This is a genomic window from Parageobacillus caldoxylosilyticus NBRC 107762, assembly GCF_000632715.1.
Lineage (GTDB): Bacteria > Bacillota > Bacilli > Bacillales > Anoxybacillaceae > Saccharococcus > Saccharococcus caldoxylosilyticus.
Genome location: NZ_BAWO01000002.1, coordinates 1 through 57,671, shown reverse-complemented (window position 1 = coordinate 57,671; position 57,671 = coordinate 1). Strand labels below are relative to the sequence as shown.

The following is a 57,671-nucleotide window of genomic DNA, read 5'->3' as shown; positions in this document are numbered from 1 at the left end:
TCAAACAGGCAAATTCGCCAAAGGCTGGATTTTGGAAAATCAAGCGAACCGTCCAGAGTTCAATGCGATCAACCGTCGCGAAAACGAACACCTCATTGAAATCGTCGGCCGTGAATTGCGCGGCATGATGCCGTTTGTCAAAGCAAAACAGAAAGATGAGGTGGTCACGAGTGCGAAAAATTAATATTTTCGATACGACATTGCGTGACGGTGAGCAGTCGGCTGGAGTGAATTTGAATTTGCAAGAAAAGCTGGAGATCGCCCGCCAGCTTGAGCGGCTTCGCGTCGACATCATTGAAGCGGGCTTTCCTGCCGCTTCAAAGGGGGATTTCCAAGCGGTCAAACAAATTGCGGAAACGGTCAAGACATGCTCTGTCACCGGGCTTTCCCGCTTGGTGCAGAGCGATATTGATACGGCGTGGGAGGCGTTAAAAGGCGGAGCGGAGCCGCGGCTCCATCTCTTCATCGCCACCTCTCCGATTCATATGATTCATAAATTGCGGATGACGCCGGAACAAGTCATTGAAACGGCGGTAGAGTCGGTCAAATATGCGAAACGCTATTTTCCGATTGTGCAATGGTCGGCGGAAGACGCCTGCCGCAGTGAACTTCCGTTTTTGGCTAAGATTATTACAGAAGTGATCAAAGCAGGAGCGACGGTTATTAATATCCCAGATACAGTAGGGTATATTACTCCGAAAGAATACGGAAATATTTTCACTTTTTTACGCAACAATGTTCCGAATATTGAAAAAGTATCTCTTTCCGCTCATTGTCATGATGATTTGGGAATGGCGGTCGTCAACTCTTTAGCCGCTATTGAGCACGGGGCAACGCAGGTGGAAGGAACGATCAACGGAATCGGTGAACGGGCAGGAAACGCGGCGCTCGAGGAAATTGCGGTCGCGCTTTACATCCGCAAAGATTACTACCAGGCGGAAACACGCCTGAACCTGCAAGAAATTAAACGGACGAGCAATTTAGTGAGCAAATTAACCGGCATGGTCATTCCGCCAAATAAAGCGGTCGTCGGCAAAAATGCGTTTGCCCACGAATCGGGAATCCATCAGGATGGCGTGCTAAAAGAAAAAACAACGTACGAAATTATTTCGCCGGAGCTGGTCGGGGTTCAATCGAACTCGATGGTGCTTGGCAAGCATTCCGGACGGCACGCATTGCGCAACCGTGTGGAAGAGCTCGGTTATACCTTGTCCGATGAAGAAATCAATCAATTGTTCGTTCGCTTTAAAGAGCTTGCCGATAAGAAAAAGGACATTACCGATGATGATTTAGTCGCGCTTATTTTCGAAGAAAAATTTGACCACTTTAAAGATTTTTATCAATTATCTTCGATTCAAGTCCAATATGGCACGAACCAAATTCCGACCGCGGTGGTTGTGCTAAAAGACGGAGAAGGAAACGAGATTCAAGAAGCGGCTACGGGAGCGGGCAGCGTCGAAGCATTGTATAACACGTTAGAGCGCTGCTTTAAAACGCCGGTTACGTTGCTGGACTATCGGATTGAATCGGTCAGCGGCGGACGCGATGCGCTGGCGCAAGTGTTTGTGAAGGTGCGGGTGAACGACATCGAAACGAGCGGGCGCGGCACGGCGCAGGATGTGCTCGAAGCATCCGCAAAAGCCTATATTAACGCTGTTAACCGTGTATTTATGATTGAAACGATGCGTATGGAAAACCAAAAAGTCGCAATGCAATAAAACGGGAGGGAAACAGCATGGGAAATTATCGGATTGCCGTATTGCCGGGAGATGGAATCGGTAAAGAAGTAACAAAGGGAGCTGTTGAAGTTTTAAAGGCGATTGAAACTCGTTTTGGACATCATTTTGAGTTTGCATATGGATGGATTGGCGGGGCTGCCGTTGATCAAAAAGGTACGCCGCTTCCAGAGGAAACGCTTGCTCTTTGCCGGGAAAGCGACGCGGTATTGCTCGGGGCAGTCGGCGGTCCGAAATGGGATCAACATCCTCCACATCTGCGTCCGGAAAGAGGATTATTGCAAATTCGCAAAGAGATGAATTTGTTTGCCAATTTGCGGCCCGTGAAATTTTACGATAGTTTAACGGATTCTTCGCCATTAAAGCAGGAAGTCATTCAAGGAGTCGACCTAGTCATCGTCCGCGAATTAACTGGAGGGCTGTATTTCGGCAAGCCGAGCGGGCGAATGGTCGAAAACGGAGAAGAAAAAGCGGTAGATACGCTTCTATATAAAAAGGAAGAAATTAAACGGATTGTAAAAGTAGCGTTTGAGCTGGCACGCAAGCGAAAGAAAAAAGTGACATCAGTCGATAAAGCGAATGTGCTGTCATCGAGCAGAATGTGGCGGGAGATTGCCGAAGAAGTGGCACAAGAGTTTCCAGATGTCACGCTTGAACATATGCTTGTTGACAACGCAGCCATGCAGCTGATCCGTTCTCCGCAGCAGTTTGATGTGGTCGTGACAGAAAACATGTTTGGCGATATTTTAAGCGATGAGGCATCGATGCTGACTGGTTCGCTTGGCATGCTGCCGTCGGCAAGTTTATCGGCTTCAGGACCGAGTTTGTATGAGCCGATTCATGGTTCTGCGCCGGATATTGCCGGACAAAATAAAGCGAATCCGATTGCGGCCATTTTATCAGCCGCGATGATGCTCCGTCTTTCTTTCGGACTTTCCAAAGAAGCAGAGGCGGTGGAAAAAGCGGTGCAACAAGTATTGGCAGCGGGATTGCGGACGGCGGATATCGCGCAGAAAGGACAACGGGTGGTTTCCACAGATGAAATGGTGAATGAAATTAAAACGGCAATTTTAGACCATCAAACGATTTCCCACATTATGGCTGTATATGCATAACACATGCGAGGTGAAAGTAGTGAAGCCGAGAACGATTATTGATAAGATTTGGGAAAACCATGTCGTTTATCGGGAAGACGGAAAGCCGGATTTGCTTTATATCGACTTGCATTTAGTGCACGAAGTCACCTCTCCGCAGGCGTTTGAAGGATTGCGGCAAAAAGGGCGGAAAGTGCGCCGCCCTGATTTGACCTTTGCCACCATGGATCATAACGTTCCAACGGTGAATCGCTTTGTCATTGCCGATGAAGTGGCGCGAAATCAAATTGCCGCACTAGAACGCAACTGCCGCGAATTTTCGATTCCGCTTGCTGATTTATACAGCGAAGAACAAGGAATTGTCCATGTCATCGGTCCGGAGCTTGGCTTGACACAGCCGGGGAAAACGATTGTTTGCGGAGACAGCCACACATCCACACACGGGGCGTTTGGGGCGCTCGCTTTCGGAATTGGAACGAGCGAAGTCGAACATGTACTTGCTACGCAGACGCTCTGGCAGCATAAGCCGAAAACGCTGCAAATACGCATCGATGGAAAATTAGGTGAAGGGGTTGCGGCAAAAGATGTTATTTTAGCGATCATCGGGCGTTATGGGGTCGGCGTCGGCACCGGATATATCATCGAATTTACCGGTGAAGTCATCCGCAATATGTCGATGGAAGAAAGAATGACGATTTGCAACATGTCGATTGAAGCGGGAGCGCGCGCCGGTCTAGTAAGTCCGGATGAAACGACATTCGCCTATTTGCGGGGCCGCAAATACACTCCAAAGGGGGAAGAGTTTGAAAAAGCGGTGGAACGCTGGCGCGCTTTGGCAACCGATGAAGGAGCCGAATACGATAAAACGATTGAAATAGATGCCTCAACAATTGCGCCAATGGTCACGTGGGGAACAAATCCGTCGATGAGCACCTCTGTCGATGGAACGGTGCCACATCCGGAAGAGTTTGCAAGCGAAACGGAACAAAAAGCCGTGCGCCGCGCGTTGGAATATATGGGGTTGAAGCCGGGAACCCCGATTACGGAAATTCCGGTGCAGCACGTTTTTATCGGTTCCTGTACGAACTCGCGCATCAGCGACTTGCGTGAAGCGGCAAAAATCGTCAAAGGGAAAAAAGTGGCGAAAGGAGTGCGCGCCCTCGTCGTTCCGGGATCGCAGCAAGTGAAAAAACAGGCAGAAGAAGAAGGATTAGCGCAAATTTTCATCGATGCGGGATTCGAATGGCGCGACTCCGGTTGCAGCGCCTGTTTAGGAATGAATCCGGATATTATTCCGGAAGGGGAGCATTGCGCTTCCACATCAAACCGAAACTTTGAGGGGCGGCAAGGAAAAGGAGCAAGAACGCATTTAGTCAGCCCGGCGATGGCGGCGGCTGCTGCGATTTACGGACATTTTGTCGATGTGCGCAAATTGAAGAAAGAACCGGTCCATTAAGGAGGGGAAACGTGTGAAGCCATTTACCATTCATAAAGGGAAAGTAGCCGGCATCGACCGCGCCAACATTGATACAGACCAAATTATTCCGAAGCAGTTTTTAAAACGAATTGAACGAACCGGGTTCGGCAAGTTTCTCTTTTACGATTGGCGCTATATCGACGGAGAAAAACCGAATCCTGCTTTTGAGCTGAACTGGCCGGAAAACGAAGGAGCCACGATTCTCGTTGCCAACGAAAACTTTGGATGCGGTTCCTCGCGCGAACACGCGCCATGGGCGCTGCAAGATTACGGATTTCAGGCGATTATTGCTCCTTCGTTTGCCGACATCTTTTACAACAACTGTTTAAAAAATGGGCTGCTGCCGATTCAACTGGCGAAAGAAGATGTGGAATATTTATTGCGGGAAAGCAAAAAGGCGGATTACGAATTAACGATTTCGCTGGAAAAGCAGCAGGTATACGACGATCACGGATTTGCGCGGGCGTTTGCTATTGATCCATACCGCAAACAGCTCCTATTAAAAGGCTGGGATGAAATCGATTTGACTTTCGTTTATGAGCCGTATATCGCTGAATACGAAAGAAAGCACTGCCCGATGCCGTAACGGTGGAAAGCTGTTCCGACAAAAAACGTTGGAACAGCTTTTTGCATGTTTTGCTTGTATCTTGCCGGAAAACTTGTTACACTTGTGTCAAAAATTTTATTGGAGCGGGCGAAGATGAACAAGGATAAAAACGGAAAAGTTATTTTGTTTCCGCGCGTAAAGGAACGGCTTGTGGAAGAAGGACTGGAGGCATTGCAGGCGAAACGGTACGAGGAAGCCCTTTATTTTTTCAGCGAGGCAGAGCAGCTTGGGGAGCGCCGTTTTTCCGTCCAGCTCAGCATAGCCGTCTGCCATTATGAACTAGGGAATTTCCATGAAGCGGAGCGCCGCTTGCGCGTATTGTTGCAGGAAAATGAAGGGAATATGGATTTATTGCAAATGTATTTGTCCATCTTAATGCAAACGCACCGGTATGAACAAGCAGAAACGGTCATCCGCGATGCGCTGCGTCATCATCCTCTTCCTGCTTCCTTACGGGAAAACTTGCTAAACCTGTTTCGTTTCGTCCAAAAAATGAATAAACGCCCGTTGCCTCCTGCCGAACAAGCGAAAGTGCAGAGGTTGCTCGAGTCAAGCGATATAACGGAACATATGCATGTAATCAGGCAGCTGGAGAAGGAAGATATTGTTCCTGTACTTCCTCAATTAAAGCAATATTTAGTCAATGAAACAAACAGCCCGATCGTCAAGACGATGCTGCTGCGTTTGCTTACGTTAAAAAAGATTGATGATGTCGTGATAGTTGAAAAATTTGGAAAAAGAATCGAAGTGACGCCGGCGCTGTTAAACGAACAAGCGGAAACCGCGTTTGCGGCAGAGCTGCTCGAGCGTCTGGAACATTGTCTCGCAAGCGAAAATCCAGGCTTGTATGATGTTGCGGCAGAGATTTGGCTTCGTTACACGTATGTTCTTTATCCGTTTTCTCCCGAGCCTGCCGCAAGCAAAGCATGGATGGCGGCGCTTCATTTTGTTGCTTGCCAATTTCAAGGAGTGCCTGCAGCGATGGAGAAAATTGCTGCCCGATATGGTGTTTCAGGGGAAGAGATCGCCCCGCTTTGCGACAAACTTTGCGAAATAGAGAATTTTTCCTACTTTTAATCGCTTACTTCATATTGAAACATTATTGTTGTATGTTATAATATAATGGCTGTATTGCGTATATGTTTTTGTATGTTTCACTACATATATGGGAAAGATAACAAGATAATGAAAACCGGAGCCGTTTCATTATCTTCCGCCTTTTTTATTTATAATGATTTTTGGTTGGAGGGAATATTATGTCAGTCAAATGGGAAAAACTCGAAGGAAACGAGGGCGTTCTTACGGTTGAAGTGGACGCGGAAAAAGTAAATGAAGGCTTGGATGCAGCATTTAAAAAGGTAGTGAAAAATATTACACTTCCAGGATTCCGCAAAGGCAAAGTGCCGCGCGTGATTTTTGAAAAACGCTTTGGTGTCGAAGCTTTATATCAAGACGCATTAGACATTTTATTGCCGGAAGCATATGCCAAAGCGGTCGAAGAAGCAGGAATTGAGCCTGTCGATATTCCGGAGATTGATATTGAGCAAATGGAAAAAGGAAAAAACCTTATTTTTAAAGCAAAAGTAACGGTGAAGCCGGAAGTGAAATTAGGCCAATATAAAGGATTAGAAGTAGAAAAAATGGATACGACAGTGACCGATGAAGATGTAGAAAAGGAATTAAAACGTCTGCAAGAAAACTATGCAGAGCTTGTCGTCAAAGAGGATGGCAAAATTGAAAACGGCGACACCGCAGTAATCGACTTCGAAGGATTTGTTGACGGCGAGCCGTTTGAAGGCGGCAAAGCGGAAAACTACTCGCTCGAAATCGGCTCTGGCACATTCATTCCGGGATTTGAAGATCAGTTGATCGGCATGCAAGCAGGAGAAGAAAAAGAAATTGAAGTGACATTCCCGGAAGAATATCATGCGAAAGAGTTGGCGGGCAAGCCGGCAACATTTAAGGTGAAAGTGCATGAAGTAAAAGAAAAACGTCTTCCGGCATTAGACGACGAATTTGCCAAAGATGTGGACGATGAAGTAGAAACGCTGGAACAATTAAAAGAAAAAATCCGCAAAAGACTAGAAGAAGCGAAAAAGAATGAAGCAGAAGCAGCGCTGCGCGACGCGTTGGTCGAAAAAGCGGCGGAAAATGCCGAAATTGATATTCCAGAAGTGATGATAAAAAATGAAACCGACCGTATGTTGCGCGAGTTTGATCAACGTTTGCAAATGCAAGGGCTAAACCTTGACCTTTACTATCAATTCTCTGGCCAAGACGAAGCAGCTTTGCGCGAGCAAATGAAAGAAGATGCCGAAAAACGCGTCCGCGTTGCCTTGACGCTTGAAGCAATCGCAAAGGCAGAAAATATTGAAGTAACAGAAGAAGAAGTCAACGAAGAATTGGAAAAAATGGCGAAAGCCTATAATTTGGAAGTCGGAAAATTAAAAGAGCTATTAGGAAGCCTAGAAGGCGTCAAAGAAGATTTAAAATGGCGCAAAACGGTTGATTTTCTTGTAGAGCATAGCAAAGTTGCGGCATAATATATTATAGAGAACAAGGCGCGAGACGTTCGTGCCTTGTTCTTTATAACAAAAAATGGGGTGTGATAAAAAATTTTCTAATTTTTCTAACGAATTATATTTTTTTCATTAGCCTTTTGAGGATAATTTATGATAAAATGACGAATACATAAGTTTTGTCGGCGAAGTTTTGCAAAGGAAATAAAATACATACAAGTGGTGCGATTTCGGAGCAAGGGGTGAAACAAATGTTTAAATTTAATGATGAGAAAGGACAGTTAAAGTGTTCGTTTTGCGGAAAGACGCAAGATCAAGTGCGCAAGCTCGTTGCCGGTCCAGGCGTATACATATGTGACGAGTGCATCGAGCTTTGTACGGAAATTGTGGAAGAAGAGCTGGGCAATGAAGAAGAATTCGAATTTAAAGATGTGCCGAAGCCGATGGAAATTCGCGAAATTTTAGATGAATATGTCATCGGCCAGGATGAGGCAAAAAAATCGCTGGCGGTGGCCGTTTACAACCACTATAAGCGCATTAATTCCGGCAGTAAAATCGATGATGTTGAATTATCGAAAAGCAACATTTTAATGATCGGGCCGACAGGAAGCGGAAAAACGCTGCTGGCGCAAACATTGGCGCGCATTTTGAACGTGCCGTTTGCGATTGCCGACGCGACATCGCTGACGGAAGCCGGATATGTTGGGGAAGACGTAGAAAACATTTTACTGAAACTGATTCAGGCAGCCGACTACGATGTAGAGCGGGCGGAAAAAGGCATCATTTATATCGATGAGATCGATAAAATCGCCCGTAAGTCGGAAAATCCATCCATTACTCGCGATGTATCTGGTGAAGGGGTGCAGCAGGCGCTGCTGAAAATTTTAGAGGGGACGATTGCAAGCGTTCCTCCGCAAGGCGGCCGCAAACATCCGCATCAAGAGTTTATTCAAATTGATACGACGAACATTTTATTTATTTGCGGCGGTGCGTTTGATGGGATTGAGCCGATAATTAAGCGCCGTCTAGGGAAAAAAGTAATCGGATTCGGCGCTGACATGCAGCAGTCAGACGTGGACGAGAAGAATTTACTGTCCAAGGTGCTGCCGGAGGATCTATTAAAGTTTGGGTTGATTCCAGAATTTATCGGCCGTCTCCCGGTGATTACTACATTAGAGCCGCTTGATGAGCAAGCGCTGATCGATATCTTGACAAAACCGAAAAACGCGATTGTCAAACAATACCAAAAAATGTTGGAGCTCGATGGAGTCGAACTCGAATTTGAAGAGGAAGCATTGCGGGAAATCGCGAAAAAAGCGATTGAGCGGAAAACAGGGGCGCGCGGCCTTCGCTCGATTATTGAAGGCATTATGCTTGATGTCATGTTCGAGCTTCCGTCCCGTGAAGACGTGCAAAAATGCATTATTACGCTCGAAACGGTTCGCGATAATAAGCCGCCAAAATTAATTCGCCACGATGGCACCGTTGTGGAACAAGAACGGAAAACATCGGCATAATCAGTCAGAGGGAAACTGCCTTTATTGATAAGGCGGTTTCTTTTTTTGTTTATTCCTGCCTGTTCGCGGAGATACTATCATACTACATACTATTTGAAGGCAGGAGGATTTCAGCAAATGAATTGGACAAACGTTGTGTTATTGATACAATTGTTTTTCGGGATTATTATCGGCCTTTATTTTTGGAATCTGCTGAAAAGCCAGCGGGTGCAAAAAGTTTCCATTGACAAGGAATCCCGAAAAGAAATGGAGCAGCTGCGGAAACTGCGGTCCATTTCCCTGACTGAGCCGTTGGCGGAAAAAGTGCGACCGAAAAGTTTTGAGGATATTGTTGGACAGGAAGATGGAATTAAAGCGCTTAAAGCGGCATTATGCGGCCCAAATCCGCAGCATGTCATTATCTACGGACCTCCTGGCGTTGGAAAAACGGCAGCAGCCCGCCTTGTGTTGGAAGAAGCGAAAAAAAATCCGCTTTCTCCATTTAAGAAAAACGCCGTGTTTGTCGAGTTGGATGCCACAACAGCGCGATTTGACGAACGCGGCATCGCCGACCCGTTAATCGGCTCGGTGCACGATCCAATTTATCAAGGTGCCGGGGCAATGGGCCAAGCAGGCATTCCGCAGCCGAAACAAGGCGCGGTCACCAATGCGCACGGCGGAGTTTTGTTTATTGACGAAATTGGCGAACTTCATCCGATTCAGATGAATAAATTATTAAAAGTATTGGAAGATCGCAAAGTATTTTTTGAAAGCGCCTATTACAGCAAGGAAAATCCACAAATTCCGAGCCACATCCACGACATTTTCCAAAACGGCCTCCCGGCGGACTTCCGTCTTGTAGGAGCGACGACAAGAACGCCGAATGAAATTCCGCCAGCGATTCGTTCACGTTGTTTAGAAGTATTTTTCCGCGAACTGGACCAAGATGAAATTGCGCTTATTGCGAAAAAGGCGGCGGAAAAAATCCGGTTGAAAGTGTCAGAAAATGGAATTCGTATTCTTGCGTCCTATGCGCGCAACGGCCGGGAAGCGGTCAATATCATGCAAATTGCCGCGGGGATTGCCATTTCCGAAAACCGCGAAAAGATTTTAGATAAAGATATTGAATGGGTCATTCACTCGAGTCAATTGTCACCTCGGTATGAAAAGAAAATTGCAGGAACGCCGTCAGTCGGGATTGTTAACGGTCTGGCGGTATACGGACCGAATACTGGCGCGCTTTTGGAAATTGAAGTCACTGCGCTGCCGGCAAAAGAAAAAGGAACCATCAATATCACTGGCATCGTCGAAGAAGAAAGCATCGGAAGCCGGGAAAAATCGATTCGCCGCAAAAGCATGGCAAGAGGGTCGGCGGAAAATGTCATCACCGTATTGCGGGCGATGGGAGTGCCGGCGGACCGCTATGATATCCATGTGAATTTTCCAGGCGGGGTGCCCATTGACGGACCATCGGCGGGAATTGCCATTGCGACCGGAATTTATTCCGCGATTTACCAGCTGCCTGTTGATTGTACCATAGCCATGACAGGGGAGATCAGCATTCGCGGTTATGTCAAGCCGGTCGGAGGAATCTTTCCAAAAATCAAGGCGGCGAAACAGGCTGGGGCAAAAAAAGTGATCATTCCGGCCGAAAATATGCAGTCGATTTTACAGGAAGTAGAAGGGATTGAAATCATTCCGGTTCGCCGTTTAGAGGAAGTATTTTCGCACGTATTTGGCGAAGAGGCCGCCTTGCCGAACGATGCCATTCCTGCGGCTGCCGATCGCTCCGAAACGAAGAGCGTGTGACCGTAATGTAACGACTTCGACGAAACAAAAAAGATGTCGAAGTCGGTTTTTCTTTGTATTATATTCTTAAACAAGAGGTTCACAAGAAAAAGCGGATTTTGGCATTAGGCGTTTTGTTCAGGAATAGCTTTTCCGCCTTCGCATGCGAACGAAGAACGTCCTTTAGGCTGACTGTTTTGTCCGCCAAAAATAGTGAGTGATTTGTGAGGAAATAGATCGAGCCCAATTGCGTCATGGAATTTTACAAATTGTACTGCCGTGCTATACAATAGACGAATAGAAGCGAGATATGGAGGTGTTCGTGGTGAAGAAAAAGGAGCTTGTCGTTCCCCTTTTGCCGCTAAGGGGGTTGCTTGTTTTTCCAACGATGGTATTGCATTTGGATGTTGGACGGGAGAAATCGGTAAAAGCGCTTGAGCAGGCGATGGTCGAGGATCATATCATTTTATTGACATCGCAAAAAGATGTTTCCGTCGATGAACCGGATATGGATGATTTGTATAAAATGGGGACGCTTGCTCGCGTAAAACAGCTGCTGAAGCTTCCGAACGGAACATTTCGCGTGTTAGTGGAGGGAATGGCGCGGGCATTCATTACCGAAGTAGTCAGCGAAGAACCATATTTTGTTGTAAAAGTGGAAAAATTTGTTGATCGTTCTGCAAAGGATTTAGAAGATGAAGCGTTAAAACGGACGATGCTCGAATATTTTGAACAGTACATAAACTTGTCGAAACGGTTATCTGCGGATATTTATGCTTCGATTGTCGATATTGATGAGCCGGGACGAATGGCTGACATTATCGCTTCCCATTTGCCGCTGAAACTTGAAGAAAAACAGCGTATTCTTGAAACGATTGATATAAAAGAGCGAATCAATAAAATCATTCAAATTCTACATAATGAAAAAGAAGTTCTTCAGCTTGAGAAAAAAATCAGCATGCGCGTCAAACAGTCGATGGAGCGCACGCAAAAAGAATATTATCTGCGTGAGCAAATGAAGGCGATTCAAAAAGAACTAGGCGAAAAAGAGGGCAAAGCAGGGGAAGTCGAAACATTAAAAGAAAAAATCGAAGCGGCCGGCATGCCTAGCCATGTAAAAGAAACCGCGCTCAAAGAGCTGGACCGCTACGAAAAAATCCCGGCGACCTCGGCGGAAAGCGCAGTCATCCGCAACTATTTAGACTGGCTGATTGCCCTTCCGTGGTCGAAACAGACGGAAGACATTCACGATATTAAACGAGCGGAGACAATATTAAATGAAGATCATTACGGTCTTGAAAAAGTCAAAGAGCGGGTGCTGGAATTTTTATCTGTGCAGCAGCTGACGAAATCGTTAAAAGGCCCGATTCTTTGTTTGGCAGGGCCGCCGGGGGTTGGAAAAACATCGCTGGCTCGTTCGATTGCAAAAGCGCTCAACCGCCGCTTTGTTCGCATTTCTTTAGGCGGCGTCCGCGATGAATCGGAAATTCGCGGCCATCGCCGCACCTACGTCGGCGCGATGCCAGGGCGGATTATTCAAGGAATGAAAAAAGCGGGGACGATTAATCCGGTATTTTTGCTTGATGAAATCGATAAAATGTCGAGCGATTTTCGCGGCGACCCGTCCGCAGCGCTCTTGGAAGTGCTCGATCCGGAGCAAAACCATACGTTCAGCGACCATTACATTGAAGAACCTTATGATTTATCGAAAGTCATGTTTATTGCGACGGCGAACAACTTAACGACGATTCCGCAGCCGCTTTTAGACCGGATGGAAGTCATCCACATTCCTGGTTATACGGAAGTGGAAAAGCTGCAAATCGCGAAACGTCATTTGCTGCCAAAACAGCTGAAAGAGCACGGACTCAAAAAATCGGCTTTGCAAATCCGCGATGAGGCGATGCTTGATATCATCCGCCATTATACCCGGGAAGCAGGGGTGCGCGAATTGGAGCGGCAGCTGGCCGCGATTTGCCGAAAAACGGCGCGCCTGATTGTCGCGGAAGAGAAAAAGCGTGTTATTATCACGAAAAAAAATATTGAAGAATTTCTAGGCAAAAGAAAATACCGTTACGGGCAGGCAGAATTGGAAGATCAAGTCGGCGTGGCGACGGGGCTTGCCTACACAGCGTTTGGCGGCGATACGTTATCGATTGAAGTGTCGCTGGCTCCGGGAAAAGGAAAGCTGGTGCTGACCGGAAAATTAGGCGATGTCATGAAAGAATCAGCCCAAGCGGCATTTAGCTATGTACGTTCGCGGGCCGAACAGCTTGGCATCGATCCAGAGTTTCATGAAAAATACGATATTCATATTCACGTTCCCGAAGGCGCGGTGCCGAAAGACGGGCCATCGGCCGGGATTACGATTGCAACTGCGCTGATTTCCGCCTTAACAGGCCGGCCGGTAAGCCGTTTTGTTGGCATGACGGGAGAAATCACGCTGCGCGGCCGCGTTCTCCCAATCGGCGGATTAAAAGAAAAAACGTTAAGCGCCCATCGCGCCGGCTTGAAAAAAGTCATTTTGCCAAAGGACAATGAAAAAGATTTAGACGATATTCCTGATGTGGTAAAAAAAGATTTGCAATTTGTTCTTGTTTCCCATCTCGATGAAGTATTGCCACATGCGTTGGTAGGGGATCGGCCATGAACGTGACCAAAGCGGAAATCGTCATCAGTGCGGTAAAGCCGGAGCAATATCCAGCCGGCAACTTGCCGGAGTTTGCGCTCGCCGGGCGTTCGAACGTCGGCAAATCTTCATTTATTAATAAAATGGTGAACCGGAAAAATTTGGCACGTACCTCATCGAAACCGGGAAAAACGCAAACATTAAACTTTTATTTAATTAATGAGTCGCTCTACTTTGTCGATGTCCCAGGATACGGTTTTGCGCGAGTGTCGAAATCAGAGCGGGAAGCATGGGGCAAAATGATGGAAACGTATTTTACGACACGAGAGCAGCTGCGCGCGGTGGTACTGATCGTTGATTTGCGCCATCCGCCGACGAAAGATGATGTCATGATGTATGAGTTTTTAAAGCATTATGATATTCCGACGATCATTATTGCCACAAAAGCGGATAAAGTTCCAAAAGGGAAGTGGCAGAAGCATAGAAAAGTCGTGCGCGAAACGTTGAAGATGGCAGACGGAGATGAATTGATCTTGTTTTCGGCGGAAACAGGGCAAGGAAAAGAGGAAGCATGGGCGGCATTGGAGCGATTTCTTTAACATATCCCGAAAGAAGTCTCCCACTTCTAAGCGAAGCGCAGGTGGCGGGTAGTTCACGAGAAAAACACCAGCGTTCATCAAGCTGGTGTTTTTTGCATGGATTATTTCCGCTTTACCAATAATATGTATATACCAACAAGGATTAGCCCAAGCGGCCAAAATTTCCAAATCGATGTGATGCCTGTTTCGACGATATAAAACAGCGGCTGAAATTGTTCGGAAAACAACGTAATAAAGGCTAATGCCAAAAAAAAGAAGCCTTGGCCAAGCCCGTTTTTTACTTTTAAGGAGCTAATGAAAAACGCTATCGCAATGATAAAGAAAAAGACGCCGATATGATTTGGCCATTGTTTGAACCAATGGACAAATAAAATGTGAAGTCCGAATCCAAACAAAAGGATGCCTGGAAAAAGATGTTGGTATTCACGGGCAGAATACGCCTGGCCGATCAGCGCCGCTCCGAAAATCATTAACAGCGCCGGCCAATCTTGAAAAAGATGTGAAAATGAGGAGTGAAGCTGATTCACCAAAAAGTAAACGCCCAGTCCAACAAGAATAATGCCAGAGAACGTCGCGTGTTTTTTCATCGGTTCCTCCCAGTTTCTTGTCAAACTTTTTTTTATGATACAATAATTACAGTATCAAGTTTATCATATGCGTTCTACCATGTTCACACTTTTTTCACAAAGAAGAAAGACACATGTGTTATAATTGTAAAAGATATTTTATGTATTTGACGAAATAAGGGGGTATAAAGAACGTGCATGTAGTTGTCGTTGGCATAAACTATAAAACGGCCCCTGTTGAAATCCGTGAAAAACTGACGTTTAGCGAGCCGGAATTGGCTGATGCGATGAAGCAGTTGCAGCAGCAAAAAAGCATTTTAGAAAATGTAATCGTGTCTACATGCAATCGTACGGAAATTTATGCCGTTGTCGACCAGTTGCATACTGGCCGTTATTATATAAAAGCTTTTTTAGCGGACTGGTTTCATATCGACCTCGACACGCTTGCACCGTATTTAAATGTGCTTGAAAATGAAGCAGCGGTGGAGCATTTATTCCGTGTTGCTTCCGGTCTCGATTCAATGATTTTAGGGGAAACGCAAATTTTAGGACAAGTGAAAACAAGCTACCTTCTTGCTCAGGAGGCAGGAACGACCGGCACGATTTTTAATCATTTATTCAAACAGGCGGTGACATTTGCCAAACGCGCCCATTCGGAAACAGAAATCGGCGCGCACGCGGTGTCGGTAAGCTATGCGGCGGTCGAGCTTGCCAAAAAGATTTTTGGCGATTTATCTTCCAAACATGTTTTAATTATCGGCGCCGGCAAAATGGGAGAGTTGGCGGCACAAAATTTATATGGCAACGGTGTGAAAAAGGTAACCGTTGTCAACCGCACGCTCGAAAAAGCGGAGCAGCTGGCGAAAAAGTTTTCCGGGACGGCCAAATCGCTTTCCGAACTGTCTTGTGCGTTGCTTGAAGCCGACATTGTCATCAGCTCGACAGGAGCAAAAGGCTATATCATTACGAAAGAAATGATGGCTCCGTTAGACAAGATGAGAAAAGGCCGCCCGCTGTTTATGGTCGATATCGCCGTCCCGCGCGATTTAGATCCAGCGCTTGCTGAATTGGAAAGCATCTTTTTATATGATATTGATGATTTAGAAGGAATTGTGCAAGCGAATTTGGCAGAGCGCGAAAAAGCGGCCAGACAAATCGGGAATATGATCGGTACGGAACTTGTCGCCTTCCAGCAATGGCTGCAGACGCTTGGCGTCGTGCCGGTGATTGCCGCACTTCGCGAAAAAGCATTGGCGATTCAAGCCGAGACGATGAAAAGCATCGAGCGGAAGTTGCCGCACTTATCGGAACGGGATCGTAAAGTATTAAATAAGCATACGAAAAGCATCATTAACCAATTGCTGCGCGATCCGATTTTACGGGCAAAAGAACTGGCGGCAGAGCCAAATGCGGAAGAAGCGTTGCAATTGTTTATGAAAATTTTCAATATTGAGGATGCCGTTGAGGAGCAAAAACAAAAACAAGGAAAAGCAGATGGTCAACGCGCCGCTATGCCGTCTCTGCAGTCATAAGAGAGGATTTTGGCATATGTTAGAGATGACCATGACCCGGTTTTACGAGCTGTCTATTATTCTGTATGTACTGTCCATACTTTTATACTTCATTGATTTTCTCCAACATAACCGGAAGGCGAATCAACTCGCCTTCTGGTTACTTTCTATTGTTTGGCTGTTTCAAACGTTCTTTTTTTTGTTTCGCATCATACAGACAGGGCGCTTTCCAGTTTTAACGATGTCGGAAGGCCTTTACTTTTACGCCTGGCTGCTTATTACGCTGTCTTTGGTCATTAACCGGTTCATGCGCGTGGATTTTATCGTTTTTTTCACGAATGTGCTTGCTTTTTTGATTTTGGCTATTCATACGTTTGCGCCAAACCATCAGTCGCCGGCTGTTGCCGAGCGGCTCATTTCTGAGCTGCTTATTATCCATATTGCTATAACGCTGTTCGCGTATGCGGCGTTTTCGCTTTCATTTATCTTTTCGATCTTATACATGCTGCAATATAGCTTATTAAAGCGGAAAAAATGGGGCAAGCGGTTGTGGCGGATGGCGGATTTAACGAAATTAGATTTTATGTCGTATGTTTTAAATTTGCTTGGATTGCCTATGTTGTTATTAGGATTAATTCTTGGAGTCATCTGGGCCTATATCAAAGTCGAAAATTTTCATTGGTATGATGCCAAAGTGTTAGGCTCCTTTCTGGTGCTGGCGGTGTACAGCGTTTACTTTTACAAGCGCGCTGTCCAGCAAGTGCAAGGAAAGGCGATTGCGCTTTGGAATATCGGTTCGTTTTTATTTTTATTGGTAAACTTTTTCTTATTCGGCAGTTTATCGAGATTTCATTTTTGGGATTCATAACGGAGGAGTGCAAAATGCGGAAAATCATCGTCGGATCGCGGCGCAGCAAACTCGCCCTGACGCAAACCAACTTGGTGATTGAGCAGCTGAAACGATTAGGAGCGCCGTTTGAATTTGAAGTAAAAGAAATTGTCACGAGAGGAGATAAAATTGTCAATGTGACGCTCTCTAAAGTCGGTGGCAAAGGGCTGTTTGTGAAAGAGATTGAACAAGCTATGTTAGATAGCGAGATTGATATGGCTGTACATAGCATGAAAGATATGCCGGCTTTGCTGCCGAAAGGCTTGGTGATCGGCTGCGTGCCGCTAAGAGAAGATCATCGCGATGTGCTCATCAGCAAACAGAAAAAAACGTTTGCCGATCTGCCAAGCGGGGCAATCATCGGGACAAGCAGTTTGCGGCGGTCTGCGCAAATACTCGCTAAGCGGCCGGATGTCAACATTAAATGGATTCGCGGCAACATTGATACAAGGCTGGCAAAGTTGGAAAGCGAAGCGTATGACGCGATTATTTTGGCGGCGGCCGGATTGGTGCGCATGGGCTGGGCAAGCGATGTCATTACCGAATATTTATCAACCGATGTATGTCTTCCTGCCGTTGGGCAAGGGGCGCTGGCGGTGGAATGCCGCGAAAATGATGACGAGCTGCGCGAGTGGTTGCAAAAATTAAACGATGTCAATACCGAGCGGGCGGTACGGGCGGAACGTGCCTTTTTACAGCAGATGGAAGGCGGCTGTCAAGTGCCGATCGCCGGCTATGCGTATATTGATGAGCGCAACGACATCGTGTTGACCGCACTTGTCGCATCGCCGGATGGAAAAGAAATATATAAAGAGATGGTAAGCGGAACGAATCCGGAGGAAGTTGGAATCCAAGCGGCAGCCCTATTAAGCGAACAAGGGGCGAAAGCGTTAATCGAGCGGGTGAAAGAGGAGATGAATCGGTAATGGCAAGCGGTCCGTTGATGGGGAAAACGGTGCTTGTGACAAGAGGAAAAGAGCAGGCGAAAACGTTCTCGGAAAAGTTGCGCCAAGCGGGAGCAACGCCGATTGAAATTCCGCTTATCTCTATTTCCCCTTCCTCTAAACCGGAAACGATTGCCGAGTGCGTCCGTCATCTGGCCAATTATGACTGGCTTATTTTTACGAGCGCCAACGGGGTAAAGTTTTTCTTCCCATTTGTAAAAAAGGAAACGCCGCTTCCAAAAGTAGCGGTAGTCGGCAAAAAAACGGCGGCGGCGTTAAAAGCGTATGGTGTTTCTCCAGCGGTGGTCCCTGATGAATTTGTCGCCGAAGGGGTTATCGAGGCGCTAAAACCGCTTGTTAAGCCGCGCGACCGCATCCTTCTAGTGAAAGGAAATTTAGCAAGGCCGGTATTGCGAGATGCGCTGATCAACATGGGAGCAGACGTAACGGACCTTATCGCATACGAAACATCAATGAACGAATCAGGAAAAGAACAATTGCTATATCTGTTGCGGGAAAGAAAACTGGATGTGATCACGTTTACAAGTTCTTCTACCGTACAAAGCTTTATGCGGATGATGGAAGGAGAAGACATCGCTTCGTTACTTAGCGGTTGCGTGATCGCCTGCATCGGCCCTGTTACGAAGGAAACAGCGGAAAAAGCGGGGCTTTCTGTGCATATTTGTCCGGATCAGTATACGATTGATGATATGATAAAAGAGATGGAACAATATTTTGCAAAACGAACGATGGAGGGAAAAATAAATGGCGACATTACGATTTGATCGCCATCGCCGTTTGCGGCAAACAGCGAATTTACGGGCGATGGTAAGAGAAACGCATCTGCATGTAGACGACCTTATTTATCCGATTTTTGTCGTCGAAGAAAAAGGGGTAAAACGGGAAGTACCGTCCATGCCCGGAATATACCAATTTTCGCTTGACCGCTTAAATGAAGAAATGGACGAAGTCGTCCAACTAGGCATTAAATCGGTAATCGTTTTCGGCGTGCCAGCAGAAAAAGATGAAGTCGGTTCGCAAGCATATTGTGAGCATGGGATCGTCCAGCAGGCGATCCGCCAAATCAAAGCAAATTATCCAGATATCATTGTCATTGCTGATACATGTTTATGTGAATATACGAGCCATGGACATTGCGGCGTGATCGAAAACGAGCAAGTATTAAACGATCCATCGCTTGAATTGCTGGTGAAAACCGCGGTCAGCCAGGCGCAGGCAGGCGCTGATATTATCGCGCCTTCGAACATGATGGACGGTTTCGTTGCCGCGATTCGCCAAGGACTCGATGAAGCAGGATTTACGCATGTACCGATTATGTCTTATGCGATTAAATATGCATCCGCGTTCTATGGTCCGTTCCGTGATGCTGCAGATAGCACGCCGCAATTCGGCGACCGGAAAACATATCAAATGGATCCGGCAAACCGTCTTGAAGCGTTCAGGGAAGCGGAATCGGACGTACGCGAAGGCGCCGACTTTTTAATGGTAAAACCATCGCTTGCTTATTTGGATATTATCCGTGACATGAAAAACCATTTCCATCTTCCGCTTGTCGCCTATAATGTCAGCGGCGAATATTCGATGGTAAAAGCAGCGGCGCAAAACGGCTGGATTAACGAAAAAGAAATTGTGATGGAAATGCTTACTGGCATGAAGCGGGCCGGCGCGGATTTAATTATCACGTATTTTGCTAAAGATGTGGCTCGCTGGTTAAATGAGTAGAAAGGAGAACCAATAGATGCGAAGCTATGAACGTTCAAAAGCGGCGTATGAAGAAGCGGTCCGGCTGCTGCCGGGTGGTGTCAACAGTCCTGTCCGCGCATTTAAATCCGTCCGCATGACACCGATCTTTATGGCGCGCGGCAAAGGTTCGAAAATTTACGATATCGATGGCAATGAATATATCGATTATGTGTTATCTTGGGGTCCGCTTATTTTAGGCCATGCGAATCCTCGTGTTGTCGAAGCGTTAAAAAAAGTGACGGAAAACGGCACGAGCTTTGGTGCACCGACATTAATTGAAAACGAGTTAGCGAAATTAGTGATTGAGCGGGTACCGTCCGTCGAAATTGTGCGGATGGTGAACTCCGGAACGGAAGCAACGATGAGTGCGATTCGTCTGGCACGTGGCTACACAGGGCGTAATAAAATTGTTAAATTTGAAGGAAGCTATCATGGTCACGGTGACTCGCTGCTGATAAAAGCTGGTTCAGGAGTAGCGACACTTGGATTGCCGGATAGCCCTGGCGTTCCAGAAGCGGTGGCGCAAAATACGATCACTGTTCCTTACAACGATTTAGAAAGCGTCCGCTACGCATTTGAACGATTTGGCGAAGATATCGCTGCGGTCATCGTCGAGCCGGTTGCCGGAAACATGGGTGTGGTTCCGCCGGTTCCGGGCTTTTTGCAGGGATTAAGAGACATTACGAAACAATATGGGGCGCTGCTTATTTTCGACGAAGTCATGACCGGCTTCCGCGTGGATTATCATTGCGCGCAAGGATATTTCGGCATTGAACCGGATTTGACGTGTCTTGGAAAAGTCATCGGCGGTGGACTTCCGGTCGGAGCGTACGGCGGAAAAGCGGAAATTATGGAAAAAGTCGCGCCGAGCGGTCCGGTTTATCAAGCCGGCACCTTATCGGGAAATCCGCTCGCCATGACGGCTGGATATGAAACATTGATTCAGCTGACGCCGGAAACATACGATGAATTCCGCAAAAAAGCGGATCGATTGGAAGAAGGATTGCGCAAAGCGGCAGAAAAATACGAAATCCCGCATACAATTAACCGCGCTGGTTCGATGATTGGTTTCTTCTTTACAAACGAAAAAGTGATAAACTACGAAAAAGCGAAAACATCCGATTTAGATATGTTTGCGATCTATTATCGCGAAATGGCGGAACAAGGAATCTTCCTGCCGCCGTCGCAATTTGAAGGATTGTTTTTGTCCACGGAACATACAGAGGAAGATATTGAAAAAACAATCGCTGCGGCAGAACGCGCATTTGCGAAAATTCGCGAAGGGAAATAAACGAACGGGTTGTCCACTTTTGGTGGGACAACCCGATTTTTTTATTCATACTGCTTCTTTTTCCTTCATACAATGGATAATGTCATAGAAAAATTTCGCAAAGGGACGGAAGGAGGAAACACGGTTGGAGCAATCGTATTTGCGTTTTTCCCTCGAGGAATCGGTCTGGTTTAAAAAAGGACAGGAAGTCGCCGAATTTCTTTCTATTTCGCTTGATCCGGTCGTCTCCGTCGATGAATACGAGCAATATATTACGATTCGCGGGGCTTTGCAATTAAGCGGGGAATTTCGCATGGCGGAAGGGGAAGAGAGCGATATAGATACAGATTCATTTGATTTTGTCAGCCATCGATTTATTCAGCGCATTTCCACGCGTGAAGACGGCATCAGCGAATTGTCGCACCGTTTTCCCATCGATATTACGATTCCAAAAAACCGCATTCATCATTTAGAGGATGTATACGTGACAGTCGAATCGTTTGACTATGATTTAAGTGAAGATGGGAGATTGGTAGTGACGGCGGATATTTCAATCAGCGGCATTAGCGAAGCGCCGCTTCATCAGGAATCTTTGGCAGCTGCGGAAGAAGATGACGAACCGTTGTTTGAACCGTTTGAGGTAGTGGCGCGCAAAGAGGCATATGAAGATGAACAGCGGAACGAGCAGCCGGAAGAAGAGCCGGTTTTTGTTGCGGATGGCATGCTGGCAGAGCAGAATGAGGAGCAAGAGGAAGCAGCAGCTGATCGAAAAGAAAAAAAATTCAAAGAAGAAAAGAAACTCAAGGAAGAAAAGAAAATCAAAGAAGAAAATGTGGTGCCGTTAAATCCGGCGGAACAAACGGCGGAAAAGAAAGAAACAGCGGTGCCGTTTATGGAAAACGAACCGGTGCAGACAGAAGAAGAAAATAAAGTAGTAGAAGAAAAAGAAGAAAATAAAGTGGTAGGAGAAAACGAAATGGAAGAAGAAACGGCTGTACCGCAGCAGGAGGCAAAAGTGTCGATCGGCGCCATCAAAGAAAATGATGAAAACAAAACGGAAGAAGTAGAAGATGAAAACGAAAAAACAAAAGTAAAAAGCGAAAATGCGTTATATTTAACAAAACTATTTGCCAAAAATCAAGCGGAGGAATTTACGAGAGTAAAAATTTGCATCGTTCAGCAAGGAGATTCGTTGGACAAGATCGCCGAACGGTACGACTTAACCGTCCAGCAACTGCTGCGTGTCAATCAATTGGAAAGCCCGGAAGACATTCATGAAGGGCAACTGTTATATATCCCGGCGCTGGTGGGGAGCCGCCCTTTATAGTGAGGGAAATATGATTCCTCACTTCTTTTTATGGAGGGAGGTCGTTTTTTTGAACGAAGAACACATCCGCATGTACGCTCCCATTTTGCAGCAATACGGGTTAAAGCCGTTTCGCGTCGATGATTACGGGAAAGTAAAAAAAGTCTACGCGAACGCCGGACTATTTGCTTTAAAAGAAATAACAAACGCCAGGGAAATGGCGGCCGTCCAGCAATCATACATGCTGTATGGAAAACAAATGATTCCCCTTTATTTATCCAGGCAAGGTTTGCCGTTTGTCTCGCATGGCCGGCATTATTATTTAATGCCGTGGATTGCGATAGAGAAAAGAAAAGAAAAACACGAACAAATTCGCTCTTTTTTCCGCACTCTCGCTTATTTGCACCAAACGTCGCTCAAGCAGATCGATGTTCGCGAAGAAGAGATCAGCGCCTATTATGAGCAGAAAAAGAAGGAATGGAAACAGCAGCGTTCCTTTTTGCAAGCTTATATAGAAAAATGCGAAAATACATGGTATATGTCGCCATTTCAGCTGCAATGCTGCGCCTATTTTTATGAAATCATGCAAGCCTATTGGTTTGCGGAGACGGAGCTAGAGAAATGGTATGAAAAGATAAAGGAAACAAAAAAATGGAGAATCGCCTGGATTCACGGAAAAGCACGGCTTTCTCATTATCTTGAAACGGGAAAAGAACAGCGCTATTTTTTTAGCTGGGAACGGGCCAGCTGGAATTCGCCGCTTTTCGATATCGTCATGGCGCTTCGCCATCATATGCGTACATTCCCGCCAGTCAGTAATGAATGGGCAGAAGGAGTAAAAGAGTATGAAGAAATATTGCCGCTCACGGAAGAGGAGCGCTCCTTTCTTTACAGCCATCTTGCCCAGCCGCATTTTTTTTATCGCTGCATTGATGAATATGAAACAAAACGGAAGCCCGAAAAAAACGAACGTGAATATGTCGCTGAATTGCAGCGTCATTATTTTGCGATGAAAAATATGGAATACATCGTCATGCGTCTTGTTCAGCAGAACGAGACAGAAAACACTAAATCCATTCCAGATGAAGAGCCACCGCAATAAGCACAAAAATGGCCAATAAGATGACATCAAACGTCGTCGGTAACAAAATGGTACGCACGGCTTGAAAAATGGTAATTGGAATGATGACTTGCGCACAGATGGCGCGCACTTGGCGAAGCCATGGCGGCCATGAATATGGATTAAATCGTTTCATCGATCCGTCCCTCCTTCTTTTCGTTACTATATAAAATATGATTGGACGATCTTTTTGTCACCAAAAACGAATGGATGGAATAAATAAATAAAAACTTGGCAAAGATGATTGACGATGAAATAAGTTTTTCGGTAGTATAATAAACAGAAAAATAGCCAAAAGCGAAGACAGGGAAGAGTACAACGAATAACGCCTTCAGAGAGGGAAATCATTAGCTGCGAGATTTCCTAGGACAGTTATCGTTGGAAGGTCGCCCTGGAGCTGCTTCTTTGAACGGTGTTTGCCTAGTAGAGGAAGCCGGTCGCAGACCGTTATCGCAATGAAGCGCTTAAGCAAGTTTGATTTGCTTAAGAAAAAAGGTGGTACCGCGAAAGAGTCTCCTTTCGTCCTTTTTCGGATGAAAGGAGTTTTTTATTTATTAAGAAGGAGGGAAAACACAATGGAGCAAAAAGAGATTACGATGTCTACGAAATACGACCATAAAGCGGTGGAAGCCAATCGATATCAATGGTGGCTTGACGGGAAATTTTTTGAAGCGACAGGTGATCCTGATAAAAAGCCATTTACGATTGTGATCCCGCCGCCAAACGTAACAGGAAAGCTGCATTTAGGACATGCATGGGACACGACGCTGCAAGACATTATTACGCGCATGAAACGGATGCAAGGCTATGATGTGCTGTGGCTTCCGGGAATGGACCACGCCGGCATCGCCACACAGGCAAAAGTAGAGGAAAAACTGCGCAAGCAAGGACTGTCCCGCTATGATTTAGGCCGGGAAAAGTTTCTTGAAGAAACGTGGAAATGGAAAGAAGAATATGCGAACCATATCCGCCAGCAATGGGCGAAATTGGGGCTTGGCCTCGATTATACGCGCGAGCGCTTTACATTAGACGAAGGATTATCGAAAGCGGTGCGCGAAGTGTTCGTATCGCTTTATCGAAAAGGACTTATTTATCGCGGTGAATACATTATTAACTGGGATCCGGTAACAAAAACGGCGTTATCGGATATTGAAGTTATTTATAAAGAAGTAAAAGGCGCGCTTTATCATATGCGCTATCCGCTTGCCGATGGATCGGGATACATCGAAGTGGCAACGACCCGTCCGGAAACGATGCTCGGCGATACCGCTGTAGCCGTTCATCCGGATGATGAGCGCTATCAACATCTCATCGGCAAAACGGTGATTTTGCCAATTGTCGGCCGGGAAATTCCGATTATCGCCGATGAATATGTCGATATGGAATTCGGCTCGGGCGCGGTGAAAATTACGCCGGCGCATGACCCGAACGACTTTGAAATCGGCAACCGCCATAATTTGCCGCGCATCCTTGTTATGAACGAAGACGGCACGATGAATGAAAATGCCCTGCAATATCAAGGATTGGACCGCTTTGAATGCCGCAAGCAAATCGTGAAAGATTTGCAAGAACAAGGCGTGCTATTTAAAATCGAAGAGCATGTGCATTCCGTTGGCCATAGCGAACGGAGCGGCGCTGTGGTGGAACCGTATTTGTCGACGCAATGGTTTGTAAAAATGAAGCCGCTTGCCGAAGCAGCGATTGAGCTGCAAAAAACAGAAGGAAAAGTACATTTTGTTCCGGAGCGATTTGAGAAAACGTATTTGCATTGGCTCGAAAATATTCGCGACTGGTGCATTTCTCGACAATTATGGTGGGGGCATCGCATTCCGGCTTGGTATCATAAAGAAACAGGAGAAATTTATGTCGATCATGAACCGCCGGCTGATATTGAAAATTGGGAGCAGGACCCAGATGTATTAGACACGTGGTTCAGCTCGGCCCTATGGCCTTTTTCAACGATGGGCTGGCCGGATACAGAGACGCCAGATTACAAACGCTATTATCCAACCGATGTGCTTGTCACCGGATATGACATCATTTTCTTCTGGGTATCGCGCATGATTTTCCAAGGTCTTGAATTTACGGGCAAGCGGCCGTTCAAAGATGTACTCATCCATGGACTTGTCCGCGACTCGCAAGGAAGAAAAATGAGCAAATCGCTTGGCAACGGCGTGGATCCGATGGATGTCATCGACCAGTACGGCGCCGACTCGCTCCGCTTTTTCTTGGCAACAGGAAGCTCGCCGGGACAAGATTTGCGCTTTAGTACCGAGAAAGTCGAAGCCACATGGAATTTTGCCAATAAAATTTGGAATGCGTCTCGCTTCGCGCTGATGAACATGGGCGGAATGACGTACGATCAGCTTGATTTAAGCGGAGAAAAAACCGTTGCCGATCATTGGATTTTAACTCGTTTGAACGAAACGATCGAAACAGTGACAAAACTCGCTGAAAAATACGAGTTTGGTGAAGTCGGCCGCGTGCTGTACAACTTTATTTGGGACGATTTGTGCGACTGGTATATTGAAATGGCGAAACTGCCGCTTTACGGCGACGATGAGGAAGCGAAGAAGACAACTCGCTCCGTATTGGCCTATGTATTGGACAATACGATGCGTCTGCTTCATCCGTTCATGCCGTTCATTACCGAGGAAATTTGGCAGCACCTTCCACATGAAGGGAAGTCGATTACAGTTGCGAAATGGCCGGAAGTGCGCCCTGAGCTTTCGAATCGTAAAGCAGCGGAAGAAATGCGTCTTCTTGTTGATATTATCCGCGCGGTCCGCAACATTCGCGCTGAAGTGAATACACCGTTAAGCAAACCGGTTAAATTGCACATTAAAGCAAAAGATGAACAAGTACAGGCAACGCTGGAGAGAAACCGCGCGTATTTAGAACGGTTCTGCAATCCAAGCGAGCTTGTGATTGCAACCGACATTCCAGCGGCAGAAAAGGCGATGACCGCGGTCGTTACCGGTGCGGAATTGATTTTGCCGCTTGAGGGGCTTATCAATATCGAAGAAGAAATCAAGCGGCTCGAAAAAGAACTGGAAAAGCTTAATAAAGAAGTCGAGCGTGTGCAAAAGAAACTAAGCAACGAAGGGTTTCTTTCCAAAGCCCCGGCGCATGTCGTTGAAGAAGAGCGGAGAAAAGAAAAAGACTATTTAGAAAAACGCGAAGCGGTTCGCGCCCGTCTGGCGGAATTAAAAAAATAGACAAGGGAATGCTGCTTCTTTTATCATGAAGACGAGTCCATGATTTTGGATTCGTCTTTTTCTTATCATCATACAAGGAGGAACACGCCAATGGTTCGCACCTATGAGGAAGCGCTAGAGTGGATTCATGGACGTTTGCGTTTAGGAATAAAACCGGGATTAAAACGAATGGAATGGTTTATGGAAAAGCTCGGACATCCAGAACGCCGCATCAGGGCGATTCATATCGCGGGAACAAACGGCAAAGGGTCAACGGTGAGCTATTTGCGCCATATTTTACAAGCGGCAGGCTATTCTGTCGGCACGTTTACTTCGCCGTATGTCGAGCAATTTAACGAACGCATCAGCGTCAACGGCAAGCCGATTGGCGATAAAGAAATTGTCAAACTCGTCCAAGTGATCAAGCCGCTTGCCGAGGAACTGGAGCAAACGGAACTTGGCGCGCCGACGGAATTTGAAGTGATTACTGCGATGATGCTTTATTATTTCGGGAAAAAGAACATTCAAGACGTTGTGCTTATAGAAGCAGGACTTGGCGGCCGTCTTGATTCAACAAACATCATTTATCCGATTCTCTCCATTATCACCAACATCGGCTATGACCATATGAATATCTTGGGAGAAACATTAGATAAAATCGCGTTTGAAAAAGCAGGCATTATTAAATCAGGTGTACCGTTGATTACCGGCGCCGAGCAGCCGGAAGCTTGGACGGTGATTTCGGAAAAAGCGGCATCGCTGAAAGCAAAAACGTATCGGCTCGGGGAGGACTTTTTTATTGTTCGGCACGTGCCGATCACTGATGGAGAGCGTTTTTCGCTGGAAACGCCGTTTTCGCAATATCCGGATTTAAAAATTACGATGTTCGGAGCACATCAAGTGCAAAATGCGGCGCTGGCGGTGATGGCAGCGGAGTATTTGCGGATGTGCTATTCGCTTTTGATTGAAAAAGAACATATTTATGAAGGACTGGAAAAGGCGAAATGGATCGGACGATTCGAACGTATAAGCAATAAGCCGCTTATTATTATTGACGGCGCCCATAATGAGGAAGGAATTCATAGTCTTGTTGATACGGTACGTTCGCACTATCCCGATAAAGATATTCACGTGTTATTTGCGGCGTTGGCGGATAAACCGCTTGATAAAATGATTCCGCCGCTTGCCGAAATCGCCGAAACGATTACGTTTACTTCGTTCGATTTTCCGCGCGCTGCATCCGCCGAACAGCTTGCTGAGCTGTGCGACCATCCGAACAAAGCGACGACGGACGACTGGAAAGGCTGGATGAAAGAAACGAAAAAACAAAAACGAAGCGACGCTCTTTTCTTGATTACCGGATCGCTTTACTTTATTGCGGAAGTGAGAAAGTTTTTAAAAAAGTAATAACATTGTCATGAAAGCCATTGGTATAATAAAAGAAAAATAGTACTTTAGAAGGGGGAGGGGAGGTGCGGCATTGTGGCGAAAACGAATATCATTCATCGGAATTTTTGTGATTATATTAGGCTTTTTACATATTGATGCACAATTTGTGCGGGCAGATAGTAAAAAAGAAGGGAATATTACTTTAGTAACGGATGAAAAAATTGAAGGATGGGCTACATCCCCGGGGGAAGGGAACGGAAAGGGAAACACGATCAGCCATTTTGTTGTCCGCATTAACGTAAAGGGACAGGAAGACACAACGGTAAGAAGCTATCGCGTAGACGCGGTCGAAGCGCCGGCCGACCGAAACGGCGAGAAAAAATATATGTTTTCGCTCGATATGATCGGCAAATGGCCGGCGGCGCAAGGAGAAACGGTGACATACAAAATTGTCGTTGATGCCTATTGAGAGAACGGGGAATATTTTTCTTTCCCATCTCTCCCTTATGAATACGTGAAAAGAAATTCCCAAAGCAGCACAGATTTAGACTTTGCCTTTACATCCCCGCAAAATGAATATGCAAAGCCGCCGAACGGGGATGCGCAAGGAAGATTGGATGTAACGTTAACCCCCAAAAGGAAGAGTGGACAACATCGTTCGCTCTCCGATTGATGTTGTGTTTGTGTTTGACGTATCGGGATCAATGACTCTGATGAAGCTGCAAAGCGCTAAATGTGCGTTTCAATCCGCTGTTGATTATTTTAAAGCGAACTCCAATCCGAACGATCGTTTTGCTCTGATTCCGTTTTCCGATACAGTAGTAGCTAATAAAGTAGTTCCTTTTTCTGCAAAACAAGATGTCAAAGACCAATTAGATCTTATTGCCAGAACGGCGAACAGCTTTAATGCCGGCGGAGGAACGAACTATTCGGCGGCGTTGCAAACAACGCAATCATTTTTTAATGATCCATCGCGAAAAAAATATATCATTTTTTTAACTGATGGAATGCCGACGGTGTTAAGAACTAAAGAAAAAGTCACGTTTGATTTTTTGGGAATTACATGGACAGAAATGGCAGATGTTGAGTATGTACTACTAGCTGACGGACGAACTGCCGTGCGAACAGCTTATTCGCAACATGGAATTAAACAATCAAGATATGTAAATTATCAAGATACAGAGGAGAAAATTCGTACGGACGCAATCAATGTTGCTAGGAATCTCGGCATGAACAATATCGTACTCTATTCCATCGGCTTCGGTAATCATCAAGAAGTCGACATGGGCTATTTAGAAAAGTTATCTGCGATGACAGGCGGACAGGCAAAGCAAGGGATATCGCAAAATTTAACGGAAATTTTCCAGCAGTTTTCGAAGCTGGCGACCGATCCGGTGTTAAACGGAACAGTGAAAATTCCACTAGCGTCGTTTGACGGAAACGTGCAAATCGTCGAGACGGATCAAGTTTGGCTTGATGAAAAGAAAGAAAACGCCTATACGCCGAGATTGCGTTTCCAAATACGGTCATCGACTATAAGGAGCTAAATAATAAAGAGATTACCGCCGAATTAACGCTTCAAGCGTGGGCGATGGAAGAAGTGCAATTGCCGCCGGCTGTCGTTTCGTTCCAAGACAGCAAATACGGCGCGTGGATGGCATCTTTAACTCCTCCTTCGCAGCGGATCGCAATGAAAGTCCGCTTGCATGAATCATTTGATATGTATTATGAAGGGGACAGCCGCGGCCTTATTACAAAATGGCAAGCGTTTGATTCAGCGACCAATTTGCTTGGGATGACGAAACATCCAAACGATGACGGATTGTTGATGCTTCCAGTAAAGGCGCTGCAATTTAAGGAAGACGACGATTCCGTTCTTCTCGTCACGTACAATAACGATGAGACGGTAACGCTATATGTAAAACCGCGCGTGTCAATCATGACGGAAAGCGGCCAATCTGTCGCAAGCGGCACGACCGTCACAGAACCGCCGATCGTAAAAATCACCGGTTTTGTCGTGGGGGAAGGCGTTACGTACGAATATAAAATCGAAAATTCAAAGCAAAGCAGCGATTGGACGCCGCTTTCTTCGCCATACGAAATTCCGATCACTTCGGATGGAACAACGACAATATACGTGAAGGCGGAAGGCGGTTTAACGAAAGGGGACGGCATTACGACTGTATCGCTTACGTATATTAAGCTCATTCGCCAATTAACATTAGGAAGCTATAAACAGACGATGGAAATCGGCGAAATGCAAACAATTCCGGTTACGATCGCGCCAAGCGATGCGACGAATAAAACGCTGCAATGGATTTCGAGCAATCCGGACGTCGCGACGGTGGTGAATGGAACAGTCACAGCGGTTCAGCCGGGAACGGTAGAGATTACGGTGGAAGCAACAGACGGCAGCAATGCGGCGGCAAAGGCTACCATTACGGTCATTGACCCGTTCGTGCCGCTCAAAGAGATCCATTTCCAACAGGAAGTTTTATTATGACGGTAGGCGAAGAGCTTGACATCGAATCGCAATTAACCTTTATTCCAAGTGATGCGACAGATAAACGCCTTGATTCTGTACAATCGTCCGCTCCGGAATATGTCGAAGCGCGCCTTCAGCGCAGGGCAAATGGTATATCGTTGCCAAAGATGTCGGATATTCGACGATTACCGCGATTGCCAAAGCGAAAACGGAGGATGGTAAAGAAATCAAAGATTCGATCACGGTGATTGTCCGAGAGGCATCGTCCAACGATGGAGAAAGCGGAAAGAATAGATGGTAAAACAAAAAGGGAGCCTGAACATTCGCTTTTAGGCTCCCTTTCTTTTTTACTCAAAGAACATTCCTGCGTCGTTTTATTTTACCACTAACTTGTCAACAGCAAGAGACAGCTTTTTCACAAACGGCAATCCTTCACCGCGGTTGATAAATACTGATTTATCATGGCGGATGACAAAGCGGGATTCTTCTGTTTGATCCGGCGATGAAGGAGGAATGAAGGAAAGGAGTCCGGCTTGTTTTTCCGCCGCGCCGCGATAAGCGTTGATGACAAGCCCGGAAACGTCCGAATCGGGCGCGCGTTCAAGCTCGTTGCCGCGCGCAAACAATCCTCCTTGAATATTGATATAAGATCCGACCGCGTAGAGAACGGTGTTGCTGTCGGTATAAAAGTATCCTTTTAAGTTCGGCTCGGCAAACGAAAAATCGTTTTCAAATTCGTTAATGCGTGCGATTTCTAACGGCCCTTTAGAAATAAGGACAACTTCTTTATTATTCCAGCCGGCAATATTGGCGTTGTAAATCAACGTGCGCCCAAGGACGTAAATCGTAGAATCAAACTTTATATCGCCGCTGATTGTCAAATTGCCGAGCACAATCATATTTCCCCGCACCTTTGTTGGGATGTTGACGCTGTTCCCTAAAAAAAGATCGCCGTTGACAATCAGCCATTTGTCTTGCAAATCAAGCCCCCCGCGATCAAGGAAAAATAACGGAGAATCTTCTGATTGCAGAATAATAGATTGATGAGTTGAATCGATATTTGCGCGTAATGACGAAATATTGTCAAAAACAGCAAAGCGGTCTTGGTCTTGCAGCTCACTGAAAAGTTGGTCTATGCTTTTATGAATATAAGTCTCATATTCTTGGCTAAATGTTTCTATTCCCGCCGCGTTTAACAGCTTATCTTTTACTGTCCATGCAAAATCTACATCAATAAATTCTTCTTTTTCTTTTTGAACGGAAGGAGATTGCGACTGAAAGCGGGCGCCCGGAGAAAAATTGGCCATCCCGCGCTCGAATGTGTTACTGGCAAACGTATAGCAGTGGTTTGCTCCGTTTTGATGGTCGCACGAGTAACTATTTCCGTTGACAAACAACACACTTGTTTTGCTTGCCGTTGGAAAAGATGTTTGTTCTATATATTTTTGCGAGTTGTCAATGTAGTTGGCGACGTTGGTGATATATGCGTTCTTCCCGGCGTACGTATTTCCGTCTATATACGCCCCGCCGTTTAAAACAACGTCTTCTTTCGATCCAATCACGTATTTCAAAAAGCTTGGCGCATTTGTCAAAATCCCCCGTCTTTCCACCGTTTTGCTGCCGTGGGGTTTCGAAATCAGATAAACGCGAGTAAATAATTTTGTGTGATAGATATTATAATCACCTGTCACATCTTTAATGTCCACACCATAGCGCTGTCGCAAGGTAGGAATTAATGTATTTAACTGCATATCTAATTTTTCTGGCGTAGACAACTCCAAATCATCTATCTCTACTTTCATTTCCGCAATCGTTTCCTCGATAGCTTTTGTCGCTTCATGAAGCGATTCAATGTCTTGCACGCGCACTTCCGTAAATCTCGCCTGATAAATAGAAACAGATAAAATTGTTAAACCGAGCAAAAAAAAGATGGTAATGATCAGGATGGTGACGACTAAACTATATCCTTTTTCATTCATAACCTCACTTCCTTTTAAATCCGAATTCGTTCTTTAATATAAACGGCTTTATATATAACAGGCCGTCCGGATCGTCATGATCACGGTCTTGAACAGAAAGTTTGATCGTAACGACGCCGCTTCGGCAAATATTGTCTTCTTGTTTCGCACAGCGATAAGAAAGTTCGGACTGGCTAGAAACGATTTTTAAAAGAGCGGAATGAAGCTGCTCCCCGTTGAGCAGTACGGCATCCTGCTGCAAAGAAACGGTGAGCGTTTCACCATTCGTTTTTTGCTCTTCGACAATGCCGACGGACGGATTGATCACTTTTTGGCGATCGGTTACAAACTGCAGCTGCTGGTCCGTAGTTTCCTCCATGTCGAGGCCGTCGGGAGAAAATTGATACAGTTTATTCATAATAGCCGCCACGAGATAATCGGCTTCGCTGCGCAGTTGATTTTCGATGTTAATGCGCTTGTATGCGTTAAGCCCGCTGAGGAACACTCCATAGCTGGAAGCAAGTATAAGAGAGGAGATCGTCATCGCCGCCAACTACGGAGCATCGCATTCCGCAAGACGGCCGGATTAAGATGGACATCGATTTTCATCTGGTCGATTTGCGTGTTTCTACATTGCCGACTATCTACAGCGAAAAAATTGTGATGCGTGTGCTCGATCTGGGAGCGGCGTTGAATGATATTCATAAACTTGGCTTTAATCAATTAAACTTGCAGAGGTTTATTGACTTGATTGAGCGGCCGACCGGAATCGTCTTGATTACCGGACCGACCGGATCGGGAAAATCATCGACGCTCTATGCGGCGCTTAATCATTTAAACAGCGAAGAAGTCAATATTATTACGATTGAAGATCCTGTCGAATATGAGATAGAAGGGGTTAATCAAATCCAAGTCAACCCTAACGTCGGTTTGACGTTTGCCCAGGGGCTGCGTTCGATTTTGCGCCAAGACCCGAACATTATTATGGTCGGGGAGATCCGTGACCGCGAAACGGCGGAAGTAGCGATTCGCGCGTCCCTGACCGGCCATTTGGTGTTAAGTACCCTTCATACGAATGACGCGTTAAGCACGATCACGCGCCTAATCGATATGGGAATTGAGCCGTTTTTAGTGGCGACGTCATTAGCGGGAGTCGTTTCCCAGCGGCTCGTCCGCCGCGTCTGCCGCGATTGCCGGGAAGAACGGGAACCAACGAAGCGGAAGATCGAAATTTTTGCCCGCCACGGCATGAAAATTGAGAAGCTCATTCGCGGGCGCGGCTGCCCTACGTGCAATATGACGGGCTATCGCGGACGGATGGCGGTTCATGAGCTGCTTGTCATGACCGAAGAAATGCGCCGTGTTATTTTAAATAAAGAGCCGTTTTCGAAACTGCGCGAGCTTGCCATAAAAAATCACATGATTTTTTTAATCGATGATGGATTATTAAAAGTCAAGCAAGGACTAACAACGCTCAATGTTGTCGAAAACGAAGTGATTGCAAAAGTGATGAAGCAGGCGCGCGACGCGCTTGAGAGCGGCCAGTCGCTGGCGGAGCCGATGAGGCGGCATTGGGCGTCTCCGCCGCTGGTGACGCAAATGATTGCGATTGGTGAAGAAACGGGATCGCTGGACGCAATGCTGGCCAAAGTCGCCGACTTTTACGAAGCGGAAGTCGACGCCGGCACCGACCGGCTCAAATCGCTCATCGAGCCGCTCATGATCGTGCTGCTGGCAGGACTCGTCGGGACGATTGTCACCTCGATTACCGTACCGATGTACGATGTTTTTAACCATATCCAGCAATAAGTTGTAAGGAATATATTCTCATATATTCACAAATAATGTAAAATTATTAGGAAAAAAGTGTGGTAAACACAAAAATAGGGAGAGGGGTATTGTTACGATGAAACGATTGGTGAAAAATGAACGAGGGCTTACATTAATCGAATTGCTCGCCGTCATCGTCATTTTAGGTATTATCGCGGCGATTGCGATTCCGGCGATTGGGGGAATGATTGACAACTCGAAAAAAGACGTGTATGTAGCAAACGTGCAGCAAATGATTAACGCAGCGAAAATCGTGGTAACGTCGGATAAAGATTTGATTCCGGCAGATAAAAGCACTAAAAAAATTACATTAAAACAGCTAGAGGATGATGGATATTTAGAAACGGTGAAAGATCCGGGTAAAACTCAGAATGGTTATGATGAAAATAATTCATATGTGAGGATAGCTAATGAGAACAACAAATTATCATACAGTGTAAAACTCATTAATGCAGAACGAGGAGTTCAGACTAAGTCAGGGGGACCTATCGCTGAAGATGACTTAAAACGTTCTGAAGTACGTGATAATCCATCATAATATATAATGGCTTGATTTGAAATGATACAAGTATTTATTTTCCTATACTCCCTCCTTCTCGGCTCGTTTTTTAATGTCGTCGGCCTGCGCGTGCCGGCGGGTGAGTCGATTGTCTTCCCTCGTTCGCGTTGCCCGCGCTGCAAGCGTACGCTTGCGGCGCGGGAGCTGATTCCGGTCGTGTCGTATATGGTGCAGGGCGGGAAATGCCGGGGATGCGGGGAGAAAATATCGCCGTTATATCCGTTTATCGAGCTGTCGACGGCGCTTCTTTTTACGGTTTCGCCGCTGCTTATGGGATGGTCCAAAGAATTGCTCGTCAGTTGGACGCTCATTTCGCTGTTGATGATTATCGTTGTCTCGGATATCCGCTATATGATCATTCCTGATAAAGTGCTGCTTGCTTTTGCTTTTCTGTTTTTTATCGAGAGGCTGTTTATTCCGTTCATTCCGTGGCGGGGCGCGTTGATCGGCGCGGCCGCCGGCTTTTCGCTGCTTTTTCTCATCGCTGTCATCTCTAAAGGCGGCATGGGCGGAGGCGACATTAAACTGTTTGCCCTGCTTGGATTTGTGTTAGGATGGAAAACGGTGCTGCTTGCTTTCTTTTTCTCTACCTTTTACGGGACGATCATTGGACTGGCCGGCATGGCGCTCGGCAAAGTGCGGCGCCGCGAGCCGATGCCGTTCGCGCCGGCGATTGCGCTTGGCGCATTAACGGCGCATTTCTTCGGCTACGATATCATTCAATGGTACAAGGGATTCATTTTCTTTTCAATATAAGGGGAAACATGAGCATGGTTAGGCTGTGGAAACGAAAGCATAAAACTGCTAATTTAGTGATTAAAGATCATGTCATCCGCTATGTCGAGACAAAGCCGGGCGACCCGTTGTCGGTGCAGAAATGGGGCGAGCGTCCTCTTCCAAAAGGAATCATTCAAGACGGCAAAATGATCGACAGCGAGACGCTAGAAATGATTTTGGAAGAATGCGTGGACGAATGGAAATTAAAAGGGCGCCGCGTCCGTTTTATCGTTCCGGATTCTTTCGTGATGATTCGGCGCATTCCGCTTTCTGCTAATCTCGAAGATGATGAAATCCGCGGCTATTTATTTATGGAGTTGGGAGAGACGATTCCGGTGCCGTTTCCTAATCCGGTATTTGATTATGTTGTGGTAGAAAGGAAGAAGGAGGAAACGGTCATTTTGCTGTTTGCCGCTCCGGAAGAGGCGGTGTCTCATTATACCGGGTTATTCGAAAAGGTAAAGCTGCGCCCGATTGCCGCCGATGTTTCTCCTCTATGTGCATACCGGCTTTTTTATATTGCTCGCCAGATGAAACGCGATGATCATATTTTGCTCATTCAATTTGATCAAACTTCCGTGAATGTGAGTGCGTTCTATGAACATAAACCCGCTTTTATGCGCCATTTTCCGCTCGAGCCGTATGAGGAAATGGAAATTGATAAAGCATCGCCGTTTATCGATCCGTTTGAAGATATATATAAAGAAATCGAGCGGATGATGAAATTCTATTCATTTTCACTGCAGCAAGGAAAGCAGCAAATTACGCGCGTCTTTCTTATCGGGGATCACCCGCAGCTGCCTCACGTTTATGAAGCATTGCAAGAACGGTTCGAGGCGCCTGTCGAACAGCTTTCTGCTTCCATGGCGGGCGCGGTGGACGCGCGTTATTATCTTGCATGGGGACTTGCGCTAAAAGAGGGAACAGACGATGATCGTTGAGATTAACTTATTGCCGAAAAAAGAGCCGAAAAACGCATCCGTTTTGGTGAGCGTTGCCGTCTTTGCCGCGCTTCTCATCGCGGCTGCCGTTGTTTTTTACGTTTTGAGTGCGCGGGCGGATGAACAAATTAACGCGCTCACGGGCGAACTCAAACAGATTAGAGCCATGCAGGCGATCGAGCAGCAAAAGCAAAAAGGTGCCCAATCGGTCCAAGAAATGAAGGAGCTTCATGAAGCGGTGCAATGGTCGAAAAATTACCCGCTGAAAATGGTGCCGCTGTTGCGCAATATGACGAAGCTGCTGCCGGAGCGCGGATTTATGATGAATTTTTCCTATACGGGAAATGAGACGGTCACCGTTTCCATACAGTTTGATACAAGCGAACAAGCGGCCTATTACTTAAAGCGGCTGTCAGACGCAAAATTTGTCGAAGCTGTACAGCTGAAAAGCGTTTCAACAGTGAATATAACAGACACAAGCGCGGAAGAGGGAATGGAAAAGCAAGTGGTGCCCCGCTATCTTGCGCAATATGAAATTCATATTCGCAAACAAGCGCTAGAGGAAAAGGAGAAACAATGATGACCGTACGTTTCGCAAAACGACAAGTTGTTATTTTGCTGCTGTTGTTCGTCGTATTTGGCGCCATATTTGCAGGATTGTATTTTTATTGGCTTTATCCGCGGCTTCAACAAATCGAACAGTTAACCAGCACGGTTATTAGCGAGAAAAAATATTGGCGGCCATTAAAGCAGAAGCTGCCAGACAACGGGACGGCATGCCGGAAAGCATTGTAGCGCTGCAAAAGAAAATTCCGGTGAAACCGCTGACCGAGCAGCTTCTTCTTGATTTGGAAAAAGCAGAGGTCGTATCTGACAGCATGATTACCAGCATCAGCGTTTCTGAAGGTGAAAATGCTGCGGCAGGGGGAGAAGAAACAAACGCAACAGTGGGAAAAACAGAAACCAATATAGCGTCAGCGAAAAAGCAATCTTTCTCGGCCGCCTTGCCGGACGGGCTGAAAAAAGTGACCATGCAGCTAACGGTGCAATCGCCGTCCTATTATCAGCTGGAACGTTTTTTACAGACGCTTGAAAATTTGGACCGAATTGTTTCCGTCGAATCGCTTTCATTTGCCGGTAATCCGGAGCTGACATCGGTCGATACAGAAGTAAACCCGCTGACTTATTCACTGACCGTTAGCGCTTTTTATTATCCAAAACTAGCACATTTACAAAAGATGCTGCCACAGCTGGATGTTCCCCCGCCGAGTGAAAAGGACAACCCGCTGACCGAAGTGATTCCCGGGGAGCAACTGCCAGCGCAGCAGTAACGGATGGCGGAGTGATCATATGCTGCTGAGGGGCAATAGTGGAATGACGCTGATCGAACTGCTGGCTGTCATTGTTATTTTCGGAGTTGTATCACCCATCGTGGTGATTGCGGTGCTGCAGCTGATCGAAAAATCAAAAGAGAGGGCGTTTGTATCGGATGCCTATGCGCTTTATGAGGCAGCGCGGCTTTATGTCGGGGCGGAAAAAGTGGAGTTTTTGCCAGCGCGCTCTTCGGCGTTGTTGACATACCGCCAGCTTGTCGAAGAAGGACTGCTTCATCCGCTCCAAGATCCGTTTACCGGCAATGTGCTGCCATGGGAAACGAACCCGTCTTATGTGCTCATCACCAAAGGTGAAGACGGATCGCTAAACTATTCTATTTGCTTAAAAGGAGAAACGAAGCAACTTTGCACTTATTCCGACACATCTCCAGAAGTTCCTGTCGAAGCATTGTCTGTGGAACAAATTCATGACCAATAAGCACAAAATTTGGCGAAATGATTTGCGAACAAGACGACAAATGTCTTGTTCTTTTTTTCTTTGTTTATGATAAGATAGGCGGAAAAGAGGGAAATGAGAAGGATGGTGGCACAATGGACAAGCAGCGACAGGAAATTACGGTGAGAATTAACGGAAAAGAGCGCCCATTTGCGGTGGATCACCCGCAGCAAAACGATAAAGCAGAACCACTGAAAGTCGTGATGGAAGAAAACGTGAGCAGCATAGAAGCTTCGAAGCAAACCGCCTCCTTCCCATCGATAAAAAAGAAGCAAAACAAGAGCCTTAGATGGAATGCCCGCGCAAAATCAGCGCTCGTCTCCACTGTCATCGCGGTTATTGTTGGGACAAGCTTTGGTTTCATTGTATTAAATATGATTCCAAAGCAAAAAAGTCATTCGCTGCCTGCGGAGGAAGCAGCGCTATCTGCTCCTATAGAAACAGAAACTTCGACGCAGTCGGACATCAAACCAGTTAATGAAAATAGGGACGTTTCTACTCCATTTACCATCAGCGTCATTCAAGCAGGAGTATTTTCAAATGCCAAAGCGGCAGCTGGCTATGCCAAGCGGCTGAAGTCTTCTTCCATTCCTGTTGTGACGGTGGGGGAGCAGCCGGTCGCCTTGTTGATCGGCGTCGGGCAGGACAAGGAGACGTTGCGGAAAGTCAGTCAGCTGTATGAAGACGGGGTGCAAAGCACATATATTAAATCATTGTCGTTTAACGATGCCGATAACAGCAAACGCACTTCCGTCATTCAGGAAGGGGAAACGTTATATATGTATATGGCGGCTGTTTCTGCCGTTTTGTTGGGGAAAGGCGACGTAAAAGGCGATGCGTGGGAGGAATTAGAAAACCATTATAAGCAGTTTGCCGCTAAATCGATTCCGAATGATAAGCATGTAAAACAATATGTTTCCGCGATAAAAAATGCCTATCTTGCCTTAGTTGCATACAAAACGAATCAGCAGGAAGAGCTGCTGCGGAAAACACAGCAAGAGCTGCTAGAAGCACTGCAATCATACATGTCCATTTTTCCATTGAGAAGCTAGACAGCTTCTTTTTTTCGTGTTATTTCGACTTTGAAAAATTGTGTCCGCCCGCAAAATTTGGTACGATACAGTTGTATCTTCCAATCTGAAGCGAGTGCAAAGGGTGATGATCGTGAAACAGTTAATTTTAGCGTCCAGTTCCCCGCGCCGGAAACAGCTTCTTGAATTAGCGAACCTCCCATTTCAAATCCTCGCCAGCCGCATTGAAGAACACGTTCATGAAGGGGAAGCACCAGAGCAAACGGTGCAGTCGCTTGCCTACCGAAAGGCGAAAGCGATTGCTGCCCAACATCCTGATGCGTACGTCATCGGGGCAGATACGATTGTCGTCTATCAAAACAACATACTAGGAAAGCCGAAAACGAAGGAAGAAGCAGCGCAAATGCTGCGTATGTTGTCGGGGCAGGAGCATGAAGTATTGACAGGTGTAGCGATTCTTTCTCCGAGCGGACAAGCATTGTTTGTGGAAAAAACAAAAGTGTTTTTTTGGGATTTAACCGAGGAAGAAATTGCTGCTTACGTTGAGTCGGGGGAACCGATGGATAAAGCAGGAGCATACGGCATTCAAGGACGGGCTGCATTGTTTGTGAAACGAATTGAAGGCGATTATTTTACCGTTGTCGGGCTGCCGCTGTCGCGAACCGTGCGTGAACTAAAGCAGCTTGGCTGGTAATTGGCTTTGATCCGGAAAAGATAAAAGGGGGGGACAGGCAATTCAAATGACATGGATGATTCGCGATGTGCCAAAGGATGTTCGTCCGCGTGAACGTCTTCTTTCCTCTGGACCGGAAAGTTTGGCGGACCATGAGCTGCTTGCGATTTTGCTGAGGACGGGAACGAAAGAAGAATCCGTATTGCAGCTTGCCCACCGCCTGCTTCAGCGCTTTGAGGGACTTCGGCTGTTGAAAGATGCGACGGTCGAAGAAATAACAAGCATTAAAGGAATCGGGACGACCAAAGCGATCCAAATTTTGGCGGCGATAGAGCTTGGACGGCGCATTCACCGTCTTGGATACCATGACCGCTATGTGATCCGTTCTCCCGAAGATGGGGCAAAATATGTGATGGAAGACATGCGTTTTTTGTCGCAGGAACATTTTGTCGCCATTTATTTAAACACAAAAAATCAAGTGATTCACCGCAAAACGGTATTTATCGGCAGTTTAAACGCCTCTATTGTTCATCCGCGCGAAGTGTTTAAAGAAGCAATCAAGCGCTCGGCTGCCTCCATTATTTGCGTGCATAACCATCCCTCCGGCGACCCAACCCCAAGTCGAGAAGATATTGATGTAACGAAGCGGCTTGCCGAATGCGGCCGGATCATTGGTATTGAACTCCTAGATCATCTAATTATTGGCGATCAAAAATTCGTCAGTTTGAAAGAAAAAGGGTATGTATAGCGGTTCTCATTTTTTGTCGAATCAGTTATAATATCAATTATGAGTTTTTATGAAAGCTGTGGGCGGTGTTGTACGGAACAGGGAAACACACTGATGAGCAAAATCGACAAATTTAGTGAATGATTTATAAAAAGCATTTCGTTTCAGAAAGGGAGATATCAAATATGTTTGGATTTGGGACAAAGGATCTCGGCATTGATTTAGGAACAGCAAATACGCTTGTATACGTAAAAGGAAAAGGGATTGTGGTAAGAGAACCATCGGTTGTCGCCATACAAAAGGATACGAAGCAGATTGTCGCGGTCGGCAATGAAGCGAAAAACATGATTGGCCGTACGCCTGGCAATGTCGTTGCACTGCGACCGATGAAAGATGGAGTGATCGCCGACTATGAAACGACAGCTACCATGATGAAATATTACATTAAACAGGCGACGAAAAATAAAGGATTTTTTGCTGGAAAACCGTACGTAATGGTATGTGTGCCATACGGGATCACCGCGGTGGAGGAGCGCGCCGTCATCGACGCGACGCGTCAGGCAGGAGCGCGTGATGCCTATACCATCGAAGAGCCGTTTGCTGCAGCGATCGGCGCGAATCTTCCTGTATGGGAGCCGACTGGCAGCATGGTTGTTGACATCGGCGGTGGTACGACGGAAGTAGCCGTCATTTCGCTTGGCGGCATCGTCACGAGCCAATCGATCCGCATCGCCGGCGATGAAATGGATGAAGCTATTATTCAATACATTCGCAAAACATACAATTTAATGATTGGCGAGCGGACGGCGGAGGCGATTAAAGTTGAAATAGGCTCGGCAGGACATCCGGAAGGAATCGGCAAAATGGAAATCCGCGGCCGTGACTTATTGACAGGGCTTCCGAAAACGATTGAAATCAGCGCCGAAGAAGTTGCCGAAGCGCTGCGCGATACCGTTTATGCGATTGTTGATTCCGTCAAAAATACGTTGGAAAAAACACCGCCGGAGTTGGCGGCGGATATTATGGACCGCGGCATTGTCCTAACGGGCGGCGGCGCATTGCTGCGCAATCTCGACAAAGTGATCAGCAAAGAAACCGATATGCCGGTCATTGTCGCCGAAAATCCGCTCGATTGTGTCGCAATCGGAACAGGAAAGGCGCTTGATCATATCGATTTATTCAAAAATAAAGCGAGAGACCATCGCTGACAGTAAGAGGGTGTCAACATCATGCCACAGTTCTTTTTAAATAAACGGCTCATTTTATTGCTTGTTAGCATGATTGTCCTCGTGGCATTGATTGGTTTTTCTTTAAAAGATCGCCAACTTACATGGCCGGAGCAGTTTTTGAAAGATACAACCGGTTTTGTACAATTGATTTTCCATAAGCCCGCACAGCTCGTTGCGGGCTTCTTTGAGAATATCAACGACATTAAAAATACATATAAAGAAAACAAGCTGCTGAAAGAAAGACTCGAGGAATATGTCACGCTAGAAGCGCAAGTGCAAACATTAAAAAAAGAAAATGAAAACCTGCGCGCCTTGTTGCATAAAACAGAGAGCCTGCGCGATTTTATCCCAATTCAAGCCACTGTGATCGGCAGAAATCCGGAACGTTGGCGGGAAACGATCATCGTGAACAAAGGAGAGCAGCACGGTGTCAAAAAGGATATGGCTGTCATTACTCCGGAAGGATTAGTCGGAAAAGTGCAGCATGCTTCTCAATTTACTTCCACTGTTCAATTATTGAGCGCGCTCGATCAAAATAGCCGCATTTCTGCGTACGTACAGGGGAAAGAAAACGTCTTCGGCCTCATCGAAGGATACGATGAAAAGCGGAGAGAGTTATTGCTAAAAGAAATTCCATTTGATGCAAAAGTGAAGAAAAAGCAAAAAGTGCTAACATCCGGTCTAGGCGGCATTTTCCCAAAAGGACTCCCTATCGGGGAAGTGACGAAAGTAGAGCCGGATCAATATGGCCTTACGAAAGTCGTTTACGTAAAGCCGTTTGCCAATTTATATGACATTGATGACGTCATTATTGTCAAAAGAAAAATTGATGAAACGCTGCAAGAAAAGGAGGAAGCAGAGTGAAAAAATGGATGCTTCCTTTCCTTGCGATTTTATGTTTTGTTGTCGAAAGCATTTTTGTCGATTTATGGCCAAAGAATGATTTATATATCGATTATTTTTTTGTGCCGCGCTTTTTTCTTGTTTTTCTTGTGTTTACGGCGGTCTATATTGGAAAAATGCGCGCAATGATTTACGGGTTTATTTTTGGTCTTTTGTATGATTGCGTCTATACCGAATTGCTTGGCGTTTATGCGTTTGCGTTTACATTAATCGCTTATCTCGCTGCCAAGGCGATGAAGGTACTTTACCAACATTGGTTCATCGCCTGCTTGCTTGCGCTCTTTTTTATCACCGTTCTGGAATTTTATGTGTACGGCATCCAACTGCTCATCGGGCGGACCGATATGCCTTGGCAAACGTTTTGTTCACACCGGTTATGGCCGACGCTGCTGCTTAACAGCGCATTTTTGCTTGTCTTTTCTTACCCGTTAAAGCAGCGGCTCGTAAAAATCAAACGCCTCGAACAGGAACATTAAAAAGGAAAATGAGTATTTTTGTAGAATTATTCGTTGAGGTGAACGTTGTGACGAAAAAAAAACAATACGTAACGATTAAAGGAACGAAAGATGGGCTAACGTTGCATCTCGATGACAATTGCTCCTATGACGATTTGTTGAGAGAGCTGGAAGAAAAGTTAACGGTTAGCGAAAAAATAGAACCGGACAGTCCGCTCGTTTCCGTTCATCTCAAAGTCGGAAACCGTTATTTGACACCGGAGCAGGAGGAAGAATTGCGCACGTTAATCCGCCGTACAAAAAATTTTGTCGTCTCCTCTATCGAAAGCAATGTCTTGACAAAGGAAGAGGCGCTCGAGTGGAAGCGAAAAACAGAGATTGTATCTGTTTCTAAAATTGTTCGTTCCGGTCAAGTGCTGCATGTGCAGGGAGACCTTTTATTGATCGGCGATGTCAATCCGGGGGGAACGGTGATTGCCGGCGGAAATATTTTTATACTTGGAGCATTGCGCGGCATCGCCCATGCTGGGTATTATGGGAATAAAGAAGCGGTTATTGCTGCATCAGTGATGAAGCCAACACAGCTGCGAATTAGTGATGTAATGAATCGGGCTCCCGATTATAAAACGGATGAAGGGAACGAAATGGAGTGCGCCTATATCGATGAACATAACCAAATTGTTGTTGATCGCTTGCAGCTGCTTATGCATTTGCGGCCGAATTTGACGCGGTTAGAAAGGAGAATGTGACAGTGGGAGAAGCTATCGTCATTACATCCGGAAAAGGCGGCGTCGGAAAAACGACGACAACTGCCAACGTTGGCACGGCGCTTGCTATACTTGGGAAGCGGGTTTGCCTTGTTGATACGGATATCGGGCTGCGCAATCTTGACGTCGTCATGGGGCTCGAGAACCGCATTATTTATGACTTGGTAGACGTTGTCGAAGGGCGTTGCACCGTGCAAAAAGCGCTAGTAAAAGATAAGCGGTTTGACAATCATCTTTATTTATTGCCGGCTGCGCAGACGAGCGACAAGTCCGCCGTTACCCCAGAGCAGATGAAACAGTTGGTAGACGAATTAAAACAAGATTACGATTATGTGCTAATTGACTGCCCGGCAGGTATTGAACAAGGCTACCGCAACGCAGTGGCAGGAGCGGATGAAGCGATTGTCGTAACGACTCCGGAGGTATCTGCAGTGCGCGATGCCGACCGAATCATCGGCCTGCTAGAAAACGAAGAACATATGAAGCCGCCTCGCCTCATCATTAACCGCATTCGCGGCCATATGGTCAAAAACGGCGATATGCTCGATGTGGACGAAATTGTTATGCACTTGTCGATTGATTTATTAGGAATTATTGCCGATGATGAAAACGTCATCAAAGCTTCTAATAAAGGGGAACCGATCGTTTTAGATCCAAACAGCAAAGCATCGATTGCCTACCGAAACATCGCCAGAAGAATTCTCGGCGAATCCGTTCCACTGCTGCCGTTAGAAGAGGACCGAAAAGGATTGTTCTCGAAAATTAAAAAACTATTTGGCGTGCATTAATCGTTGCAATGAATCCCTGCAAATGAATAAGCAGGGATTTTTTTATCGAAATCATATCTAACAAGGTTGTCTAATAAACTAGTACAAACAATATTGGAAGGATGGTGAGAATAATGAATCGACGTGTCCGCGAAATTCGCAAGCGCATTGAAAAGCGGAGAAAAGCACGGCCGCATCACTACGAGGCACCCCGGCAGGCAGTATGGGACTTGACCGACGAAGAGCGGTACGGCCAGCCAGTCGTGACGTACGACCGCTATTCATTAGAAGAACCGCATCCTCTTTTTCACAAAGAGGTGTTCATTTTTAAAATGCTTCTTTCTGCTTGCCTTGTTTTAGTGACAGCCATTTTATTTAAAAATCCAGCTGATTCGTTAGAGCCTGCCCGTCAGTTTGTCAAAAGCACGATGAAGCAAGAATTTCAATTTGCGGCTGTTTCCAAATGGTATGAAAAACAGTTTGGCGAGCCACTCGCCTTTATTTCGCAAAAACCGGAAAGCGAAACAAAAACAACAGGAAAGCAGTACGCTGTTCCTGCTTCAGGCCGCGTATTGGAAAGCTTTCAGAAAAACGGCCAAGGAGTGATGATTGAAACGACAAGCAATGCGAAAGTCGAAGCGATGAATGAAGGGATCGTGACATTTGCCGGCACGAAAGAGAAGCTGGGGAAAACGGTGATCATTCAACACGCGGATGGAAGTGAATCGTGGTATGGCAATTTAGGCGCGATTTCTGTCAAATTGTATGATTTTGTTGAAACGGGCAAACAAGTTGGGACAGCAATGGCGAGCGCTGACGATCAAACAAAAGGGGTGTTTTATTTTGCGATAAAACAAGGAGACCATTTCATTGATCCGATTCAGGTGATTTCCTTTGAATAAGTATATCGCGTTATTGACAAAAATTCACGTGCATCCGCTATTATGGATGTTTTGTGGCATTGCTGTCATCACCGCCTACTTCTGGCAATTATTTCTATTATTTATGATCGTGTTTATCCATGAGCTGGGACACGCTGTTGCCGCCGCTTTTTTTTCTTGGAGGATCAGGCAAATTTTGCTTTTGCCGTTTGGTGGTATGGCAGAAGTCGAGGAATACGGGAACCGACCGTTCCGTGAAGATCTGATTGTAACGCTCGCCGGTCCGGTACAGCATCTTTGGATGATGGCTGTTGCGTTTTTTTTATGGAAGATCGGCTTTATCACAAGCGAAGGATTAGAGATGTTTACCCATTACAACACCGCCATTCTTCTTATTAATTTATTGCCTATTTGGCCGCTGGATGGCGGCAGGCTGGCGTTTCTTCTTTTCACTTATTATTTTCCGTTTAGTGAAGCACATCAAAAGACGGTCTTGTTTTCCGCTGCGGCGCTTGTTTTTTTCGTCATCGGCATTTTGCTGATCGAGCCGAAACAGCTTGATTTATGGATCGTTGCCGCGTTTTTAATGATATCGTTGCAACAGGAATGGAAGCATCATCGATATATCGTCATGCGTTTTTTGCTCGAGCGCTATTACGGGAAACGGAGCGATTATACAAAATTGCGGACGATTGCTGCTTCAGAAGAGGAGCGGATTTCCAATGTCTTGCAAAAATTTTACCGTGGACAAAAACATTCCGTCATTGTCACGAGAGCGAATCGTGAACGGGTGACGCTGGATGAAAACGAGCTTTTGCATGCCTTTTTTGCCGAAAAACAAACCGATGCCTCGCTAAGCCAGCTCATTTATGCGTAAGAAAACGATATTGACATTTTTCATTTTAGTATGATACTATACTTTACGTTGTAGAATTTTTGTGCCGCCGACATGGAGGCGGACAAAAATGGTGCGGCTAATATATTTTACAGCACCCGTACTACAACCGCTCAGCGCGGGTTGCAAAGCGTTCTGTCAAGAACCGCCTTGTCGCTGGCGAGTCTGAGTCTATATAAGGAGGTGCAGTTTGATATGTACGCAATTATTGAAACTGGCGGTAAACAAATTAAAGTAGAAGAAGGGCAAGAAATTTACATCGAAAAAATTGATGCCCAAGAAGGTGAAACGATAACCTTTGATAAAGTGTTACTGGTCGGCGGCGAAACGGTAAAAATCGGCAACCCTACAGTCGAAGGGGCAACGGTAACAGCGAAAGTACAAAAACATGGCCGTCAAAAGAAAATTATCGTGTTCAAATATAAGGCGAAAAAGAACTATCGCCGCAAACAAGGTCACCGTCAACCTTATACGAAAGTAGTCATCGAAAAAATTAACGCATAAAGGCACTGCCAATGATTAAAGTAGAAATTGAACGCACGAAGGAAGGCAAAATTTGCGCGTTTACGATGAAAGGGCATGCGCATTTTGCCAAACATGGGCAAGATATTGTCTGTGCCGGCGCATCGGCCGTATCGTTCGGCACCGTCAACGCGATCGAAGCGCTGACAAAGATTCGGCCGCATGTTGCACTAGGGGAAACCGGCGGCTATCTTCGCTGTGAGCTTCCGGAAATTGAAGATGCAGCGACGGCTGAGAAAGTTCAGCTTCTTCTTGAAGCGATGCTCGTTTCCCTGCAGACGATAGAGCGTGATTACGGAGAATATATTCGCATTATTCAGCGATAGCAGGAGGTGACAAGGATGCTAAGACTAGATCTCCAATTTTTTGCTTCGAAAAAAGGGGTAGGTTCGACGAAAAACGGCCGTGACTCCATTGCGAAACGCCTTGGGGCAAAACGCGCTGACGGCCAATTCGTTACTGGCGGTTCGATTCTTTACCGTCAACGCGGCACGAAAGTTCATCCAGGATTGAACGTTGGACGCGGCGGTGACGATACGCTGTACGCAAAAATCGACGGTATCGTTCGTTTTGAACGTCTTGGCCGCGACCGCAAAAAAGTAAGCGTCTATCCTGTCAGCAAAGAAGCATAAGCAAATGTGAAGAAACTCTAACCATATGGTTAGAGTTTTTTGTTTTTCCAAAAATGATGAAAAACCATTCACGTTTTTTGTAAAAAAATGCTATAGTAAAGATAAATGAATGATAGATAAAGTCGTGTAAATTAGGAATAGGAGCGCTATGGATGGAGAAGCAATGGAGAATTGTCGATGTACTGCGCCATTCCCGCCACGACTGGCTAAATAAAATTCAGCTTATTAAAGGAAATCTGGCGCTAAATAAAATAGAGCGGGTTTACGAAATTATCAATGACATTATTTGTGAGATGCAGCACGAAACAAAGCTGACCAATTTAAAGGCGGTGCAATTTGCCGAGCTCCTTATGACTTATAACTGGCAGCCGCGGCTTATTTCCTTGGAGTATGAAGTGCTTGGCGAGGAACGTGACTTATCGCTTTATGATGAAGATTTGACGCAATGGAGCAGCAGCTTTTTAGCGTTTATGGAGAAGCAGGCGGATGGACGTCAGGAAAATCATATGAGCATTTCCATTGAAGTGATGCCGCAAGGGACAAACATATTTTTTGATTACAGCGGGACAATACAAGATGAAAATGAGGTTAAGCGCTGGCTTCATAACTGCCAGTTGCCGCCATCCATTTATCTTGACACTTTTGACGTACATACGAACGAAATGACCGTACTGATCAAAATTGTATTTAGCTGAGTGCGGAAGCGGAGTGGGGAAAGCCGTTTATTTTTCGCGTGCAGCAGCCCGGCCGTTGCCTGGCACTTTTTGTTATATCAATGTCCCTTTTCGTTTCGCCTTTGCTGCTTTTTTCATGAAGCAACATACTATTGACAGCCTTTCCTTTGCTTTTGTATACAATAATAAACAGTGATAGCATTTCAACAACAGATCGGAGGAACGAAGATGTTTGTCGACCAAGTGAAAATTTACGTAAAAGGCGGTGACGGCGGCAACGGAATGGTTGCCTTCCGCCGCGAAAAATATGTGCCAAAAGGCGGTCCTGCCGGCGGTGATGGCGGAAAAGGCGGAGATGTTGTTTTCGTCGTCGACGAAGGATTAAGGACGCTGATGGATTTCCGCTATCAGCGCCATTTTAAGGCGGCGCGGGGAGAAAACGGCATGTCGAAAAATCAGCACGGAAAAAACGGTGAAGATTTGATCGTTAAAGTGCCGCCTGGGACGGTTGTCATCGATGCCGATACGAATCAAGTGCTAGCCGATTTAACAGAAAACGGTCAACGGTTTGTCGTCGCAAAAGGCGGACGCGGCGGACGAGGAAATACACGTTTTGCCACGCCGGCAAACCCAGCGCCGGAAATTGCCGAAAATGGGGAGCCGGGAGAAGAACGCAACGTCATTCTTGAATTGAAGCTACTTGCCGATGTCGGTTTAGTCGGCTTTCCAAGTGTCGGAAAATCGACGCTTCTCTCTGTCGTTTCCGCGGCGAAGCCAAAAATTGCCGAATATCATTTTACTACGCTTGTTCCTAATTTAGGCGTGGTCGAAACGGATGACGGCAGAAGCTTTGTTATGGCCGATCTTCCTGGGCTGATTGAAGGAGCCCATCAAGGCGTCGGGTTAGGCCATCAGTTTTTGCGCCATATCGAACGGACGCGCGTCATCGTCCATGTCATTGATATGGCGGCGACGGAAGGGCGGGATCCGTATGAAGATTATTTAGTGATCAATGAGGAGTTAAAACAATACAATTTGCGCCTGACGGAACGCCCGCAAATTATTGCCGCCAATAAAATGGACATGCCGAATGCCGAAGAAAACTTGCAAAAGTTTAAAGAAAAAATCGGGGATAACGTGCCGATTTTTCCAATTTCTGCGGTGACTAGACAAGGGGTGCGCGAACTGCTATTTGCCATCGCCGACCTTTTGGAAACAACGCCGGAATTCCCGCTTCACGAAGCGGAAGAGCCAGCGGTGCAGCGCGTCGTCTACAAATATGAAAAAGAGGAGCCGCCATTTACAATTACAAGAGGCAGCGATGGCGCGTTTATTTTATCTGGAGAAAAAGTAGAAAAACTATTTAAAATGACCGACTTTTCAAGGGAAGAATCCGTCCGCCGCTTTGCGCGGCAGCTGCGGGCGATGGGAGTGGATGACGCGCTGCGCGAACGAGGCGCGAAAGATGGCGACACGGTAAGGCTGCTCGATTATGAATTTGAATTTGTCGATTAATATGAAGGGGGCAGGGGAGGATTCTTGGATAAAAAATTTTATTTAGTTCGCGAGGACGTATTGCCGGAAGCGATGAAAAAGGTGCTGCTGGCCAAAGAATTGCTAGAGCGCAAAAAAGTCGATTCGGTGGCCGAGGCGGCGCAGCTTGTCGATATCAGCAGGAGCGTATTTTATAAATACCGCGATGCGGTATTTCCGTTCCAGGCCGTAATTAAAGAAAACATTGTTACATTATTTTTCCATTTAGAAGACCGTTCCGGCACACTTTCCCAACTGCTCGGCGTTGTTGCCGCCGCCGGCTGCAACGTGCTGACGATTCATCAGACGATTCCGCTTCAAGGCCGTGCCAATGTTACGTTATCCATTAGCACCAATGAAATGAAAGAAGATATCAATGAGCTGCTTTCGAAATTGCGGCGTCTGGAGTTTGTCGAAAAGGTAGAGATTGTCGGTTCAGGAGTGTATTAACGCAAGGGAGAGGCAAGGCATGAAAATAGGCTATTTAGGACCAAAAGCGACATTTACGGACTTAGCGGTAACGACGATATTTCCGGATAGCGAAAAAATTCCATACGATACGATTCCGGAATGCATCGATGCCGTCAGCAAGGAAGAGATCGATGCCGGCGTCGTGCCGCTGGAAAATGCGTTAGAAGGATCCGTGAATTTAACGTTGGACTATTTGATTCATGAACAATTGCTGCCGATCGTCGGGGAAATTATCGCCCCGATTCAGCAGCATTTAATGGTGCATCCGTACCACGCCCATCATTGGAGGGAGGTAAAAGAAGTTTATTCACACTCCCATGCGATCGCCCAATGCCATAAATTTTTGCATACGGCTTTGAAAAACGCCAAACAGGTGTATATGACATCGACAAGCGCGGCGGCCAAGTTTGTCAGTGAACACCCGCATCTTCCGATTGCAGCGATCGCCAACCGGCTGGCGGCACAAGAGTACGGGCTGACGATCGTGCACGAAAACATTCATGACTACGATTATAACCATACGCGCTTTATTGTCGTCCGCAAACAAAATAAGCCGCTGGATATCGATTCGCCGCTTTATGCGGGCGATAAAACAACACTTGTTGTCATGCTTCCGAAAGATCAGCCCGGCGCGCTTCACCAAGTGCTGTCCGCGTTTGCCTGGCGCAAATTAAACTTGACGAAAATTGAGTCGCGCCCGGCAAAAACCGGGCTTGGCAACTATTTTTTTATCATTGACATTGATCAAAAAATGGATGATGTGCTCATCCCTGGGGCCATTGCGGAACTAGAGGCGCTTGAATGTACGGTGCAAGTGCTAGGAAGTTATCCGTATTATATTATTTGATGATAGATCTAATGATAGATTACGATGGCCAAACAAGAACCATCCCTAGTTAAAAACGCAGGGATGGTTTTATATGTTTTTTCAGAATATGGTAATGTCTTTGGATCATTTGTTCTGGAAGCTGGTTAATTGGAAAGAACCTCACATCCAATGATCCCTCAGGATTTGCGTGGATTTCCCCAGAAAATTCATTTGTTTCATACACGATCGTAACGGTGTAAAATTCGTCTCCATTAGGTACTTTCACGTACGTGCCCGGTCCGGAAAGGACATCAAGGAGACGGCAATTTCCGATGGTGAGCCCCGTTTCTTCCCATACTTCCCGTCTTGCTGTTTCTTCAGCCGATTCTCCAAGCTCCATCAATCCGCCAGGAAGTCCCCAATATCCATACGGTTGTCTGCGCTTTTGCAGCAATACTTCATTTTTTCATTTTTAATGATTGCCAGTGCGCCAACTAAAATAACGGGGCGATGAAGAGCGCGCAGTTCTTCAATGTAGCCCATACCGTTCTCCCTTTCTGTTGCCTCGAAAAATTGTAAGGATTGAATCTCTACGATTCAATGAGCAGCCCTGCTTTTTTGAGAGCGTGACAAGCGGCATCAAGCTTGGCGACGGAGTCTGCTTCAATCGTATGAAGATGGGTGCCGTCTGTCAGCTGCAACAAATACGACGACTTTGTTTCTTCAATTTTTTGAATGAATTGATCGACCTCCAGGCGGTTGCTGACCATGATCGAGGCCGTCAAGTCTCCGTATACGGGATGTTCAATTTTCACATCTTTGACGGTGACGCCATGGTCGACGAGAATATACAATTCCTTTTTTGTCTGTTCGGGCGTATGGTAGCAGGCAATCGTGCGCGTATATGTTTGCGCCGGAATGTTTGGCGGCAAGTATAAATAGCCTTGGCTTGTGGCGATAATCGGTTCATTGCGCGCTTTTAAGAGCGAAATATCCTGCACGATCACCTGGCGGCTGACGTTCGTTTTTGCCGCGAGTTCGGCGCCGGTGATCGGCCTTTTGCTTTCTTTCAGCCATTGCAAAATGAGCTGGCGCCGCTGTTCTCCAAGAATTTTTTTCTCTTCTTTCAACTCATTCAAACTCCTTTCTTTGCTGACTGATTCTCTCAAGGGAAGATACGAGTTGGTCAATGTCTTTTTCCGTCGTCCATTTCCCAAATGAAACACGTATAAACTGTTTTGCTTCCTCTGCTGATTTTCCAGCTGCCAGCATCGTCCGCGATGGAGCTTGTTTTCCAATTTGACACGCACTTCCAGTTGAAATGGCGATGTTATCGCGATTGCATTCAAGCATGACATATTGCCCTTCGATTCCGTGAACGGAAAGACCGATAATGTGTGGCAACCGCATGTGAGGATGGCCCTCTACCGTAATTGGCAATTGCTTTTCGCGAATCATTGCCAAAAAGTGGCGGCGCAGCTGCTCGAAACGCGTTTGTTCGGCCTCTATATTTTCACAAATGTGCTGTGCCGCTGTAATAAAAGAAGCGATTCCAGGCACATTGACTGTCCCTGGACGAAATCCATATTCATGGGTGGCGTTAGGAAAACATGGCTGCCAATTGATGCGCGGGTCAATATATACTGCCCCGACCCCTTTTGGCCCATAAATTTTATGAGCAGAAATGGAAAGGCTGTCGATACACATCTTTTTTACATCTATTCGTATTTTACCAAAAGTTTGGACACAATCGCTATGAAAGATTACCCCATGACGCCGCAGCAGCTGTCCAATTTCGGCAATTGGCTGTATGGTTCCGATTTCCGAATTGGCATGTTGAATCGAAGCGAGAATCGTTTTTGGCGTAATCGCCCGCTGTAAATCGTGAAGGCGAATTTGGCCAAAACGGTCCACCGGCAAATAAGTGATCGAAAATCCTTCCATTTCTAGCTGCTTAAAAAGATGGTAAAGGGAAGCATGTTCGATTTCCGTTGTGATGAGATGGTTGCCGCGGTGACGGTGTGCGTTAACAAGCGAGCGGACAGCCAGAATGTTTGCTTCCGTACCCCCGCTTGTAAAGTAAACTCCCCGTTCCTCCCCATTAATGATGTAGGCTAGTTCCCTTCTGCATAGCGTTAAAAGCCGTTCGGCTGCGCTGCCAATATCATGCAGGCTGCTTGCGTTTCCAAAATAAGCGGATGCAGCTTCTACATAAGTTTGCAGCGCTTTTTCGCTCATCGGCGTCGTCGCCGCATAGTCTAAATAAATCATTGCCATCCGTCCTTTATTTTCAAAATGGTAAACAAAACTCTTGTCATTAGTTTAAATATGTGTCAATATATGTGTCAAGACATATAAAATCAGGAGGCGCTTTTCGTGATGGAAAATGAGGTCATTATTGTCGGCAGCGGTATCGCCGCCTTAACTACCGCCTATTATTTGCATGAGCATAAAAATGTGACGATTTTCACAAAGAGGAGAAAGGAGGAGAGCAACTCGTGGCTGGCGCAAGGCGGGGTGGCTGCGGCCATTTCCATAGAAGATCATTGGCAATGTCATTTTCATGATACGATTGCGGCCGGCTGCTACCATAACGATGAAAAAATGGTGGAACTGCTTGTCCGCGAAGGACCAAAGCGAATTTCTGAATGGATGGAAGAGGGACTGCGGTTTGATACCAAGAAAGATGGAAGCCTCCACTTTGGGCGCGAAGGGGGGCATGGCAAGCGGCGCATTTTGCATGCGGGAGGTGATCAAACAGGGAGGACGATTGTTGCGTTTTTGTTGGAAAAGCTGGCGGGACGGGTGCGAATGGTTGAGGACGAATATGTAATGGAACTGCTTGTTGAACATGGGCGGTGTGTCGGGATAAAAACGAAAAACCGTTCAGGGCAAATCGCGTTCCATTACGCGAACACTGTCGTGCTTGCTGCGGGCGGCTGTGCAGGCATCTATGCTTTTTCTTCTAATTCCCAGGCGGCGACGGGGGATGGAATTGCGTTGGCGTACCGCGCGGGCGCGAAAATAGCGGATATGGAGTTTATTCAGTTTCATCCAACAATGTTATTGGCTAATGGGAAAGCGGTCGGCTTAATTTCGGAAGCGGTGCGCGGCGAAGGAGCAGTGTTAGTGACGGAAGACGGGCGCAAGGTGATGGAGTCTGTTCATCCATTACGGGATTTAGCGCCGCGCGACATTGTCGCACGCGCGATTCATGCTGAAATCCAGCATGGTCACCGCGTTTATTTAGATGTTTCGATGATTGCCCGTTTTCGTGAACAGTTCCCGACGATTGCGAAACTATGCCAAGCATACGAGGTAGACATTGATAAAGGAAAGATTCCAATCGTTCCAGGCGCCCATTTCTTAATGGGCGGCGTCCATGTGAATGATCACGGGCAGACATCGATTCAAGGGTTATATGCCGTCGGAGAGGTAGCTTGTACGGGTGTTCACGGAGCAAATCGGTTAGCTAGCAATTCTCTGTTAGAGGGGATTGTGTTCGGAGCGCGTGCTGCAGAGGCTATCCGAAGAGAAACAGCGTCGCCGGTACAATTGCGTAAAAAAACAAATGATATACACAGCAACAAAAAGGTCGTGAACGACTTGCCAGAAATATCAACCATTCAAACGATCATGTCAACATATGTCGGCATCGTTCGTGATGAACAAGGATTGCAATATGCAAAAAAATGGTTCGAACAATTTCCATTGTCATATTTTGCGAACAGCTCTCTTGATCATTTTTCCATTAATGAAATTGCAATTATGCATATGTTGCTAACGGGCTGGCTAATCACGACGTCTGCTCTGCAGCGTACGGAAAGCCGGGGAGGGCATTACCGTTCCGACTATCCATTTGAGCGGAAGCAATGGAAGCAGCGGCGGATTTGGCGGACAAAGAGCGAGCTAAATGTAATAGCGTAGCAAAAGTATCTATACCGGAAGAACGGGGGGAAAGACGATGAACCAACTCAAATTACAACAGCTGTTGCAGCAATTTTTCATTGAAGATATTGGTGAACGCGATATTACGAGTGAAACGATTTTTCTAGACAATGAATGGGCAACAGGAACATTTACTGCCAAAGAAGATGGAGTGTTGGCAGGTACGGATATTATTACGACAGGCTACCATCTTTTGCATTCACATATCAATGTAACGCTTTATAAACGTGATGGCGAACAAGTAAAAAAAGGGGAAGCGATTGCCATTGCGTCCGGACCGGTTGCACCGCTGCTGACCGGCGAGCGCGTGATTTTAAACCTCCTCCAGCGCATGAGCGGCATCGCCACTTTAACACATCAGGCGGTTACGATTTTAAACAGCAGCCATACACGCATCTGCGATACACGCAAAACGACGCCAGGACTGCGGATGCTGGAAAAGTACGCCGTTGTATGTGGAGGAGGCTATAATCATCGTTTTGGTTTATATGACGGTGTCATGATTAAAGATAACCACATTGCATTTTGCGGTTCGATTACAAAAGCGGTGCAGGCGGTGCGCAAGAAGCTGGGGCATATGGTCAAAGTTGAAGTGGAAACAGAGACGAAAGAGCAAGTATTAGAAGCAGTTCAAGCGGGAGCAGATGTGATTATGTTTGACAATCGCACTCCGGACGAAGTGCGCGATTTTGTTTCACTCGTACCAAAGTCGATCGTAACGGAAGCATCGGGCGGAATTACGCTTGAAAATCTTGCGGAATACGGGGCAACAGGGGTTGATTATATTTCGCTCGGCATGCTGACGCATTCAGCTGCCGCTCTAGATATCAGCTTCAATTTACAATAACGGAAACGGGGGAAGAACGCATGAGCATTTTAGAACAAATGAAACGGCTTGATGATATGCCGGAAAGCTATAAAACAATGAGCATGGAAGAGATGGAAGCGCGCGTGCGCGCCATCAAAGAACGATTTGGAAAAAGATTGTTTATCCCAGGACACCATTATCAAAAAGACGAAGTAATACAATTTGCTGATGCAACAGGTGACTCGCTTGGGCTTGCGCAAGTGGCGGCGCAAAACGGTGAAGCAGAGTACATTGTGTTTTGTGGAGTACATTTTATGGCGGAAACAGCAGACATTTTAACGGGTGACCATCAAAAAGTCATTTTGCCAGATATGCGGGCTGGGTGCTCGATGGCCGATATGGCGGAAATTTCACAGGTGGAACGGGCGTGGCCAATTTTACAGAAGCTGTTTAGCGACGAGATTTTGCCGTTGACGTATGTGAATTCGACGGCGGCGATTAAAGCGTTCGTTGGACGCTATGGCGGGGCGGTCGTTACTTCCTCGAACGCGAAAAAGATGGTCGAATGGGCGTTTACACAAAAAGAGCGAATTTTCTTTTTGCCGGATCAGCATTTAGGCAGAAATACAGCCTATGAGCTTGGAATTTCGTTAGACGAGATGGCGGTATGGGATCCGCATGCCGATCATTTGGAGTACAACGGCGATATAAAGAAAGCAAAAGTGATTCTTTGGAAAGGACATTGTTCCGTCCATGAAAACTTTACTGTCCGCCATATTGAGCATATTCGCAAAACAAAGCCGGATATGCGTATCATTGTGCACCCGGAGTGCAGCTGGGACGTTGTGCAAAAGGCTGATGATGCCGGTTCGACGAAATATATCATTGAAACGATCCGCAATGCCCCTTCCGGCAGCAAATGGGCGATCGGCACGGAAATGAATTTGGTGAACCGCCTAATGCACGAACATCCAGATAAAGAAATCATTTCGCTAAATCCGTATATGTGCCCATGTCTCACGATGAACCGCATCGACTTGCCGCATTTATTATGGGCGCTTGAAGCGCTTGAAAAAGGAATCGTCGTCAATCAAATTACTGTTCCCGAAGCGATTGCCAAAGATGCAAAGCAGGCGCTTGACCGCATGCTGGCGCTGGCCTAGAACACTCATCCTGCCAAGCAGCATTGGGATGCCGGCAGGATGATTTTTTTATCATAAAACAAGGGGATGGATCATAGATTGTGTTGAAGGATGATGGCGACAACAAGCAGGGGCTGAAATACAATGCGAACAGTTTCGGTTTAGGAGGGGAACGGAGTGAAAATCCATATTGTTCAAAAGGGCGATACCCTTTGGAAAATCGCTCAAAAATACGGGGTGGATTTTGAACAATTAAAAAAAATAAACGGACATTTAAGCAATCCGGATATGATTATGCCGGGAATGAAAATTAAAGTGCCGACGGCAGGGGTTCCGGTAAAGAAAGAAGCGCCGAAAAAAGAGGCAAAAATTAATCTTGCTCCAAAAAAAGAAGAAAATATAGAGCATCCGTATGCCAATGCAAAGCCGTTTGTATCGGTGAATATTGAGGCGGAGTTTTCGGAGCCTATAAAAAAAGAAAAGGTAAACAAAGCTCCCAAGGCAGGGGTGAAAGAAGCGCCAAACGT

The 57,671-nt window shown here is 46.2% G+C and carries 59 protein-coding genes, 2 pseudogenes and 2 other annotated features (1 of these 63 running past the window's edge); of the genes and pseudogenes, 54 read left to right on the top strand and 7 right to left on the bottom strand.

Features of this window, described 5'->3' with window-relative positions; genetic code table 11:
- From ilvC to yihA, 11 genes are all read left to right on the top strand, one after another.
- On the top strand, nucleotides 1–184 hold the 3' portion of the coding sequence (ilvC, locus tag GCA01S_RS01050; RefSeq protein ID WP_042406513.1) for a ketol-acid reductoisomerase. 842 nt of this gene lie to the left of the window's left edge; only the last 184 of its 1,026 coding nucleotides appear in the window; its start codon lies off the left edge, out of view; the stop codon is at nucleotides 182–184.
- Nucleotides 171–1,718, top strand: coding sequence for a 2-isopropylmalate synthase (locus GCA01S_RS01045; RefSeq protein WP_042406511.1), 1,548 nt, complete (start codon nucleotides 171–173; stop codon nucleotides 1,716–1,718). Before ilvC ends, GCA01S_RS01045 begins: the two co-directional genes overlap by 14 nt.
- Before the next feature lie 17 nt (nucleotides 1,719–1,735).
- A complete protein-coding gene (gene leuB / locus GCA01S_RS01040) occupies nucleotides 1,736–2,851 on the top strand; it encodes a 3-isopropylmalate dehydrogenase (protein ID WP_042406510.1) in 1,116 nt (371 codons plus the stop codon).
- A gap of 19 nt (nucleotides 2,852–2,870) precedes the next feature.
- Entirely contained in the window at nucleotides 2,871–4,286 is a 1,416-nt protein-coding gene (gene leuC / locus GCA01S_RS01035; RefSeq protein WP_042406507.1) for a 3-isopropylmalate dehydratase large subunit, read from the top strand.
- Nucleotides 4,287–4,299: 13 nt separating this feature from the next.
- Nucleotides 4,300–4,893 carry a 3-isopropylmalate dehydratase small subunit gene (leuD, locus tag GCA01S_RS01030; RefSeq protein ID WP_017435479.1) on the top strand — a complete coding sequence of 198 codons (594 nt, stop codon included), beginning with the start codon at nucleotides 4,300–4,302 and terminating at the stop codon, nucleotides 4,891–4,893.
- A gap of 114 nt (nucleotides 4,894–5,007) precedes the next feature.
- The gene (locus GCA01S_RS01025; RefSeq protein ID WP_042406604.1) at nucleotides 5,008–5,991 is read left to right on the top strand and encodes a tetratricopeptide repeat protein; all 984 of its coding nucleotides are present in this window, start codon (nucleotides 5,008–5,010) and stop codon (nucleotides 5,989–5,991) included.
- Between the two features lie 179 nt (nucleotides 5,992–6,170).
- Entirely contained in the window at nucleotides 6,171–7,457 is a 1,287-nt protein-coding gene (tig, locus tag GCA01S_RS01020) for a trigger factor (RefSeq protein WP_017435481.1), read from the top strand.
- 227 nt (nucleotides 7,458–7,684) lie between these two features.
- Nucleotides 7,685–8,950 carry an ATP-dependent protease ATP-binding subunit ClpX gene (gene clpX / locus GCA01S_RS01015; protein WP_017435482.1) on the top strand — a complete coding sequence of 422 codons (1,266 nt, stop codon included), beginning with the start codon at nucleotides 7,685–7,687 and terminating at the stop codon, nucleotides 8,948–8,950.
- 117 nt (nucleotides 8,951–9,067) lie between these two features.
- Nucleotides 9,068–10,738, top strand: a complete 1,671-nt coding sequence (gene lonB / locus GCA01S_RS01010; RefSeq protein WP_017435483.1) for an ATP-dependent protease LonB — start codon at nucleotides 9,068–9,070, stop codon at nucleotides 10,736–10,738.
- Between the two features lie 289 nt (nucleotides 10,739–11,027).
- Nucleotides 11,028–13,364, top strand: a complete 2,337-nt coding sequence (lon, locus tag GCA01S_RS01005) for an endopeptidase La (protein ID WP_033313765.1) — start codon at nucleotides 11,028–11,030, stop codon at nucleotides 13,362–13,364.
- Complete coding sequence (gene yihA, locus GCA01S_RS01000) at nucleotides 13,361–13,942, top strand: ribosome biogenesis GTP-binding protein YihA/YsxC (RefSeq protein WP_042406505.1); 582 nt, start codon at nucleotides 13,361–13,363, stop codon at nucleotides 13,940–13,942. The genes lon and yihA overlap by 4 nt, the downstream gene beginning before the upstream one ends.
- 101 nt (nucleotides 13,943–14,043) lie before the next feature.
- On the opposite strand, the gene GCA01S_RS00995 is transcribed toward yihA, so the two are convergent.
- Complete coding sequence (locus tag GCA01S_RS00995) at nucleotides 14,044–14,529, bottom strand: LiaI-LiaF-like domain-containing protein (RefSeq protein ID WP_017435486.1); 486 nt, start codon at nucleotides 14,527–14,529, stop codon at nucleotides 14,044–14,046.
- 173 nt (nucleotides 14,530–14,702) lie between these two features.
- Here GCA01S_RS00995 and hemA point away from each other — a divergent pair, with 173 nt between their 5' ends.
- From hemA to ysxE, 8 genes are all read left to right on the top strand, one after another.
- Nucleotides 14,703–16,040 (top strand): glutamyl-tRNA reductase, encoded by a 1,338-nt coding sequence (gene hemA, locus GCA01S_RS00990; RefSeq protein ID WP_042406502.1) that lies wholly within the window; start codon nucleotides 14,703–14,705, stop codon nucleotides 16,038–16,040.
- A gap of 16 nt (nucleotides 16,041–16,056) precedes the next feature.
- Nucleotides 16,057–16,887 carry a cytochrome c biogenesis protein gene (ccsA, locus tag GCA01S_RS00985; RefSeq protein WP_017435488.1) on the top strand — a complete coding sequence of 277 codons (831 nt, stop codon included), beginning with the start codon at nucleotides 16,057–16,059 and terminating at the stop codon, nucleotides 16,885–16,887.
- Nucleotides 16,888–16,901: 14 nt separating this feature from the next.
- On the top strand, nucleotides 16,902–17,834 hold the full coding sequence (gene hemC / locus GCA01S_RS00980; protein WP_017435489.1) for a hydroxymethylbilane synthase: 933 nt from the start codon (nucleotides 16,902–16,904) through the stop codon (nucleotides 17,832–17,834).
- Nucleotides 17,834–18,637: a uroporphyrinogen-III synthase gene (locus GCA01S_RS00975; RefSeq protein ID WP_017435490.1), complete on the top strand. Its 804-nt coding sequence runs from the start codon at nucleotides 17,834–17,836 to the stop codon at nucleotides 18,635–18,637. Before hemC ends, GCA01S_RS00975 begins: the two co-directional genes overlap by 1 nt.
- A complete protein-coding gene (gene hemB, locus GCA01S_RS00970) occupies nucleotides 18,618–19,595 on the top strand; it encodes a porphobilinogen synthase (protein ID WP_042406500.1) in 978 nt (325 codons plus the stop codon). The genes GCA01S_RS00975 and hemB overlap by 20 nt, the downstream gene beginning before the upstream one ends.
- Nucleotides 19,596–19,611: 16 nt before the next feature.
- Nucleotides 19,612–20,907, top strand: a complete 1,296-nt coding sequence (gene hemL, locus GCA01S_RS00965) for a glutamate-1-semialdehyde 2,1-aminomutase (protein ID WP_017435492.1) — start codon at nucleotides 19,612–19,614, stop codon at nucleotides 20,905–20,907.
- A 124-nt stretch (nucleotides 20,908–21,031) separates the two neighbouring features.
- A complete protein-coding gene (gene spoVID / locus GCA01S_RS00960) occupies nucleotides 21,032–22,213 on the top strand; it encodes a stage VI sporulation protein D (RefSeq protein WP_017435493.1) in 1,182 nt (393 codons plus the stop codon).
- A 70-nt stretch (nucleotides 22,214–22,283) separates the two neighbouring features.
- On the top strand, nucleotides 22,284–23,294 hold the full coding sequence (gene ysxE / locus GCA01S_RS00955; RefSeq protein WP_026078491.1) for a spore coat protein YsxE: 1,011 nt from the start codon (nucleotides 22,284–22,286) through the stop codon (nucleotides 23,292–23,294).
- Here the strand turns inward: ysxE and GCA01S_RS00950 are convergent.
- Nucleotides 23,260–23,448, bottom strand: a complete 189-nt coding sequence (locus GCA01S_RS00950; RefSeq protein WP_017435495.1) for a hypothetical protein — start codon at nucleotides 23,446–23,448, stop codon at nucleotides 23,260–23,262. The two genes, ysxE and GCA01S_RS00950, sit on opposite strands and share 35 nt — an antisense overlap.
- A gap of 155 nt (nucleotides 23,449–23,603) precedes the next feature.
- Nucleotides 23,604–23,842: a binding site (T-box leader), on the top strand.
- Nucleotides 23,843–23,887: 45 nt separating this feature from the next.
- Here GCA01S_RS00950 and GCA01S_RS00945 point away from each other — a divergent pair.
- From GCA01S_RS00945 to GCA01S_RS20005, 6 genes are all read left to right on the top strand, one after another.
- Nucleotides 23,888–26,530 (top strand): valine--tRNA ligase, encoded by a 2,643-nt coding sequence (locus GCA01S_RS00945; protein ID WP_042406496.1) that lies wholly within the window; start codon nucleotides 23,888–23,890, stop codon nucleotides 26,528–26,530.
- 90 nt (nucleotides 26,531–26,620) lie between these two features.
- Entirely contained in the window at nucleotides 26,621–27,916 is a 1,296-nt protein-coding gene (locus tag GCA01S_RS00940; protein ID WP_042406494.1) for a bifunctional folylpolyglutamate synthase/dihydrofolate synthase, read from the top strand.
- A 73-nt stretch (nucleotides 27,917–27,989) separates the two neighbouring features.
- Nucleotides 27,990–28,367, top strand: a complete 378-nt coding sequence (locus GCA01S_RS20770) for a hypothetical protein (protein ID WP_052510005.1) — start codon at nucleotides 27,990–27,992, stop codon at nucleotides 28,365–28,367.
- A 175-nt stretch (nucleotides 28,368–28,542) separates the two neighbouring features.
- Nucleotides 28,543–29,445: a vWA domain-containing protein gene (locus tag GCA01S_RS20765; RefSeq protein WP_245005279.1), complete on the top strand. Its 903-nt coding sequence runs from the start codon at nucleotides 28,543–28,545 to the stop codon at nucleotides 29,443–29,445.
- 44 nt (nucleotides 29,446–29,489) lie between these two features.
- Nucleotides 29,490–30,401, top strand: coding sequence for an Ig-like domain-containing protein (locus tag GCA01S_RS20010; RefSeq protein ID WP_155835548.1), 912 nt, complete (start codon nucleotides 29,490–29,492; stop codon nucleotides 30,399–30,401).
- Nucleotides 30,398–30,631 carry a hypothetical protein gene (locus GCA01S_RS20005; protein WP_042406492.1) on the top strand — a complete coding sequence of 78 codons (234 nt, stop codon included), beginning with the start codon at nucleotides 30,398–30,400 and terminating at the stop codon, nucleotides 30,629–30,631. Before GCA01S_RS20010 ends, GCA01S_RS20005 begins: the two co-directional genes overlap by 4 nt.
- A 126-nt stretch (nucleotides 30,632–30,757) precedes the next feature.
- Here the strand turns inward: GCA01S_RS20005 and GCA01S_RS00920 are convergent, their stop codons facing one another.
- Nucleotides 30,758–32,362, bottom strand: coding sequence for a hypothetical protein (locus GCA01S_RS00920; RefSeq protein WP_042406489.1), 1,605 nt, complete (start codon nucleotides 32,360–32,362; stop codon nucleotides 30,758–30,760).
- Nucleotides 32,363–32,366: 4 nt separating this feature from the next.
- A complete protein-coding gene (locus tag GCA01S_RS00915; protein ID WP_042406600.1) occupies nucleotides 32,367–32,885 on the bottom strand; it encodes a hypothetical protein in 519 nt (172 codons plus the stop codon).
- Nucleotides 32,886–32,896: 11 nt separating this feature from the next.
- On the opposite strand from GCA01S_RS00915, the pseudogene GCA01S_RS00910 reads away from it, so the two are divergent.
- The 25 genes and pseudogenes from GCA01S_RS00910 to pheA all read left to right on the top strand — a co-directional run.
- Nucleotides 32,897–34,150: pseudogene (locus GCA01S_RS00910) on the top strand (ATPase, T2SS/T4P/T4SS family); the annotation flags it as partial.
- A 97-nt stretch (nucleotides 34,151–34,247) separates the two neighbouring features.
- Complete coding sequence (locus GCA01S_RS00905; RefSeq protein ID WP_042406488.1) at nucleotides 34,248–34,709, top strand: pilus assembly FimT family protein; 462 nt, start codon at nucleotides 34,248–34,250, stop codon at nucleotides 34,707–34,709.
- Between the two features lie 21 nt (nucleotides 34,710–34,730).
- Nucleotides 34,731–35,486, top strand: coding sequence for a prepilin peptidase (locus tag GCA01S_RS00900; protein WP_174407465.1), 756 nt, complete (start codon nucleotides 34,731–34,733; stop codon nucleotides 35,484–35,486).
- A 14-nt stretch (nucleotides 35,487–35,500) separates the two neighbouring features.
- Nucleotides 35,501–36,448 (top strand): type IV pilus biogenesis protein PilM, encoded by a 948-nt coding sequence (pilM, locus tag GCA01S_RS00895; protein ID WP_375781783.1) that lies wholly within the window; start codon nucleotides 35,501–35,503, stop codon nucleotides 36,446–36,448.
- Entirely contained in the window at nucleotides 36,438–37,028 is a 591-nt protein-coding gene (locus GCA01S_RS00890; RefSeq protein ID WP_017435511.1) for a hypothetical protein, read from the top strand. Before pilM ends, GCA01S_RS00890 begins: the two co-directional genes overlap by 11 nt.
- A complete protein-coding gene (locus tag GCA01S_RS20760; RefSeq protein ID WP_255212250.1) occupies nucleotides 37,028–37,243 on the top strand; it encodes a hypothetical protein in 216 nt (71 codons plus the stop codon). Before GCA01S_RS00890 ends, GCA01S_RS20760 begins: the two co-directional genes overlap by 1 nt.
- Nucleotides 37,183–37,779, top strand: a complete 597-nt coding sequence (locus tag GCA01S_RS00885) for a pilus assembly protein PilO (RefSeq protein ID WP_223845227.1) — start codon at nucleotides 37,183–37,185, stop codon at nucleotides 37,777–37,779. The genes GCA01S_RS20760 and GCA01S_RS00885 overlap by 61 nt, the downstream gene beginning before the upstream one ends.
- A 19-nt stretch (nucleotides 37,780–37,798) precedes the next feature.
- Nucleotides 37,799–38,260, top strand: a complete 462-nt coding sequence (locus GCA01S_RS00880; RefSeq protein WP_042406485.1) for a type II secretion system protein — start codon at nucleotides 37,799–37,801, stop codon at nucleotides 38,258–38,260.
- A 113-nt stretch (nucleotides 38,261–38,373) separates the two neighbouring features.
- A complete protein-coding gene (locus GCA01S_RS00875) occupies nucleotides 38,374–39,330 on the top strand; it encodes a hypothetical protein (RefSeq protein WP_042406484.1) in 957 nt (318 codons plus the stop codon).
- Between the two features lie 112 nt (nucleotides 39,331–39,442).
- Entirely contained in the window at nucleotides 39,443–40,003 is a 561-nt protein-coding gene (locus GCA01S_RS00870; RefSeq protein WP_017435515.1) for a Maf family protein, read from the top strand.
- 46 nt (nucleotides 40,004–40,049) lie between these two features.
- Complete coding sequence (gene radC / locus GCA01S_RS00865; RefSeq protein WP_042406483.1) at nucleotides 40,050–40,730, top strand: RadC family protein; 681 nt, start codon at nucleotides 40,050–40,052, stop codon at nucleotides 40,728–40,730.
- A 164-nt stretch (nucleotides 40,731–40,894) separates the two neighbouring features.
- Nucleotides 40,895–41,917: a rod shape-determining protein gene (locus GCA01S_RS00860; protein WP_017435517.1), complete on the top strand. Its 1,023-nt coding sequence runs from the start codon at nucleotides 40,895–40,897 to the stop codon at nucleotides 41,915–41,917.
- Between the two features lie 21 nt (nucleotides 41,918–41,938).
- Nucleotides 41,939–42,802, top strand: a complete 864-nt coding sequence (mreC, locus tag GCA01S_RS00855; protein ID WP_017435518.1) for a rod shape-determining protein MreC — start codon at nucleotides 41,939–41,941, stop codon at nucleotides 42,800–42,802.
- Nucleotides 42,799–43,317, top strand: a complete 519-nt coding sequence (gene mreD / locus GCA01S_RS00850; protein WP_017435519.1) for a rod shape-determining protein MreD — start codon at nucleotides 42,799–42,801, stop codon at nucleotides 43,315–43,317. The genes mreC and mreD overlap by 4 nt, the downstream gene beginning before the upstream one ends.
- A gap of 8 nt (nucleotides 43,318–43,325) precedes the next feature.
- On the top strand, nucleotides 43,326–44,045 hold the full coding sequence (gene minC / locus GCA01S_RS00845) for a septum site-determining protein MinC (protein ID WP_017435520.1): 720 nt from the start codon (nucleotides 43,326–43,328) through the stop codon (nucleotides 44,043–44,045).
- A gap of 2 nt (nucleotides 44,046–44,047) precedes the next feature.
- Nucleotides 44,048–44,851: a septum site-determining protein MinD gene (gene minD / locus GCA01S_RS00840; protein WP_017435521.1), complete on the top strand. Its 804-nt coding sequence runs from the start codon at nucleotides 44,048–44,050 to the stop codon at nucleotides 44,849–44,851.
- A 113-nt stretch (nucleotides 44,852–44,964) separates the two neighbouring features.
- The gene (locus tag GCA01S_RS00835; RefSeq protein ID WP_042406482.1) at nucleotides 44,965–45,732 is read left to right on the top strand and encodes a M23 family metallopeptidase; all 768 of its coding nucleotides are present in this window, start codon (nucleotides 44,965–44,967) and stop codon (nucleotides 45,730–45,732) included.
- Entirely contained in the window at nucleotides 45,725–46,588 is an 864-nt protein-coding gene (locus GCA01S_RS00830; RefSeq protein ID WP_042406481.1) for a M50 family metallopeptidase, read from the top strand. The genes GCA01S_RS00835 and GCA01S_RS00830 overlap by 8 nt, the downstream gene beginning before the upstream one ends.
- A gap of 115 nt (nucleotides 46,589–46,703) precedes the next feature.
- Nucleotides 46,704–46,783: a sequence feature (ribosomal protein L21 leader region), on the top strand.
- Nucleotides 46,784–46,801: 18 nt separating this feature from the next.
- Complete coding sequence (rplU, locus tag GCA01S_RS00825) at nucleotides 46,802–47,110, top strand: 50S ribosomal protein L21 (protein WP_042406479.1); 309 nt, start codon at nucleotides 46,802–46,804, stop codon at nucleotides 47,108–47,110.
- Between the two features lie 11 nt (nucleotides 47,111–47,121).
- Nucleotides 47,122–47,454 carry a ribosomal-processing cysteine protease Prp gene (locus tag GCA01S_RS00820; protein WP_042406475.1) on the top strand — a complete coding sequence of 111 codons (333 nt, stop codon included), beginning with the start codon at nucleotides 47,122–47,124 and terminating at the stop codon, nucleotides 47,452–47,454.
- 15 nt (nucleotides 47,455–47,469) lie between these two features.
- Nucleotides 47,470–47,760, top strand: a complete 291-nt coding sequence (gene rpmA / locus GCA01S_RS00815) for a 50S ribosomal protein L27 (protein ID WP_017435526.1) — start codon at nucleotides 47,470–47,472, stop codon at nucleotides 47,758–47,760.
- 152 nt (nucleotides 47,761–47,912) lie between these two features.
- Nucleotides 47,913–48,455, top strand: a complete 543-nt coding sequence (locus GCA01S_RS00810; protein ID WP_042406472.1) for a sporulation initiation phosphotransferase B — start codon at nucleotides 47,913–47,915, stop codon at nucleotides 48,453–48,455.
- 207 nt (nucleotides 48,456–48,662) lie between these two features.
- Complete coding sequence (obgE, locus tag GCA01S_RS00805; protein ID WP_042406470.1) at nucleotides 48,663–49,949, top strand: GTPase ObgE; 1,287 nt, start codon at nucleotides 48,663–48,665, stop codon at nucleotides 49,947–49,949.
- A 24-nt stretch (nucleotides 49,950–49,973) separates the two neighbouring features.
- Nucleotides 49,974–50,417, top strand: a complete 444-nt coding sequence (locus tag GCA01S_RS00800; RefSeq protein WP_042406468.1) for an ACT domain-containing protein — start codon at nucleotides 49,974–49,976, stop codon at nucleotides 50,415–50,417.
- A gap of 19 nt (nucleotides 50,418–50,436) precedes the next feature.
- Nucleotides 50,437–51,285, top strand: a complete 849-nt coding sequence (gene pheA / locus GCA01S_RS00795; RefSeq protein ID WP_042406466.1) for a prephenate dehydratase — start codon at nucleotides 50,437–50,439, stop codon at nucleotides 51,283–51,285.
- Nucleotides 51,286–51,334: 49 nt separating this feature from the next.
- On the opposite strand, the pseudogene GCA01S_RS00790 reads toward pheA, so the two are convergent.
- The 3 genes and pseudogenes from GCA01S_RS00790 to GCA01S_RS00780 form a co-directional block, all read right to left on the bottom strand.
- A pseudogene (locus GCA01S_RS00790) lies at nucleotides 51,335–51,789 on the bottom strand (NUDIX hydrolase).
- Between the two features lie 47 nt (nucleotides 51,790–51,836).
- A complete protein-coding gene (locus GCA01S_RS00785) occupies nucleotides 51,837–52,376 on the bottom strand; it encodes a transcription repressor NadR (RefSeq protein WP_042406463.1) in 540 nt (179 codons plus the stop codon).
- Nucleotide 52,377: 1 nt separating this feature from the next.
- The gene (locus GCA01S_RS00780) at nucleotides 52,378–53,517 is read right to left on the bottom strand and encodes an IscS subfamily cysteine desulfurase (protein WP_042406461.1); all 1,140 of its coding nucleotides are present in this window, start codon (nucleotides 53,515–53,517) and stop codon (nucleotides 52,378–52,380) included.
- 108 nt (nucleotides 53,518–53,625) lie between these two features.
- Between GCA01S_RS00780 and nadB the strand changes: the two genes are divergently transcribed.
- The 4 genes from nadB to safA form a co-directional block, all read left to right on the top strand.
- Nucleotides 53,626–55,173, top strand: coding sequence for an L-aspartate oxidase (nadB, locus tag GCA01S_RS00775; protein WP_033313772.1), 1,548 nt, complete (start codon nucleotides 53,626–53,628; stop codon nucleotides 55,171–55,173).
- Nucleotides 55,174–55,210: 37 nt separating this feature from the next.
- Nucleotides 55,211–56,041 (top strand): carboxylating nicotinate-nucleotide diphosphorylase, encoded by an 831-nt coding sequence (nadC, locus tag GCA01S_RS00770; RefSeq protein ID WP_042406457.1) that lies wholly within the window; start codon nucleotides 55,211–55,213, stop codon nucleotides 56,039–56,041.
- Nucleotides 56,042–56,061: 20 nt separating this feature from the next.
- Complete coding sequence (gene nadA, locus GCA01S_RS00765; RefSeq protein ID WP_042406454.1) at nucleotides 56,062–57,165, top strand: quinolinate synthase NadA; 1,104 nt, start codon at nucleotides 56,062–56,064, stop codon at nucleotides 57,163–57,165.
- A 156-nt stretch (nucleotides 57,166–57,321) separates the two neighbouring features.
- A partial coding sequence (gene safA / locus GCA01S_RS20755) for a SafA/ExsA family spore coat assembly protein (protein WP_042406449.1) occupies nucleotides 57,322–57,671 on the top strand: 350 nt, incomplete at its 3' end.

Bases quoted from the DNA above. Each gene is read 5' to 3' on its own strand.
- minC (WP_017435520.1), top strand. From the start codon at position 43,326: ATGAGTATTTTTGTAGAATTATTCGTTGAGGTGAACGTTGTGACGAAA.
- GCA01S_RS00950 (WP_017435495.1), bottom strand. From the start codon at position 23,448: ATGAAACGATTTAATCCATATTCATGGCCGCCATGGCTTCGCCAAGTG.
- tig (WP_017435481.1), top strand. From the start codon at position 6,171: ATGTCAGTCAAATGGGAAAAACTCGAAGGAAACGAGGGCGTTCTTACG.
- hemC (WP_017435489.1), top strand. From the start codon at position 16,902: ATGCGGAAAATCATCGTCGGATCGCGGCGCAGCAAACTCGCCCTGACG.
- GCA01S_RS00915 (WP_042406600.1), bottom strand. From the start codon at position 32,885: ATGACGATCTCCTCTCTTATACTTGCTTCCAGCTATGGAGTGTTCCTC.
- GCA01S_RS00975 (WP_017435490.1), top strand. From the start codon at position 17,834: ATGGCAAGCGGTCCGTTGATGGGGAAAACGGTGCTTGTGACAAGAGGA.
- mreC (WP_017435518.1), top strand. From the start codon at position 41,939: ATGCCACAGTTCTTTTTAAATAAACGGCTCATTTTATTGCTTGTTAGC.
- obgE (WP_042406470.1), top strand. From the start codon at position 48,663: ATGTTTGTCGACCAAGTGAAAATTTACGTAAAAGGCGGTGACGGCGGC.
- GCA01S_RS20760 (WP_255212250.1), top strand. From the start codon at position 37,028: ATGACCGTACGTTTCGCAAAACGACAAGTTGTTATTTTGCTGCTGTTG.
- GCA01S_RS00920 (WP_042406489.1), bottom strand. From the start codon at position 32,362: ATGAATGAAAAAGGATATAGTTTAGTCGTCACCATCCTGATCATTACC.
- GCA01S_RS00820 (WP_042406475.1), top strand. From the start codon at position 47,122: ATGATTAAAGTAGAAATTGAACGCACGAAGGAAGGCAAAATTTGCGCG.
- lon (WP_033313765.1), top strand. From the start codon at position 11,028: ATGGAGGTGTTCGTGGTGAAGAAAAAGGAGCTTGTCGTTCCCCTTTTG.
- nadB (WP_033313772.1), top strand. From the start codon at position 53,626: ATGGAAAATGAGGTCATTATTGTCGGCAGCGGTATCGCCGCCTTAACT.
- GCA01S_RS00835 (WP_042406482.1), top strand. From the start codon at position 44,965: ATGAATCGACGTGTCCGCGAAATTCGCAAGCGCATTGAAAAGCGGAGA.
- rplU (WP_042406479.1), top strand. From the start codon at position 46,802: ATGTACGCAATTATTGAAACTGGCGGTAAACAAATTAAAGTAGAAGAA.
- GCA01S_RS00810 (WP_042406472.1), top strand. From the start codon at position 47,913: ATGGAGAAGCAATGGAGAATTGTCGATGTACTGCGCCATTCCCGCCAC.
- nadA (WP_042406454.1), top strand. From the start codon at position 56,062: ATGAGCATTTTAGAACAAATGAAACGGCTTGATGATATGCCGGAAAGC.
- hemB (WP_042406500.1), top strand. From the start codon at position 18,618: ATGGCGACATTACGATTTGATCGCCATCGCCGTTTGCGGCAAACAGCG.
- GCA01S_RS00905 (WP_042406488.1), top strand. From the start codon at position 34,248: ATGAAACGATTGGTGAAAAATGAACGAGGGCTTACATTAATCGAATTG.
- rpmA (WP_017435526.1), top strand. From the start codon at position 47,470: ATGCTAAGACTAGATCTCCAATTTTTTGCTTCGAAAAAAGGGGTAGGT.
- pheA (WP_042406466.1), top strand. From the start codon at position 50,437: ATGAAAATAGGCTATTTAGGACCAAAAGCGACATTTACGGACTTAGCG.
- pilM (WP_375781783.1), top strand. From the start codon at position 35,501: ATGGTTAGGCTGTGGAAACGAAAGCATAAAACTGCTAATTTAGTGATT.
- lonB (WP_017435483.1), top strand. From the start codon at position 9,068: ATGAATTGGACAAACGTTGTGTTATTGATACAATTGTTTTTCGGGATT.
- GCA01S_RS00860 (WP_017435517.1), top strand. From the start codon at position 40,895: ATGTTTGGATTTGGGACAAAGGATCTCGGCATTGATTTAGGAACAGCA.
- hemL (WP_017435492.1), top strand. From the start codon at position 19,612: ATGCGAAGCTATGAACGTTCAAAAGCGGCGTATGAAGAAGCGGTCCGG.
- radC (WP_042406483.1), top strand. From the start codon at position 40,050: ATGACATGGATGATTCGCGATGTGCCAAAGGATGTTCGTCCGCGTGAA.
- GCA01S_RS00995 (WP_017435486.1), bottom strand. From the start codon at position 14,529: ATGAAAAAACACGCGACGTTCTCTGGCATTATTCTTGTTGGACTGGGC.
- ysxE (WP_026078491.1), top strand. From the start codon at position 22,284: ATGTACGCTCCCATTTTGCAGCAATACGGGTTAAAGCCGTTTCGCGTC.
- GCA01S_RS00945 (WP_042406496.1), top strand. From the start codon at position 23,888: ATGGAGCAAAAAGAGATTACGATGTCTACGAAATACGACCATAAAGCG.
- GCA01S_RS00880 (WP_042406485.1), top strand. From the start codon at position 37,799: ATGCTGCTGAGGGGCAATAGTGGAATGACGCTGATCGAACTGCTGGCT.
- nadC (WP_042406457.1), top strand. From the start codon at position 55,211: ATGAACCAACTCAAATTACAACAGCTGTTGCAGCAATTTTTCATTGAA.
- GCA01S_RS00940 (WP_042406494.1), top strand. From the start codon at position 26,621: ATGGTTCGCACCTATGAGGAAGCGCTAGAGTGGATTCATGGACGTTTG.
- GCA01S_RS00875 (WP_042406484.1), top strand. From the start codon at position 38,374: ATGGACAAGCAGCGACAGGAAATTACGGTGAGAATTAACGGAAAAGAG.
- yihA (WP_042406505.1), top strand. From the start codon at position 13,361: ATGAACGTGACCAAAGCGGAAATCGTCATCAGTGCGGTAAAGCCGGAG.
- leuB (WP_042406510.1), top strand. From the start codon at position 1,736: ATGGGAAATTATCGGATTGCCGTATTGCCGGGAGATGGAATCGGTAAA.
- GCA01S_RS01025 (WP_042406604.1), top strand. From the start codon at position 5,008: ATGAACAAGGATAAAAACGGAAAAGTTATTTTGTTTCCGCGCGTAAAG.
- GCA01S_RS00780 (WP_042406461.1), bottom strand. From the start codon at position 53,517: ATGATTTATTTAGACTATGCGGCGACGACGCCGATGAGCGAAAAAGCG.
- ccsA (WP_017435488.1), top strand. From the start codon at position 16,057: ATGTTAGAGATGACCATGACCCGGTTTTACGAGCTGTCTATTATTCTG.
- GCA01S_RS00890 (WP_017435511.1), top strand. From the start codon at position 36,438: ATGATCGTTGAGATTAACTTATTGCCGAAAAAAGAGCCGAAAAACGCA.
- GCA01S_RS20005 (WP_042406492.1), top strand. From the start codon at position 30,398: ATGACGGTAGGCGAAGAGCTTGACATCGAATCGCAATTAACCTTTATT.
- clpX (WP_017435482.1), top strand. From the start codon at position 7,685: ATGTTTAAATTTAATGATGAGAAAGGACAGTTAAAGTGTTCGTTTTGC.
- GCA01S_RS00900 (WP_174407465.1), top strand. From the start codon at position 34,731: ATGATACAAGTATTTATTTTCCTATACTCCCTCCTTCTCGGCTCGTTT.
- GCA01S_RS20010 (WP_155835548.1), top strand. From the start codon at position 29,490: ATGGAAGAAGTGCAATTGCCGCCGGCTGTCGTTTCGTTCCAAGACAGC.